Raw genomic sequence first — 56,179 nt, 5'->3', positions numbered from 1 at the left:
GTGGGTGATGAACAGGATGGCGATACCGAGCTTCTTCTGGAGGTCCGCCAGAAGCTCCAGCACCTGCGCCTGAACCGAAACGTCAAGTGCGGAGACGGCCTCGTCAGCCACCAGCACATCCGGTTCCATGGCAATCGCGCGGGCAATCGCCACGCGCTGCCGCTGACCACCTGAGAACTGGTGTGGATAGCGGTTGATGGCGTCTTCAGGCAGTCCCACAAGCGTCAGCAGTTCGCGCGCACGTGCCAGCGCCTTGTGCTTGTCCTGCCCCAGATTAAGCGGACCTTCGATCAGGCTTTGACCGATGGTCCAGCGCGGATTGAGCGAGCGGAACGGGTCCTGAAAGACGATCTGGATATGCTTGCGTAAGGGGCGCAACTGGCTGCGGGAGAGATTGGCGACTTCGTGCCCCGCAACCCGCACTTCACCCGCAGTCGGATCGACAAGCCGCATGATGCAGCGCGCTACGGTGGACTTGCCCGAACCGGATTCGCCAACGATGCCAAGCGTGCGACCACGCGCGATCGAGAACGCGACATCTGACGCAGCCTTTGTCGGCTCGCGGCGCGAGAAGATGGAAAAATTGCCATAGATCTTCTGAAGACCGTTGACCGTGAGCACGGTCTCCTGACCATCCGCTGCGCGGTGGGGACGGGGAACGAGACTTGGCACGGCCTGGAGGAGCTTCTTTGTGTAGTCCTGCCGCGGCTGACGCAGAAGCTGCTCCACGGGTGCCTGCTCCACGATCTTGCCGAGCTTCATCACATGCACGGTGTCAGCGATTTCGGCTACCACGCCCATATCATGGGTGATGAAGAGTACCGCGGTGCCGTGTTTTTCCTGAAGCTCGGAGATGAGGCTCAGGATCTGCTGCTGGGTAGTGACATCAAGCGCGGTTGTCGGCTCATCTGCAATGAGAAGCTTTGGCTCCAGGATCAGCGCCATGGCGATCATGATGCGCTGGCGCTGTCCGCCCGAAAGCTGGTGCGGATAGGAGCGATATATGCGCTCCACATCGGGCAGATGCACCTGGTTCATGATGTCGAGCACGCGGCGTTTCTTCTCCGACGCCGAATAGCGTCCGTGGGTTTCCAGCACTTCCTCGATCTGATCGCCGACGCGCATGACGGGGTTGAGCGCCGTCATCGGCTCCTGGAAGATCATGGAAATGCGGCTTGCGCGCATCTGGCGCATGGCCTGCGGTGAAAGATCGAGCAGGTTCTGACCGTCCATCTCGATGCGCCCGCCGCACACTTCCAGCGCCCCCTTGGGCAGAAGGCCCATGACCGAGAGCGATGTAACGGACTTGCCGGAGCCGGATTCGCCCACGAGACAGGCCGTTTCACCGGCCCGGATGTCGAGCGAGATATGGTCGAGAACCGGCGCAGCTGTCTCGTTTCCTGCAAGACGGACCGAGAGTTCGCGGATGGAGACGACGGTTTCCGCCTGGTCGAAATTGCGGGTCTTGAATTTCATTGTCACCCCTCCCTCTTCTTCAGCCGCGGATCGAGAAGATCGCGGGCGGTGTCGCCGAGCAGGTTGATCGACAGGATGCACAGCGAAAGCATCAGGCCGGGCCAGAAGATCAGCGATGGCTTGATCTGGAAGTAGATGCGTCCCTCGGCCATGATGTTGCCCCAGGTCGGAATTTCGGTCGAAACACCGGCTCCCAGGAAGGACAGGATCGCTTCGGTCAGAATGGCGGAGGCGCAGATATAGGTTGCCTGCACCGTCAGCGGCGCCAGCGTGTTGGGCATGACATGCTGCCACAGGATCTTCGGCATGGAGGAGCCAAGCGCGATGGCGGCTTCCACGTAGGGCTCCTCGCGCACCGACAGCACGACCGAGCGTACAAGCCGCACAACGCGCGGTATTTCGGGGATGGTGATGGCGAATATCACCGACCAGATGCTCGGGCCGTTCAGTGCAACAAGTGCAATTGCGAGCAGTATCGACGGGATCGCCATGAGGCTGTCCATGATGCGCATGATGATGGCGTCAGCCAGCCGGAAGAAGCCGGAGACAAGGCCGATCACCAGGCCGATCATGACGGATACGAGAGCCGCACCCACGCCGATGAAAAGGGAAACACGCGCGCCGGTTATCACGCGGGAATAGAGGTCGCGGCCATAGGCGTCGGTACCAAGCGGATAGGTTTCGCTTGGGCCCTTGAGACGCTGGATGGCGTTCATCTCCATCGGGTCATGGGGCACGAAAAGCGGCGCGAAGATCGCGGCAAGCACGATGATCGTCAGCACGATTGCTGCCAGCATCGGGCCGGTGCCCATGCGCCAGCTTTTGGGCAGGGCAACCGCTCCGAAGAGCCATTGCATACGGGCGGCGGGTTCGGGTGTCGCGGCCATCAGTAGCGGATCCTCGGGTCAAAGAAGGTGTAGGACAGGTCGATCACGAGATTGATGAAGACATAGATCGCGCTTGTGAGCAGGATCATGGCCTGGATGACAGGATAGTCGCGGGCCAGAACCGCATCCACGGTCAGGCGCCCGATGCCTGGAATGTTGAAGACGCTTTCCGTCACCACCACGCCACCGATCAGAAGCGCAAAGCCGGTGCCGATGATCGTCATGATCGGAACGGCGGCATTGGAAAGCGCGTGACGGAAGAGCACGATCTTCTCGCTCACGCCCTTTGCGCGTGCGGTACGGATATAGTCCTCGCCCAGCACCTCCAGCATGGAGGCGCGCGTCATGCGGGCGATCAGCGCGACATAGATGGTGGCAAGCGTCAGGCAGGGCAGAATGGCACGGGACAGGAACGCCCAGAAACCTTCCGAGGGTGCCTTGTAGCCCTGCACGGGCAGCCATTTGAGTTCGATCGAGAAGACCTGGATGAAGATATAGCCGATCACGAAAACCGGTATGGAAAAGCCCAGAACGGAGAAGGCCATGACAGCATAGTCGGCCCAGGTCCGGTGACGCCAGGCGGCGAGAACACCCATCGGGACGGCGATCAGAACGGAAAGAAGAATGGTAAGGACGGCAATGTTGAAGGTCGGCCATATGCGCTGGCCGATCATGCTGGATACGGGCGTGTTCGATATCAGAGACGTGCCGAAATCCCCCTGAAGCAATAGCCCGATCCAGGTGACGAACTGCTCGTGCAGCGGATCATTCAGCCCCAGATTGGTGCGGATGCGCTCAAGTTGTGCGGGCGTGGCCATGTCGCCGGCGATGATGGCCGCCGGATCGCCGGGCGTGAGCCGCAACAGCAGGAAGACGAATATGGCGACGATGGTCATGACGGGGATGACCGCAAGGATGCGCCGGATGATGTAACCAAACATGCTTCAAATGCCCTGACCGTGTCTTGTACTGCGCGCCTTCGGCAACTCCGGTCCGCTGTCGCCTTTCGGAAGACAGCGGACCGGAGTGCGCGGGAGGAAGGTCTCGCGGTGGCAAGGGCGAAGGCTGATGCCTTCGCCGAGAGCTCTCTACTGCTCCTTGTCGACACTCCAGAAAACAGGAACGGGAGACTCGATCAGACCGGTCAGCTTGGTCGAGCGGGCCTGAGGCATGATGTACTGGCCAAGCGGGATATAGAGCACTTCATCCATGTTGTGCGCCTGGATCTTCGCGGCCACTTCCTTCTGCTTCTCAGGCGTGTCGGCAGCGATGAATTCTGCGCGAAGCTCTTCCACCTTCTCGTCTTCCGGCCAGCCGAACCAGGCGTTGTCACCGCGGCCGTTCAGCATGGGGCTGATCAGCGGATTGTTGACTTCCGGAACCATCCAGTTGGTGAAGAAGATGTTCCAGCCGCCATCCTCCGGCTTGGACTGGCTTGCACGGCGGGTGACCAGCGTCTGCCAGTCCATGGCCTGCATGTCGACATTGAAGCCGGCATTGCGCATGGCCTGTGCGGCCACAACCGGCTGCGCGGTAAGGCTAACGACGTCGGTCGGCTGCATCAGCACGATTGGCGTGCCGTCATAGCCGGATTCTTCCAGCAACTTCTTCGCGCCTTCGATGTCGCCACCGGAGGTCAGCGTTTCCGAACCGGCATCGTCTGCCAGCGGCGTGCCGCAGCCGAAGATAGCCCCGCAGACCTTGTAGTAGTCGGGATTGCCGATCAGCGTGGCCAGCACGTCTTCCTGGCTCAGCGCCATCATGGCAGCCTGGCGCACCTTCTTGTTGTCGAATGGCGGATGCTTGAAGTTCATGCGGCCGATGGTCTGGTAGCCAAGCTCGTCGCGGGTCTCGACGACCACGTCCTCGCTCGCCTCCAGAAGCGGCAGAAGGTCGATCTGGACCTGTTCGATATAATCGATCTCACCGGACATCAGCGCGTTGATGGCAGTCTGGGCGTCGGGCATCGTCACCCACTTCACCTCATCGACCTTCACTTCCTTGCCGCCTGCCATCCAGCTCGGCTCGCCTTCGCGCGGGACATAGTCCTCGAACTTGCGATAAGTGACGGAGACGCCGGGCTGATATTCTTCCTCGACGAAGACAAACGGGCCGGAGCCGATATATTCCGTGACGGCCTCGTCAGCCGAACCGGAAGCCACGCGCTCTGGCATGATGAAGGGCGGGATGGCCGACTGCTTGCCGATCGTGTCGAGCAGGGCGGGGAAGGGGTCCGTCAGCTTCCAGACAATTGTCTTGTCGTCACTGGCTTCCAGGCTCTCGGTCACGTCCATGATGAGCTGGCCGCCGGAATCGCGCTTGGCCCAACGGTTAAGCGAGGCAACAACATCCTTCGAGGTCACCGGCGCGCCGTCGTGGAACTTGAGGCCATCGCGCAAGGTGAAGGTGTAGGTCAGCTTGTCGTCCGAAATCGTCCAGTCGGCCATCTGCGGCTGTGGCTGGAAATTCTCATCCACGGCCACCAGCACGTCATAGATCATGTAGCCATGATTGCGTGAGATATGCGCGGTGGTGATAATTGGATCGAGCACGCGAAGACCGGAGTGCATCACTGCCGTGATGGTCTTCTCCTGTGCCAGGGCCTCGGTCGAAAGTCCGGTGCCGGCCAGCAGCATGGCTGCCATTGCACCGGTGATGGCGCCGCGGGCGCGGCTCCTGAATTTCAGCATTCCTTCGTGCAACATCGCTATGTTCCCCTTCAGGTTATCGAGCGTTGTTTGAAAGTCCGCCGGCTTCGGGTTCTCCCGTCCGTTGCAGGCGGATTTGCAGCTTCAAGCCTCCATGGTCTGCGGCTCTCTTCTGCGGTGGAAAACCGGCCCGCCCGGCGAAAGGCGCATGCCATCGGCCAGCCGTTGGAACGGCAGGTCCGCCGGGCTGAGCGGCATCGGGCCGGGCGCCGTGCAGACCAGAATGGTCTCGGCAATCGGCTCGAAATCGGCGCGGAAATGCACCGAACTCTTGTTGACGAGTATCTTCATTTCGGTCGGCTCGATGCCGACAAAGCGATACATGGCCTGATCCGCCATCTGCGCCTTGTGGCTTGAGACCGCAACGCGCACGCCGCCAATCCGCAGGCAGGCGGAGGGGCCAACATTCATGTGCGTGCCGCCATAATAGGGTCCGGTCGCATGAAGATCGCCGTTGCAGAGTCTTTCCACCAGGAAGCGGCCTTCAAACGGCGCATCGCCCTTGATCCCGGAGGTGCCACCCAAGGAAATCTCGATCTCGGCACCTTCGCCCGCTTCATGAGCGGCGCGTGCGGCAACGGCATCCACCATCAGGCCAAGTGCTGCATCCTGCGCGTCGGCCTTCACCAATGCGCGCAACATGCCGGTGGTGTTGGAATCGCCGCCAGCACCGGGATTGTCCTGTGTGTCGGCAATCACCACCGGCTTCGACGCCTTTTCAGCGATACGCATGGCCTCGCGCACGCCCTCGTCAGCCTCATAGGCACGACCTGCAAAGGCGCTTTCGGCGGCAAGCACGAGATCGCGCATCCGGTCGGCAGCGCGGTCCGCCTCCGCTTGCGTCTCGGCATAGGCAAAGACCGTGGGCGCGCATTCGTCGAAATCGGCGGCCGGAAAACCGGTGAAGAAGGAGGTGCTGGAAACGGCGCCGCCTTCAAGAGAGGCAACTTCTTCGTACAATCCCTTGGCCGGCTGCATGGAGGTGCACTGCCAGGCAATCGGGATGAGGTAGGGCAGGCGACGCATCGCCTTTGCAAACGGACGCCCGCGTTCCATCAGGCGGTCCAGCTGGACGGCTGCGCGGTAGCCTGTCTCGGCCATGTCCACATGCGGATAGGTGCGGAAACCAACCAGAAGATCGGCCTGCTGAAACATCTGTTCAGTGATGTTTCCGTGAAGATCCAGGCTGACGGTGATGGGGACGTTTGGACCGACCACCTTGCGGATGCGGGCAATCAGCTCGCCTTCACCGTCATCGAGATACTCCGCAACCATGGCACCATGGAGATCGAGACAGATGCCGTCCAGCGGGCCCGCGCTGGCGATACCGTCAACAATTTCCGCCGCGATAGTCTCATATGCACCACGCTCGACATGAGCCGAGGGGATCGCCCCGCACCAAAGCACCGGTACTGTTTCCCAGCCGGATTCCTCGGCGCGTCTCAGTGCACCCGATATGCCAAGATTGACGCCGGGGCAGCGCTCGAGAATTTCAGGACCGCGGGAAAGCGGAAGATAGCCGCCGCCCTGCTCGAAGTGAGCGAGAGTGGCCTTGCTCGGCGCAAATGTGTTCGTCTCGTGCAGAAAACCTGCAAGCGCAACCCGCTTTACCATGCCCTGCAGCCTCTGCAGGAACGGCGCGGATTTCGGCCACGTGACGACATCCCATTCTGCATCTTCAGACCGTCCCCTTTCCGGAAAAACCGGTTGTAATTATCGGTCTATATCGCTAGGCGATACAGATGTATTGGAATTAGCTTAGGGCGGAAGATCGCGGGGTGTCAATTGTCCTGCGAAGGCTTGGGGAGGCCGGTTTGAGAAGTATTCTGCATGCGCAAGACGGGATCCGCGAGCCTTCGGAGGAAGCGGAGCAGGACCCGCTTTTCGTGCAGGCGGTGGCGCGAACCGTGCAGGTGTTGTCCGCCTTTCACTCGGCGTCGAAGCCCATGTCGCTGAACGAGATTGCGGCTGCAAGCGGGGTGGGAAAATCTGCAACCCAGAGGGTAGTGGCCACCTTGCGTCATCTGGGTTACGTGGAGCGCGACCCGGATGACAACGGATATGTCCCGGGCATCCGTCTTCTGGACCATACACTTGATTATCTCAGGCTCAATCCGCTCGTGGCGCGAGCCTCGCCGGTTCTTCTGGAGCTTAGACGCAATGTCCGGGAGCGTATCGATCTGAGCCTGCTCGACGGATTGCGGCTCGTCTATGCCGCGCGCATGCAAAGCAAGCGCGAAACCTTCTTCGCTACCCTTGTCGGTCACAGCGTGCCGGTTTTCTGTACTTCGGGCGGCCGTGCCATCATGGCGGCCATGAGTGACGATAAGGTGGAGGAGATCATCGAGAAGTCCGACCGCAGGCCTTTCACCGCAAAGACCCTGGTCGAGCCTTCAGCCATTCGCGAGAAGGTTCTGGAAGCGCGCGAAGCCGGCTACGCAGTCGCTGTCGAGGAAGTCCTGCCGGGTGAAGTGGCTCTGGGCGTGGCGATCCGCGGCCCGGATGGCAGCCCACTTGCAGCCATCCACGTCGCCGGCTCACTGGGCGAATGGGAGGCGGAGGAGTTCACCCGTCGCTTTGCCCCGCTCGCCGTGGAAGCCGCCCGTGCCATAAGCCGCTATTGAGATCATTTCGCGGGTCGTTGATTTCGCCCACTTCGCTCGGGGTTGGCCGCTGAACCTGTGAAGGCGCATCCTCCTGCAGTGCATGCTGCTCGGGCGCCAATTCTTCCTGGGTCGGCTCCTGACCAAGGTCGGCATCAAAGGCCAGAAAGCCCACCAGCACCAGCGCCATGACGGCCGCTGTCGTGACCAGGGCGAGTATCTCGTTCTTGCGCATCAGGAAAACTCCGCTTGTTACGGAGCAAACAGGTCAGAGCGAGCTTGGTTCCAAGCCCGGACTCAGATCCGGACCTCTGGCATTCCTGCAAGAGCGGTCACGATGTAGCAGCATCAGCTGGTGCCAATCGGTGAAGCTGCGCAAGGTGCCTTCTACCGGAACGCTGGCCCGCGCGCAGGGAAAGCCTGAATAGCAAGAGCCCCGCCGAAGTCCGGCGGGGCTCTTGTTGTTGCCCGTTGCTCGCAGCTTGAAGAATTCTTCCAACCTACGAGCTTTGCATCAGGGCAAATTCACCTCGACCACATCTTCGCTCCCGGTCGGAGCGCAGTAACCGGAAAGAGCTTGCTCTTTCGCAGGATCGGCCCAGGCCGGATTGTCGATGTCGTACACCATAGGCTTGAGATAGTCGGTGGGATCGACCAGCCAGTGAACCTGGGGGCGATCTTCTTCGGGGATGCCCATCAGATCCATCTGGTTGATGTAACCGGCATAGACCGACAGGGACGAGCCTTCACGTGCACGAGATCCCGTAGTGTGGTGGTTTGGCACGTAGATCTTGGGGTCCAAGGCCTCCTGATACATGATCAGATCGCGCAGGCCATTATTGTCGAAGTTGCCGGACGCTGCCGTACCCAGGTGAAGGTCGGTGGGTGCAAGCGATTCGAGAATGTTGATGATGCGCTGTCCGTCCTCAGGTGTGCCTTCGTAGTTGCGACCGATGCCTTCCTTGAGCGCACCGGCAGTATTGTTCCACACGAAGGTGAAGTGGGTGCCGTTTCGCAACATGAATGTATAGAAGACCGAGTCCGCTCCGCCCGGCGCCCCTGAAGTGGTGCGCGTATCGAACTGGTTGTCGTTTTCCGGCTCGAAATCCGGTCCTGCACGGCTCGGCCAGAGAGGCGTACCTTCGGGGAACAGATATTCGTCGCGTTCATCGACGATGATCTCCACCGGGGTCGGCGGAAAATCCGGGTCGGGATCGACAGCAATCGAATGCAGGTGCCGGAATGCCGTCACACAGGCCTGCGGCTCGAGAAACGGCAGGTTCACGATTTCGGTCCCGGGCACGGAACCTTCGGATGTTACATTGACGCACTCAACATCCGCGCCCTCCGGGAAGGCGCGGTCCGGGTAGTCCTGTATGCGTGGATCAGCGGCCATGCGCTCGAAATCCATCTGCATGACACCGCAGGTTTCTTCCGTGGCATAGATGACCGCGTCCGTCATGGCCGAGATATATGCAGCATGATCGGCGTGGTCGCCGTGGCCGTGGCCGATGAGTATCGCCTTTGGATTGAGATTGACCAGATCGGCAATGACAAGTGGTGTGCGCCCGCGTTCGATCTCCGGACGCGTAATGAAACTGTCGAGCATGAAAACCTGCCCCTGCACCGAAACGGCGAATGCCGAAGCGGAAAGCCAGGATGCAATGACCTTATCTTCCGGTAGGGCGCCGGTTTCGGGGTCGACCAGATGCTCACCGAAAATGTGCTGCCGTGCAGCAATCATGTCGGCTTGTTCGACGGCCATCGCAGGCGAAATCACGCCGACCGCGAGCGCGGTGGCGAGAGCAAATTTGCAAACTCTCATCTATATCCTCCCTAATAATGCGGGCTGAAGCCGCAAGGCGAAGGCCACGGCCTGTCCGCTGGTTGCTGACTTTATGGGAGCCACCGAGGGAGCGCGAAGCGACGGAAATTTATACAAACAGTTGATATAATTGATTATTGAAAATGTTTGTATAATCTGCACACTCTCCACGGTGGCTCCTGCCAGGGCTAGGATTTGCGCTCGAACGCTAGCCTTGGAGGAGGTGCTATGCGTGTTGTTCTTATGATCATCACGGCTATGCTGGCCAGCACAACTCATGCGCAGGAACACCGGGAAGCCGGGGCGCATGAGCACGGTTCAGGTATGCTCGACATTGCTATCCAGGGTCAGCGCCTCACAATCGCCCTATCGGTGCCGGCATTCGATCTCGTCGGTTTTGAACACGCACCAGAGACAAGGGCGCAAAAACTTGCCGTGAAACGCGCGCGAGCGCGTTTGCAGGAACCCGACCGTTTGTGGGGTTTTCCCGCAGCTGCCTCGTGTAGTACCGATGCGATCGAGACATCGCTCCTGGAACCTCACCATGAGCACGACGATCATGCAAGCCACGACGGGCATCATGAGCATAAGCATGACACCCATGGCGAGGATGCCGCTCATTCGAATGTGACGGTCAATCTCGATATGCGATGCGAGGACATGGAAGCGCTGACGGTGCTTGAGCCGGAATATTTTGATATTTTCCCGAATGCACAGGAACTTCAGGTTCGCGTTCTTGGCCCTTCGGGTGCCAGCCTGTTCGAGATCGAACGGGGCAACGCCTTGATCATTCTTCACTAGCATGGCCGAGCCGGCACTTGAACTGAGCGACATTGCATTTCAATGGCCCGGTGAGGGCGGTTTCGCATTACATGTGCGCAAATTGCGTGTGCCTGCGGGCGAGAAAGTCTTGTTGCTGGGAGCGAGTGGCTCCGGAAAATCCACACTCCTGTCGCTGATTGGCGGGATCCTGAATCCCAGGGACGGCAGCGTTCGGGTCGCTGGAACAACATTGTCGGACTTGAGCATCCGGCATCGTGATCGATTTCGGGCCGAGACCATCGGCATCATATTCCAACAATTCAATCTGCTGCCTTATGCAAGCGTTGCAGACAATATCGCGCTGCCTCTCCGCTTTGCTCCGGCAAGGCGCGCGCGAACAGGCAATATTGCAGCCTCCATCGATCGGCTATGCAATGGCCTCTGCCTGCCGAAGGGTATCGAGACACAGACGGCCGGCCTCCTGAGTGTGGGGCAGCAGCAGCGCGTTGCCGTTGCCCGGGCGCTTATCGGCACACCACCTCTCGTGCTGGCAGATGAGCCGACTTCGGCTCTGGATACGCGGTCCCAGGCGCAGTTCCTGGATCTCCTGTTTCAACAGGTCGCCAGCGCCGGGTCGGCACTGTTGATGGTCAGCCACGAGGAAGGTCTGGCGCCCTCTTTCGACAGGGTGGTGCATCTGGACGAAGTCATCGGGAAGCAGGAGGCGCGCTGATGCTTGTGCGATTGGCAATCTTCAGCCTCAAGGCGCGCGCGGTAACGGTCTCCATGGCAGTGCTGACCATTGCACTGTCGGTTGTCCTGCTTCTGGGGGTGGAGAATATCCGCACCAGCACACGAGCGTCCTTTGCCGACACAATTTCGGAGACGGATCTCATAGTCGGCGCGCGTTCGGGTCCGGTGCAACTGTTGCTGTATTCGATCTTCCGTATTGGCAACGCGACCAACAATGTCACATGGCAAAGCTATGAGGAGATCGCTGCACGTCCCGAAGTGGATTGGATCGTACCGATTTCCCTGGGTGACAGTCATCGCCAGTTCCGTGTGATGGGAACCACCCCTGCCTTCTTCGAACACTACAAGTTCCGCGGCGGGCGCTCGCTGAGCGCGCAGGTCGGCACGAATCGGATGACAGACCTCTATGACACCGTGATTGGGGCTGATGTGGCCCGCACCCTTGGATATGAAACCGGCGAGTTGATCCTCGTGGCTCATGGCGTCGCCTCATTTTCCGAGCATGAGGATCAGCCTTTTCGTGTGGCGGGTATCCTGGAAAAGACGGGCACACCGATTGACCGCACCGTGATCGTGAGTCTTGAAGCCATTGAAGCGATCCATGTGAACTGGCAGAGCGGCGCACCGATTCCAGGTCGCTCGACATCACTGGAAGATATTAGCGAGCTCGATCTGACGCCCAAGGCGGTCACTGCAGCCCTGATCGGCACCAAGTCGCGGCTGCAAGTCTTCCATCTGCAACGCTGGATAAATGAATACCGCGCTGAACCCCTGCTGGCCGTCATGCCGGGTCTTGCTCTCCAGGAGCTGTGGCAGATCGTCGGATTGGCTGAGACGGCGCTGCTTGCCGTTTCTGCGATGGTGGCTGCAACCGCACTGGTGGGGCTTGTCGCACTGACTTTTTCGGGCCTGAACGAACGGCGCCGGGAAATGGCGATACTACGGGCGATGGGAGCGCGCCCGGCCACAATTGTTGGGCTATTGGTGTTCGAGGCGACGCTGATCGGCATGGGCGCCGTGTTGCTCGGGCTGCTGGCCACCTATGGGGCATTGTTCGCCATGCGCGGCTGGGTCGACGCCGAGTTTGCCTTGTGGCTCGCAATCAAGCCTCCCGGCGCAAAGGAACTGGGTATCTTGGCGTCCATCGTTCTGGCGGCCGCCATTGCAAGCCTTTTTCCTGCATGGCGGGCCTACAGGATGTCGCTTGCCGACGGCATGATGGTGCGTATTTGAAGAAGGATATGAAGTAGTGGCTGCAAAAATCCCGAACCTGACGCGTCGTCAGATCCTGTTGTCAGCGGGTTGCACGATAGGTTCCATGCTGGTTCCACCGGTTATTGCACATGCGCAGGAAGCCAAGCGTATCCGCTGGCCTGACCTCATCCCGGAGGGGCTCGATTACGGTGAAATCATCGGAGACGGCGTGAAGGACCATGCTGCCGATGTCTGGATTCCTGAGTTCGACGAGAATGGCACGGCGCTGAATCTCAAGTTTGACGGGATGAATATTTCCATCGCCGGCTATGTATTGCCATTGGAGGTGTCCCCCGAAGGCGCAACGAGTTTCGTGCTCGTGCCTTTTGTTGGCGCATGTATCCACGTTCCGCCACCACCTCCGAACCAGCTGGTCTTTGTTGAGCCTCTGGAGCCCTGGGGGGACGGGAATCTATGGGATCCGGTTCTGGTCACAGGGCGCCTGTCGGCAATAAGCCGGAGAACGGAAGTCGCAGAGGTCGGCTATGAGATCGAGAAGGCCGAGGTAGAGCTGTTCAAACGGTATTGAGCGAAGGCGCATGCGCGACCGTCCAGATCGGTTCCGCGACAAATTTGAAAACAAAAATTTACAAATATTGACAAGCTGCGCGCGGACATTCATTATGTGCTTCTATTCGAAGATGAACGCCCGGAGCGCAGACATGACCTCTCTCAACCCCGACACCAAGCGCAAGCTGCAAAAGGTCAGCACAGCCACGCTGACCACTGCGCTGTTCAAGCGGGGTTTCCGCAACCAGTTCATGCAGGGGCCGCAGCGCATCAACCAGGGCGCCAACATGGTCGGCTTTGCCTATACGCTGCGCTATATTCCCGCGCGGGAAGACATCGACGTTCTGGAATCCTTTGCCGACCGCGAGAACGCACAGCGAAAGGGTGTCGAGGAATGCCCGGACGGCGCAGTGTTCGTGATCGATTCGCGCGGGGATGCGACGGCGGCCTCAGCCGGCTGCATCCTGGCCACGCGCCTCATGCGCCTGGGTTGTGCCGGCATCGTGACCGATGGCGGCTTTCGCGACACGCCGGAGATCGCCGGTCTCGACATGCCTGCCTACCACACCCGCCCGAGCGCGCCCACCAATCTGACAAAGCACCATGCTGTCGGGATCAATGAGCCAATCGCCTGCGGCGGCATAAGCGTGTTTCCCGGGGATGTGATTGTCGGTGACAATGAGGGTGTAGTATGCATTCCGCGAGACATTGCGGACGAGGTTGCCGACGAGGCGGTTTCAATGACGGATTTCGAGGATTTCGTCCTCGAAATGGTGCAGGAGGGCGCATCGACCTTCGGCCTCTATCCGCCGACGGATCCGGTGACAAAAGAGAAATATGACGCATGGAGACGAGCAAACGGAAATCGGGCGCTGGCCGGTTAGTGCCCGCTGCCTTGTCCGGAACGCCGGATGGTTCCGGCGACCGCACGCTTGCCGACTCCGTCTATGAACGGGTTCTTGCGAAGATCGTAAATGGCGAAACTCCGGTCGGCGGGAAGCTGCCGACCGAGCATGCCCTTTGCGCGGAATTCGGGGTTTCGCGCCCCGTGTTGCGCCAGGCCCTGCGACAACTGCGCGAAGACCAGGTCATCGTCTCGCGCCAGGGGTCAGGCTCCTATGTCACCCGAAAGCCGGACACGGCGGTGCTGGATTTCGCACCTATCGGCTCCATCGCGGATATCCAGCGCACCTTCGAGTTCCGCGCCGCAATCGAGGGCGAGGCGGCCTATCTGGCGGCGGAACGGCGCACGGACGAACAGCTTTCCCGGCTGCAGGACGCGCTGGACGAGCTGGCGCGCTGCGTTGACGAGGGCGAACTGGGCGTTGACGCAGACGAAGCATTTCATGCACTGATCTGCACCGCTTCGGACAATCACTATTTTGTCGCCGCGCGCTCTTCCATGCAGGCCAATATCCTGATGGGCCTCAATCTCACGCGTAACCTGTCGCTTGCGAAATCCCGGGAGCGGCTGGCGCTGGTGCAGGCCGAGCATGACATGATCTTTTCTGCCATTCGAAAGAAGGACGCGGAAGCCGCCCGCAACGCCATGCGGCGCCATATAGACAATGCCCGCTACAGGGTGTTTCAGGGCGACTGAATTGCATCAGCGGGAATGGGCAAGTATCCGTCGCGCATTCCCGGTTCATAGGATGCGTGGCACTGGCTGCCGGCTCGAAGTGAAGGCATGAAGCAACTCGCCTTCCTCAATGCACTTGCAGGAATGCTCTGTTTCGCCGGGTATATGCAGACTCTCACCAGCGGCGATGATCAGCGTCTCACCATAGAGGTCAAAACCAAAGCGACCGGAAAGGACACAGATTGTCATTGGCCGGTCATGGATCAAGGACTCGCTTTGGCTTCCCGCCGCATGCCGAACCGAAAACAGCGTGAGGTCGATGTTGCAGCAAAGCAGGCGTGGCCCCGCAGCCGGCGCGCCAGCACTGCTCTCATCAGGAAGCTTCAGCCCGTTCTCGACCGCCGTCTGCATTTTATCCTCCTGCCCTGAAAGGGCGATACAAGGTTGTGCAGAGAAGTTCTTTTTTGTCAATATTTGTATTGCCCAGCGGAGTCGGGTGCTTTATCCCTAGCTCGAAACCCAGAGCGGGCAAGCTGCCGGCCGCACGTTTTCAAAGGGAGAAGACCATGAACTTCAAAGGCAAGACTGCCATCGTGACGGGCGGGGGCCGAGACATCGGCCGCGCCTGCGCAATTCGACTGGCGCAAGCCGGTGCCAATGTCGCCATCAACTACTTCAAGAGCGGCGAAGGTGCTGAAAGCGCGGTCAGTGAGATCGAAGCTGCAGGTGGTCGCGCTTTTGCCATGCAGGGCGATATGACCAAGCCTGATGACGTGAAGGCGCTTGTGGAGCGCACGGCCAAGGAGCTAGGCACGATCCACGTGCTGATGCCGGTCACTGGCGGCCTGGTTGCCCGCAAGACGATCCCCGAGATCACGCTGGAGCATTGGCAGACGGTCATGGATCTCAATGTCACCTCCGCCCTGCTTCTCGTCCAGGCGGCGCTGCCGCACATGACCGAGGGCGGTGCAATCGTGAACATGGCATCGCAGGCCGGTCGCGACGGTGGCGGCGGCGGTGCGCTTGCTTATGGCGCGGCCAAGGGTGCGGTTGTCTCCATGACGCGCGGCATGGCCAAGGAGCTTGCCCCGAGGAACATCCGCGTCAACGCGCTTTGCCCGGGTCTCATCGACACGGACTTCCACAACATCTTCACCAAGCCGGAAGTGCGCAAGATGGTGGCAGGCAATACGCCGCTGAAGCGCGAAGGCACTTCGGAAGAAGTGGCGAATCTCGCCGTCTTCCTGGCCAGTGACGAAGCTTCCTTCATCACCGGCGCCAATTACGACATCAATGGCGGGGTTCTTTTCTCCTGAGGGTCCCGCCCGTCGGCCGCGCCAAATCCTTCCTGGCGCGGCCTGAACCTCACGAGATCCGCTTCATGATCTCGCGCAGCGCTGTCTTCAGTCCTGCTGCCAGTGCCTTGCCGATGGCCTCGCCGAGCTTGCGTGCATAAAGCGCGATGGAGCTGTCGCGGGAGACGGGGTCGACCAGCACCCCGCCGCGGTCCAGAAGTGCCTGCACTTCCCCGCGAAGCCGGTCACCGCAAGCCCCCGCACCTTTCACGCTCTTGTCGAAGGGAAGGCGGGAAATGTCCCATTTTGCCTTCTGGGCGATGCCCAGATTGTCCTGCACCTCCGCATGGGTGAGCAACGTCTGTGGCGAAACGGCTATGCGATAGCGCTTCGACAGTTCCGCGCAGACCTGCACCAGCTTGGTCCATTGTGCAGGTTTCAGGGGATAGCGACCGGAACGGAAAGGCTGTTGGCGTGCACCCTTCATGCCGCATAAGGCAACACCGATGGAACCGGAATTGCAGCTTCTTGTATGCGCGGCATATCCCTTTTTCGCCTTGCCGGAATTGCGCTCGATGGGCGCCTTGCCGCGTACCAGCTTGCCATCGCCCTCGATCAGGATGTGGTAGCACCGGCAATCCGCCTCGCAGGCGTGATGCGTGCCGCCGGTCCAGTGGCAGATGATCCGCTCCATGGGAACATCGGGCATCCAGTCGGGCGGTATGGTCATGGGCGCGCATCTCCAGCAAACAGGATCGCTCCCGTGATGCCAGAGATCGCCGGTTAGTGTCTCATAAACAGGCGGTACCGGTCAGCTGGCCAGCCGTTCGTCCCGAGATGAGGCCAGGCCTCCCGCTTTTTCGATGAAGGCGATGATTTCGTCGAGGCCGTTGCGGCGCAACAGATCGCTCATCACGAAGGGGCGTCCTTCGCGAACGCGTTCGGCATCCGATTGCATCACATCAAGATCGGCCCCCACATGGGGTGCGAGATCGGTCTTGTTGATGATGAGGAGATCGGAGCGCGTGATGGCCGGTCCGCCCTTGCGCGGGATCTTCTCGCCTTGCGCGACTGAGATGACATAGAGCGTCAGATCGGCAAGATCGGGCGAAAATGTCGCCGCCAGATTGTCGCCTCCGCTTTCGATCAGCACCACGTCGAGATCGGGAAAGCGCTGGTTGAGATCGGCAATGGCTGCAAGGTTCAGCGAGGCATCCTCGCGAATGGCCGTATGAGGACAACCGCCGGTTTCGACGCCCACGATCCGGTCTTCCGAAATCGCCTGTAGTCGCGCAAGGATGAGCGCATCTTCCTTCGTGTAGATGTCGTTTGTGACAACCGCCATGGAATAGCGCTCGCGCATGGCTTTCAAAAGCATCTCGCATAGCGTGGTCTTGCCGGAGCCGACCGGTCCGCCAATGCCGATGCGCAAGGGTCCGTTGGGAGAACTCATGAGCGGAAGATCCTCGTTTCCAGTGTTTCATGTCGCTGCGCGGCGATATCAGCGGCGATCGAGATTGCGCCGAGATCACCGAGATCGAGCGCTGCATAATCTTCGGCGAGCCGCGAGATTTCCCCTTCCAGTGCGGACTGGATCTCCAGCGCCTGCGTCTGGCCGATGGGCACGAGGCGCACGGCCACGGAGACCTGCGTTTGCACCTGTGCGGTGAGAAAGGCAACGATTGCGTCGCAGGCGCCGATGCCCGACCTGCCACAGACTGCGCCAAAGGCAACCGGATAGGGGCAGGGGGAGGGCAGATCAGCTACCAGTTCCGGCGTCCATGCACGCGCTGCCGCCACGAAGGCATTACCGGTCACGTAAAGCTCTTTCAGGCGTTGAGAGGCGCATTGCAGGGCATCAACGAGATCGGCCAGTTCGACCAATGCTTCGGCCTCTGGGCAAGCATTGGAGGCCGCCGCAACGATCAATGCGTCATTGCGCATCGAACCGGCGAAAAGGCTGCCGCACACCCATTCCTGCACCTTATCCCGGTTGCGGACCCGCCCGTCTGCAATGGCAGTTTCAAGCCCTGCCGAATATCCGAAGGCTCCGGTGGGAAAGGCGGGTGACGCCCACACGATCAGCCGTTGCAGGGCGAGGCGGTCAGTCATGGTGCGCGTGAACGTGATGATGGTGGTGATTATGCGCGTGGCCGCCGGGCATGCCCGAATGATAGGCGCCTTTTTCCGGCGCGAAGGCTCGCTCTACATCAAGGACGGTCGCGCCAAGGCCGATCAGCATGTCGCGGATGACATGGTCGCGGCGGATATAGATGCGGTCCTCATGCACCTCCGCAGGCAGATGGCGGTTGCCGATCTGCCAGGCCAGAACCACCAGATGTTTCGCATCCCGCGCCCGCACCTCATACAGCGCCTCGGCTTTCTCGCGCACGGCAATCACACGCCCGTCCTCCAGTTCCAGCCCATCCCCGTCAGACAGCAATTTCGCTTCGGAAAGGTCGAGCAGGAAGTCGATGCCACCGTCGGACCGCATCGCCATGCGCCGGCGGTGCCGCTCGGTCTCGTCGAGCGTGATCGTGTCTATCGCCTGTTCGAAGACGCGGGTGACGGATGCGGCGCGGATCATGGTGATGCCTCTCAAAACAGGAAATAGCGCTGCGCCATCGGCAGGCTTTCCGCCGGCTCGCAGGTCAGAAGCTCGCCATTGGCGCGCACTTCATAGGTCTCCGGATCGACCTCGATTTCAGGGGTGGCGCTGTTGTGGATCATGGAATGTTTGCCGATGCCGCCGCGTGTGTTCTCCACCGCCAGCAACTGCTTCTCCACGCCCAGCCTGCCGCGCACATCGTCCGTGATCGCAGCTGCGGAAGTGAAGGTGACACTCGATGCGGTCACGGACTTGCCGAAGGCTCCGAACATCGGGCGGTAATGCATGGGCTGCGGTGTCGGAATGGATGCATTCGGGTCGCCCATTGGCGCGGCAACAATCGTGCCGCCCATCAGCACCATATCTGGCTTCACGCCAAAAAAGGCGGGGCTCCACATCACGAGATCAGCCCGCTTGCCCACTTCGACCGAGCCGATATGGCGCGAAATGCCGTGGGCGATGGCCGGGTTGATCGTGTATTTGGCGATATAGCGCTTCACGCGGAAATTGTCGTTGTCGCCCGTCTCCTCAGGCAATGCGCCGCGCTGCACCTTCATCTTGTGCGCTGTCTGCCAGGTGCGGATGATCACCTCACCGACACGGCCCATGGCCTGGCTATCCGACGAGATGACGGAGAAGGCGCCCATGTCGTGAAGAATGTCTTCAGCCGCAATCGTCTCCTTGCGGATACGGCTCTCCGCAAAGGCCACATCTTCGGGAATGGCGGTGTCGAGATGGTGGCAGACCATCAGCATGTCGAGATGCTCGGCAATCGTGTTGCCGGTATAGGGCCGCGTCGGGTTGGTGGAGGAGGGCAGGACATTGGGCAGCCCCGCCACCTTGATGATGTCGGGCGCGTGTCCGCCGCCTGCACCTTCCGTGTGATAGGCGTGGATCGTACGGCCCTTGATGGCAGCGACCGTGTCTTCCACAAAGCCGCTTTCGTTGAGCGTGTCGGTGTGGATCATCACCTGCACGTCATGCTCGTCGGCAACCGACAGACAATTGTCGATGGCCGCCGGTGTCGTGCCCCAGTCCTCATGCAGTTTCAGCGCGCAGGCACCCGCACGCACCATCTCTTCCAGCGGCGCTGGAACCGATGCATTGCCCTTGCCGGCCAGGCCGATATTCATCGGGAAGGCATCGAAGCTCTGGATCATCCGCCCGATATGCCACGCGCCGGTACAGGTGGTGGCAAGCGTGCCGTGGGCAGGCCCGGAGCCGCCGCCAAGCATGGTCGTCACACCCGAAGACAGCGCCTCGTCGATCTGCTGCGGGCAGATGAAATGGATATGAGCATCAAAACCGCCGGCGGTGATGATCTTGCCTTCCGCGGCAATGGCTTCGGTCGATGGGCCGATGATGATGTCGACGCCGTTCTGCGTGTCGGGATTGCCCGCCTTGCCGATCGCCGAGATGACGCCGTTCTTCAAGCCGATATCGGCCTTGTAGATGCCGGTATGGTCGACGATCAGCGCATTGGTGATGACGGTATCGACCGCGCCTTCCGCGCGCGTCGCCTGCGACTGGCCCATGCCGTCACGGATGACCTTGCCGCCGCCGAATTTCACCTCCTCGCCGTAAGATGTGAGATCCTTCTCCACCTCGATGAAGAGTTCCGTATCGGCGAGCCGCACACGGTCGCCCGTGGTTGGCCCATACATATCCGCATATGCGGCGCGGCTGATCCGTGTCGGCATCTAGAGCGCCCCCATGATCTTCTGCTGAAATCCGAACACCTTGCGCGCCCCGCCAAGGGGCACGAGCCGCACTTCGCGTGACTGCCCCGGCTCGAAACGGATGGCGGTTCCCGCTGCAATGTCGAGCCGCATGCCGCGCGCCTTGTCCCGGTCAAAGTTCAGCGCATTGTTGGTCTCGAAGAAGTGGTAGTGCGAGCCGACCTGAATGGGCCGGTCGCCGGTATTGGCGACTTCAAGCACCAAACTTTCAAGCCCGGCATTTAGCTCGATCTCGCCACCCGACGTCAGCACTTCACCGGGGATCATGGTTTGCGCTTTCCGGCGAGATAGCGGCCTAGAAACGCGCCCGCGCCCACCAGTGCAAGTGCCGCGATGATGGTGACGGCCGGTGACAGGTCGAACAGCACCAGAGCGCCGTGGTGGTGATGGCTTGCAGGAAGGTCATGAGCAAAGGCAGGGGATGCGAAAAGTGCGAAGGCGCAAAGGCTCAGATATTTCATCGAGATTTCCTCCTAGCGGATCGGTTCGTGGACGGTCACAAGCTTGGTGCCGTCGGGAAAGGTCGCCTCGACCTGTATGTCGTGGATCATCTCTGCCACGCCTTCCATCACCTGATCGCGAGTGATGACATGGGCGCCTTCCTCCATGAGATCGGCCACCGAACGCCCATCGCGCGCACCTTCCATCACATGGTCGGTAATCAGCGCAATTGCTTCCGGGTGGTTCAGCTTGACACCGCGTTCCAGCCTGCGGCGGGCCACCATCGCGGCCATGGCGACAAGCAGCTTGTCCTTTTCGCGCGGGGTCAGGTTCATGTCTTGAAGAACTCCATCAGATAGTCCAGAGGCGCGGCACGGAGCCTGCACCGGAAAGGGCGGCAATGGCCGGTTGAAGCGAGCGCCGCAGCGCAATACCGGTCGGGGCGAGGAAGCGCAGCACAAGGCGCTCGCCCATCGCGCTTGCACCCGCGTGGGGCAGGGTGGCAAGAAACGGACGTAGCTTTTCAAGCCGTGCCTCGGCATCCGGTGCGATAGAAACAAGCGTCGCAAACGCGTTGCAGCCGGCAAGCAGCGATGAGGCATCGCGCTCGATATCCGCGCCTGTCAGCCGTGTTGCCTCGGCGTGGATCAACCTGCCGTCGCGGCGGATGCGCCAGTTGTCGGAAAGGCATGCATCACGCGCGGCCTCGCCCATGGCTTCACGCCCGATCAAAACGGCTTCGAGGGCTGTCAACGTTGCGTCGCCCTCAAGCTCGATGTCGAGCGATCTTTCCAGGCGGCTTTGGCCAAAGAGAATGGTTTCCTGCGGCAGCCAGTCGATATGCGCACTTGCAGCAACCCGCAGCCTTGTCGTTAGCTCGGCCGCACCGCCGGAAGACCTGTAGATGCGTTCGCAGGCCTGCGTCGTGATCGAGAGCCGGCTTCCCGCTTGTGCCTCGGCCTGCCATTCCACCACATCGCCGCCGGTCAGTCCGCCGGAAGTGTTGATGAGAACCGCCTCTACCGCGGGTCCTGTCGGGCGCGGCAGGCGGATCTTCGCGCAGCCCTCCTGAAAGAGCGTCCGCAGTCTCGTGCGGCCTGCAATCTGGCCCACCGCAATCCGCCCCGCACCCCGCGCGCGCTGCAGACGCGGCAGGGTTTCAAAATCGGCTATGGAGGCGGCAACATTCATTCGGATCAGACCATCAGGTGCCGCTTGACCTCGGGAAGGTCGAGATCACTTGCCGGCCCCTCATGCATGATCTCCCCGCGATCCATGATGTAGATGTGATCGGCAATCTCGCGGCAGAAATCGAGATATTGCTCAACGATCAGGATCGTCATTCCAAGCTCGTCGCGCAGGAACTGAAGCGCGCGGCCGATATCCTTGATGATGGACGGCTGGATGCCTTCGGTCGGCTCATCCAGAATGAGCACCTTGGGGCGCGTGACCAGGGCGCGGCCAATGGCAAGTTGCTGCTGTTGCCCGCCGGAAAGATCGCCGCCGCGGCGCATCAACATGTCTTTCAGCACCGGGAAAAGCTCGAACACCGTGTCCGGAATGGTGCGTTCGGAGGCCTTCAGCGGCGCAAAACCCGTCTGGAGATTTTCCTTCACGCTCAGAAGCGGAAAGATGTCGCGCCCTTGCGGCACATAGCCAAGCCCGTGGCGCGCACGGGCATAGGGCGGCGTCTTGCCGAATGGTGTCTCACCGACGCGGATTTCTCCGCGGGACACAGGATGCACACCGGCGATCGCGCGAAGAAGGGAGGATTTGCCGACACCGTTGCGGCCGAGAACCGCAGTGATCTTAGCCGGATGGGCGCAAACACTGACACCGCGCAGCGCCTGCGCGGCACCATAATGCAGGTCGATTGCCTCTATATTGAGCGAAGTGCCCATAATTTCACCTCCCCAGATAGCTCTCGATGACCCGCGGATCGGCGCTGACATGGTCGAGGCTGCCTTGTGCGAGGACCGAACCTTCCGCCAGAACCGTCACCCGCGCGGCAAGATCGCGGATGAAGCTCATGTCGTGCTCCACCACCACCACCGACCGCGTCTGAGCAATTTTCTTCAGCAAGATCGCCGTTTCCACCGTTTCAGCATCCGTCATGCCCGCCACCGGCTCATCGACCAGGAGCAGCTTTGGATCCTGTGCAAGGAGCATGCCAATCTCCAGCCATTGCTTCTGACCATGACTCAGATTGGCGGCCAGCTCGTCGGCACGCTCCGTGAGGCGGACCGTTTCGAGAATCTCTGCAATGCGCGCCTCGTCGTCAGCGTCGGCATGGTAGAACCAGGCGGAAAAGACCCCGCGCGGCTTTTTCAGCGCAAGTTCGAGATTGTCGCGCACCGTGTGGCTTTCGAAGACAGTCGGCTTCTGGAATTTCCGGCCTATCCCAAGCTCAGCGATTTCCGCCTCGTCCATGGTGGTCAGGTCGGCGTCGCCACCGAAATAGACATCGCCTTCATCCGGCCGCGTCTTGCCGGTGATGATGTCCATCATCGTCGTCTTGCCCGCACCATTCGGCCCGATTATCGCCTGCAGCTCGTTATGGCCGACGATCAGCGAGAGATTATTGATGGCCTTGAAGCCATCGAAAGAGACGGAAACGCCGTCGAGATAAAGAAGCGCCTTGTTTTTCGTCATGCTCTCACTCCGCCGGAGCAGTTTCGAGATTGGCCGGAGCGGCCGCTGATTGGGGTTTGCCCGGCTGCGGACCTGCGCCTTCTTCGGCGCGGGCGGATATGCGACGCGCTTTCAAGGCGCTCCAGCCGCTGGTGAAGGCGCCGACTATGCCCTTGGGCAGGAAGATGGTGACGGCGACGAACAGCCCTCCCAGCGCGAACAGCCAGAATTCGGGGAAAACGCCGGTGAACCAAGACTTGCCTGCATTGACGAGCACCGCGCCGATGATCGGGCCGATCAGCGTTCCGCGCCCGCCGACAGCCGTCCAGATGACAACCTCGATGGAATTGGCGGGAGCGAATTCGCCCGGATTGATGATGCCCACCTGCGGCACGTAAAGCGCGCCCGCAATACCTGCGATGATGGCCGAGGCGGTGAAGGCGAAGAGCTTGTAGCGGTCCACCCGGTAGCCCAGAAAGCGCGTGCGGCTTTCTGCGTCACGCACCGCTATCAGCACCTTGCCAAGCTTGGAGCGCACTATGGCCGAGCAGATGAGGAAGGAAAGCGCGAGCGCCAGCGCAGACGCGGCAAACAGGCTCGCACGTGTTCCCGGTGCCTGAAGCGAGAAGCCGAGAATATCCTTGAAATCTGTCAGGCCGTTATTGCCGCCAAAACCCATATCATTGCGGAAGAAGGCGAGAAGCAGCGCATAGGTCATGGCCTGCGTGATGATGGAGAGATAGACGCCCGTTACCCGGCTTCTGAAGGCGAACCAGCCGAAGACGAAGGCAAGCACGGCCGGCACCACCACCACCATGAGGGTGGCGAACCAGAACATGTCGAAGCCGTACCAGAACCAGGGCAATTCCTTGTAGTTCAGGAAGACCATGAAATCGGGCAGTATCGGATTGGCATAGACGCCCCGGTCGCCGATCTGGCGCATCAGATACATGCCCATCGCGTAGCCGCCAAGCGCGAAGAATGCGCCATGGCCAAGCGAAAGAATGCCGCAATAGCCCCAGACCAGATCGAGCGCGAGCGCGAGCATCGCATAGGTCAGATATTTGCCGAAGAGCGGCACGAAATGGCCCGGCACGTGAAGCGGGTGATCGGGAGGCAGGAGCAGGGTGGAGGCAGGCACTGCAATTGCAAGCAGTACCAGTGCCATCACCACGAAGATAGCCTTTTTGTCCAGTGCGCGGATGAGAGTTGCCGTGATCATGCGTCCACCGCCCGGCCCTTGAGCGCGAAGAGCCCGCGCGGCCGCCTTTGAATGAAGAGAATGATGAAGACGAGGATGAGGATCTTGCCCAGTACCGCGCCCGCATAGGGTTCGAGAAACTTGTTCGCGACACCAAGCGTGAGTGCGCCGACAAGCGTGCCCCAAAGATTGCCCACACCGCCAAAGACCACGACCATGAAGCTGTCGATGATGTAGCCTTGGCCGAGATTGGGTGAGACATTGTCGATCTGGCTCAGCGCCACGCCGGCAATGCCCGCAATGCCCGAACCAAGGCCGAAGGTCAGCGCGTCCACCCATGGCGTGCGAATGCCCATGGAAGAGGCCATGCGCCGGTTTTGGGTGACCGCGCGCATCTGAAGGCCGAGCGGCGTGCGGTTGAGTACGAGTAGCAGGATCGCGAAGACGGCCATTGCAAAGAAGACGATCCAGAGCCTGTTCCAGGTGATCGCCAGACCGCCAAGCTCGAACGCGCCGGACATCCAGGACGGATTGCCGACCTCGCGGTTGTTGGGCCCGAAGATCGTGCGGACAAGCTGTTGCAGGATGAGGCTCACACCCCATGTGGCAAGCAGCGTTTCCAGCGGCCTTCCGTAAAGCCAGCGAATGATGCCGCGCTCCATGGCCACACCCACGCCACCGGCGACGAGGAAGGCAAGCGGCAAGGCGATGGCGAGTGAATAGTCGAAGAGGCCGGGAAAGCTGTTACGGATGACTTCCTGCACCACGAATGTGGTGTAGGCGCCCAGCATCACGATCTCGCCATGCGCCATGTTGATGACGCCCATGACGCCGAAGGTGATGGCAAGGCCGATTGCCGCGAGCAGCAGGACGGAACCGAGCGAGAGCCCATACCAGACATTCTGCCCAGCACTCCACATTGCAAGGCTGCGTTCGATCTTGCGGATACCTGTTTCAATGGCCGGAAGAAGCTCGTTCGAGGCACTTGCACGCGCGCTGGTGAGCATGGTCAGGGCCTCGCGGTCCCCCTTGGCGGCAATGGTCGCGACAGCCGCTTCCTTTTCTTCCGCCGAAGCTTCCGTTTTCAGAATGATTGCAGCGCGTGCAATTTCCAGCGTCTGACGAATGGATGCGACATCTTCCTGCGCCAGCGCCTCGTCGATCAGGGGCAGGGCATCGGGATCTGCAGTGGCAAGCACATTGCTTGCCGCCGACTGCCGCACCGCCAGGTCGTCGCTCATCAGCGTCAACTGGCCCATCGCCCCATCAATGGCGCGGCGCAGGCGATTGTTGACGCGGATCTTGTCGAGAACGCCTTTTTCCGCCGTGCCAAGATCATCACCCGACAGCGGGTCGCTCAACCGGTAGATCTTGCCTTCGCGGGTTGCGGCGACAACCGCACCGGTATCCTCGTGAAGATAAAGATCGCCGTCGCTGAGCGTCTCCAGAAGACCCGGCACGCGTGGATCACCCGTGGCGGCAAGATCGAAGATCACCTGTTCGCGTTCGGAATAACCGCCATCGGGCAGGGCCTTCACAAGCGCTTCGACACTTTGGGCGTAGCCGTGAGTGGCGAAGGGCAGGAGGAGCGCCAGGAGGATGATGCGCAGAGTGCGAGTGGAAAACATGGGCCTTGAGCGATCTGGTTGGAGGTTGAGGCCAGGATCACCCCCCTCTGTCCTGCCGGACATCTCCGCCACAGGTGGGGAGAATTGCTGATGTCCGTGTCGCGCATCTCAAATCGGAAGAGGTGCCGTCACATCAGCGATTGATCTGCCCCCTTGTGGGGGAGATGCCCGGCAGGGCAGAGGGGGTGACAGGGGCGCAGACATCAAAGCCCACGCCCCGAGGGATCAGCTTGCGCCGCCGCAGCTCTCGGTTTCGGTGTTGTAGTTCCCGCAATTGATCGGTGCGGTCCAATCTGCCTTGATCGCCTTGGATTCGGGCAGGAAGTCGGACCAGGCGTCACCGGGCACCGTGCCGTCGGTCTCGTAAACCACCTCGAACTGGCCATCGTCCTGGATCTCGCCAATCAGAACCGGCTTGGTGATGTGATGGTTGGGAAGCATCTTGGCGATGCCGCCGGTCAGGTTCGGCGTCTCAAGACCGATGATGGCGTCGAGAACCGCATCCGTCTCCGTGGTGCCGGCCTTTTCGACCGCCTGGACCCAGAGATTGAAGCCGATCACATGGGCTTCCATCGGGTCGTTGGTGACGCGCTCTTCATCACCGATGAATTCGCGCCAGTTGGCGATGAATTCCGCGTTCTCTTTCGTGTCGACGGACTGGAAGTAGTTCCAGGCAGCAAGGTGACCGACAAGCGGTCCGGTGTCGATGCCGGCCAGTTCCTCTTCGCCCACGGAGAAGGCGACGACCGGAATGTCGGTGGCCGAAAGGCCCTGATTGCCAAGCTCCTTGTAAAAGGGAACATTGGCGTCACCATTGATAGTGGAAACCACGGCAGTCTTCTTGCCGGCGGAGCCGAAGCTCTTGATGTCGGAGACGATCGTCTGCCAGTCGGAATGGCCGAATGGCGTGTAGTTGATCATGATGTCTTCTGCGGCAACGCCCTTGTCCTTAAGATACTGCTCGAGGATCTTGTTGGTCGTGCGCGGATAGACATAGTCGGTGCCGGCCAGAACCCAACGCTCAACGCCTTCCTCGTTCATCAGGTAGTCGACGGCGGGAATGGCCTGCTGGTTGGGTGCCGCACCGGTGTAGAAGACGTTGCGCTGGCTTTCCTCGCCCTCATACTGGACGGGATAGAACAGGATCGAGTTGAGTTCCTCGAAGACCGGCAGCACGGATTTGCGGCTGACCGAGGTCCAGCAGCCAAATACGGCAGCAACCTCGTTGACCGAGATCAGCTCGCGTGCCTTCTCCGCGAAAAGCGGCCAGTCGGATGCCGGGTCGACAACGACGGCTTCGAGCTTCTTGCCGAGAAGTCCGCCTTTCTTGTTCTGCTCATCGATCAGGAAGAGCATCGTGTCTTTGAGCGTGGTTTCCGAAATCGCCATGGTTCCGGAAAGCGAGTGCAGAACGCCGACCTTAATCGTCTCTTCCTGCGCGTATGAGATATTGGCCGACAGGCTTATCGCGCCGGCAAGAGCCGTTGCAAGCACGCCGCGGCGGGTGAAAGTGCTGGTCATCTGAGTGTTCCCCTCTGTTAGGTTGGGCCTTGGCAAGTCCGGGAGGAGCAGGGCCGGGGAGAACTGTGCAGCCTGAGGGGTGCGAGGGCCTATACGTCAAATTGCGTAGGTTCAGCCTGCCGCAATTGCAGGCATCGTGCACAATTATTAGTCAATTTGATTTTCTGTTCAAAAAGTAGTCAATTAACGGCTGGTACCAGGGAAGAAGGCGGCACGCAGAGCCGATGGCGCGACAGCGAATCCTGCCGATCCGGCGGGAATACAACCGGTGGGTCGCCAACGAGACCCTTGAGGATTACGCACTGCGCTTCACCGCGAAGAGCGCACGACGTTATTCAAGCCAACGCATCTCACAGACAGCCATCGGTGCGATCTCCTTTCTCGCTCTGGAAGCGATCGGTGGCGCGATCACGCTCTCTCATGGAACGAAGAACGCGCTTGTCGCCATCGTGGCCGCGAGCATCGTCATTCTGGCCGTTGGCATACCCATCGCGCGTTATGCGGCGCGCCACGGACTTGATATCGATCTGCTGACGCGCGGGGCAGGGTTCGGCTATATCGGCTCGACGGTGACCTCGCTGATCTATGCAGCCTTCACTTTCATCCTCTTCGCCATCGAAGCCTCGATCATGTCGAGCGCGCTGAAGCTCGCCTTCGGCTTGCCGCTGTGGATCGGCTATATCGTGAGCGCGGTGGCTGTCATTCCGCTTGTGACCCATGGTGTCAGGCTCATTTCCCGCTTCCAGATCCTCACCCAGCCGGTATGGATCGTGCTCAACATCCTGCCCTTCTTCTTCATCGCATGGCTCGATTGGGAGAAGATCGATATGTGGCTATCCTTCCCCGGCATCAATGCCGATGCCGGCGGGCTGCAGCTTGTGCAGATCGGCGCCGCCAGTGCGGTCATCCTTGCTCTGATGACGCAGATCGGCGAGCAGGTGGATTTCCTGCGCTTTCTCCCGCCTGAAAAGAAAGGCGGACGGCGCCATCGCCTTGGCGTCTTTCTGGCAGGTCCCGGCTGGGTGCTGCTCGGCGCGCCGAAGCTTGCGGCGGGCTCGTTTCTGGCCGTGCTCGTATTGTCGCTTGGCGTGGCACCGGAACATGCCTCGGAGCCGGCGGAGATGTATGCAGCGGCCTTCGGCTACATGATCCCCAATGAGCAGCTTGCACTGCTTCTCATGGCGGTCTTCGTCGTGGTGAGCCAGCTCAAGATCAATGTGATGAACGCCTATGCGGGTTCGCTCGCCTGGTCGAATTTCTTTTCGCGCCTGACGCACAGCCATCCCGGCCGGGTGGTGTGGCTCGTCTTCAATGTCGCCATCGCGCTGCTCCTCATGGAGCTTGGCATCTATCAGCTGCTGGAACAGACGCTGGCGATCTTCTCCATCATCGCCATGGCCTGGCTGTGCACCATCTCGGCGGATCTCTTCATCAACAAGCCGCTGGGGCTTGCTCCGCCCGGTATCGAGTTCAAGCGCGCGCATCTGTTCGACGTGAACCCGGTCGGCACGGGGTCGATGGTGCTCTCCACCGTGATCGCGCTTGCTGCGCATTTCGGCGCCTTTGGCGAGCAGGCGGCCGCACTCGCCCCCTTCGTGGCCCTCATATGCGCCTTCGTCTTCGCGCCGCTCATCGCGTGGAAGACGGGCGGCCGCTACTATATCGCGCGTCGGCAGCGCGCCGACTGGGCGCATCAGCATTCCATCACCTGCTCGGTTTGCGAAAACCCCTTCGAGCCGGAGGACATGGCATGGTGCCCGGCCTATGCCGCACCCATCTGTTCGCTTTGTTGTTCGCTTGATGCGCGCTGCCACGATCTGTGCAAGCCAAAGGCGAGCGCACGCGCGCAGGTCTTCGCGCTCGCAACGCGGCTCTTGCCCGACCGATTGGTCACGCAGCTTCAAAGCAGGCTCGGGCGCTTTGGCCTGACCATGGGCTTCGCGGTTCTGCTGCTCGCTGCAATCCTGTCACTGGTGCATGTCTTTGCCATTGCCGCCGCGCCGCAGACGGCGGATGTTGTTGGCGGTACCATTCTCGTCGTCTTCTTCGTTCTTTGCGTCGTGGCCGGGGTGGTCTGCTGGTTCCTGGTTCTGGCCAATGACAGCCGTCACATGGCGGAAGAGGAAAGCGCGCGCCAGAACCGGGCCCTTATGCGCGAGATCGCGGCCCACCGGAAAACCGACGCCGCGCTGCAGGAAGCCAAGGAAAAGGCCGAGGCGGCGAACCAGGCGAAAAGCCGCTATGTGGTCGGCCTCAGCCACGAGCTTCGCACCCCGCTCAATGCCGTGCTGGGCTACGCACAGATACTGGAACGCGACCGCGAATTGCCGAAGGACCAGAAGAGTGCGGTCAGTGTCATCCGCCGCAGCGCCGATCATCTTTCCGGCCTCATCGACGGTCTGCTGGACATCTCCAAGATCGAGGCCGGGCGCCTGCAGGTCTATTCCAACGAGATCAGCTTGCCGGATTTCCTCGACCAGCTTGTCGACATGTTCCGCCTGCAGGCAGAGGCGAAGGGGCTTGCCTTCCACCATGAGCGGGCGCAATCCCTGCCGCATTATGTGCGGACCGATGAAAAGCGCCTGCGCCAGATCCTCGTCAATCTGCTTTCCAATGCCATCAAATATACGGGCGAGGGCGGCATAAGCTTCACCGTCAGCTACCGTTCCGAAGTTGCGACCTTCAGCGTGCGTGACACGGGACCGGGCATCGCCTCCGACGATCTTGAGCGCATATTCGAGCCCTTCGCACGCGGACGCGCCGAGCGCGAGCGACTGACCCCGGGTCTTGGCCTTGGTCTCACCATCACACGACTTCTCACCGAATCACTGGGCGGGGAAATCCGTGTCGATTCCGTACCTGGCGAGGGCGCAGCCTTTACCGTCCGGCTGATGCTGGCGAAGATCGATCGTCCCGCAACGCTTGGCACGGCCAACAGGCATCTCACCGGCTATCACGGAGAGCGGCGCGTGATCATGGTGGTGGACGACAATGCCGATCATCGAGAGATGATGCGCCAAATGCTCCAGCCGCTGGGCTTTACCATTCTGACCGCTGCGGACGGTGCGGAATGTCTCGCGCTCACCACCACTGCCAAGCCCGACCTGTTTTTCGTCGACATCCAGATGCCCGGCATGAGCGGATGGACGCTTGTGGAGCGGCTGCGCGATCGTGGATTTGCTACACCCATCGTGATGCTTTCGGCAAATATCGGCGACGGTGTGGGCAAGCCCGCGCGTGACGCGGGTCACAATGCGCTGATGGCAAAGCCCTTCGACCTGCGACAGCTTCTGCAGGTCATCGGTACACAGCTCGAACTGGAATGGAGTGACGAAGGGGAAGGGGAGGCGCAGCCTGTCGCTGGCGATACCGGTGATGGGGCCAATATCACTTCACCCGGCGGGCATCATGTGGCCGAATTAAAGCGTCTTGGACGCATCGGTCATGTGCGCGGCATCGACCGAAAGCTCGCAGCGCTTTCTCAAGACCCCGCCAATGCGGTTCTGGTCGAGCGGCTGCGCGCGCATATGGATGTCTACGACTTCGAGGGCTATGCGAAACTTCTGGAGAGTTTGAGTGGTGATGAGTGAAGCCGCCCCCACCGGCGATATTGTTCTGGTTGTCGATGACTCGCCCGAAGCGCTCGGTTTCCTGACCCGCGCGCTGGAAGAGGCGGGTGTGACCGTGCTTGTTGCCACAAGCGGCGAGGCGGCACTCACGGTCGTGCAGGAAGTGACGCCGGATGTCATCCTGATGGACGGGATGATGCCCGGGCTTGACGGTTTCGAAACCTGCCGGCGGCTGAAGGAAATGGCGCATCTGGCCCATGTGCCGGTCATCTTCATGACCGCGCTGACACAGACGGAGCATGTGGTCCATGCGCTTGAGTGCGGGGGAGTGGACTTTCTCACAAAGCCCATCGATCTCGACGAACTGCGCGCGCGGATGCGCGTTCATCTTGCCAATGCAAGGCGCGCGCAAAGCGCTCAGGTCGCGCTTGATGCAGCCGGACGTCATCTAATTGCGCTCGGCCGGGACGGCCGCAGGCGTTGGATGACACCGCAGGCCGATAGACTGATCGACGCGGTGCCTGATCGCTTGGGCCTCGAAGTCGCGGTGACCGAGGCCATTCGGGAGCGCCTTGTCCGCGACACGCTTTCGACCGGCGCGACGATCCTGCCGCTGCCCGATCACCTGCCGGAATTCCAGCTCATCTATCTGGGCCATGTCGCCGAGGGTGAATATCTCTTCCGCCTGATCTTCGAGACCAGCAGCGGCCAGCAGGAGACATTGCGCCAGCATTTCGACCTGACACCGCGCGAGGCGGAAGTCCTGTTCTGGATCGCACGCGGCAAGGCCAATCGTGACATCGCCGAACTGCTGGAACTGAGCCCGCGTACGGTGAACAAGCATCTGGAGCAGATCTACATCAAGCTCGGTGTCGAAAACCGCGCTTCTGCCGCGGTGAAGGCGATGCATGTGCTGGGGTGAAATTTTCTTGGCGGCCATGCGAAAAAATGCTGGCCGCAGACGTCATGCAAGTGTCAACTCTCACTTGTAGGGCATGCAACCATGGTTTTTACAGTCACACCCATTTATGCGCTGTGCGTCAGCGTGATCTATCTCATCCTCTGGTTTCGCGTCACCGCCATGCGGGGCGGGGCGGGTATCTCCATCGGTGACGGGGAGAACCGGGACCTGCTTCTGCGTGTCCGTCAGCACGGAAACTGCGCGGAGTGGTCGACCTTCATCCTCATCCTGATGCTGCTTGCCGAAGGCATGGAGACCCCTGATCTCTACCTGCACCTGACGGGCGCGCTGCAGGAGTTGCATTCGGCTGATGCGGAGATCGAAGGCGCACTTGCACTGATGCTCTTCACCCACGCGCGCAGAAAAGCCCGCATCAACAAGGCAGGCGCTTCGGTTCCGATTGGTGAACAGGACAGGAAGCTGTGGCAGATCGCCGAGATCGAGGAGGGGGAGCGTCTGCTCACCCGTGCCCTGCAGGCCAACGCAATCGGACCTTTCCAGCTCAAGGCTGCAATTGCAGGGGCCCAGATGCAGGAAAGTGGTGCGGATTGGAAGCAGATCGCGCTGCTCTATCGCCAGCTCTGGCAGCACGAGCCAACACCGGTCATCATGCTCAACTGGTGCGTCGCGGTGGCCGAGTGCGGACAGGTTGAAGAAGCGCTGCAACGGCTGGAAATGTTGCACCAACCGCTTGCCGCGTTCCAACCCTTTCATGCAGCCCGCGCCGAATTTCTGGCGCGGCTCAACCGGAAGCAGGAGGCGCGCCGCGCCTATGAGGCTGCGATGAAAAGCGCACCACACGAGGCGAGCCGACGATTTCTGAAGAAGAGAATGGCGCAACTCGAGCCGCTGTGAAGTTCAGCGGCGGACGGGGCGCCCAGTGTAGGAGTACATCCAGTCAGATAATCTGCATTATGGAACTGTCTGATCTGGTATCGAGAGCGCGTGAGAGAAGTGAGCTCAAAAGCCCGCACTCGAACCGATCACTCTTCCCCGAGCCCGCGACCGAAGAACAGCCAACGCGGGACATCTCGGGCATAGTCCCGATAGGCGCTCCCGAAGGTCTCCAGAAGTTGCTTTTCCTCGAACCTGATCTGAAATCGATCGATGAGGACGACGAACAGCACGAGCGCGGCGAAGCCACTGAGTGCGCCCAGATACAGAACCACCGCCAGCAACACAATCAGCATCCCCACATACATCGGATTGCGCGTTACGGCGAAAACTCCGGATCGAACCAGGGTCGTGGCAGCACTCGGCGTCAGCGGAGAGACCGTTGTCTTGTGCCTTGCAAAGCTGGTCACGGCAGGCAGAAGGAAAAGCGCTCCCGCCCCCGCCACCAGGAGCACCACCCAGCCCGGCACACCAAGATGCATGAGGGGAAGAAAGCTGGCAAGAGCCGCCGCCAGGGCTGCGCAAAGCGCCAGCAAGGCAAGTGGAGGAATCCTCACTTCATGTCCTTTCGCGAGAAATCAGGAAGGATTAGGTCCCATGGACGCTACAGGAGCAAGGAGTATTTTTACCATCGCCCTGCCATTTCGCGCAGGGAGGTTTCACGCCATCAGGGCTTTTGCATGCCAGGCGACATGCTCACCGATGAAACTCGCGATGAAGTAGTAGCTGTGGTCGTAGCCTTGATGTCGGCGCAGGGTGAGCGGGTGGCCGAGGCGGTCTGCTTCTTCCGCGAAGACCCAAGGTTTCAGTTGCGGCTCCAGAAAGTCGTCCGCTTCGCCTTGGTCAATCAGGATAGGCAGACGCTCCTGCGCCTTTGACAGGAGAGCGGTTGCATCCCAGTCGCGCCATTCCGCCTCGTCTTCTCCCAGATAGGTGGAGAATGCCTTCCGGCCCCAGGGCACCTGCGAAGGTGCAACGATTGGCGAGAAAGCCGATACGGCTGCAAAGCGGCCTGGATTTTTCAGTGCCATGATCAATGCACCGTGTCCGCCCATGGAATGGCCCATGATCGAACGCCTGTAACTTGCAGGAAAATGCGCCTCGATAAGTGCGGGCAGTTCCTCGAGCACATAGTCATACATGCGAAAATGTTTCGCCCATGGCGCCTGGGTGGCGTTGAGGTAGAAGCCTGCGCCCAGCCCCAGATCATAGGCTGGATCATCGGCAACATCCTCGCCACGCGGGCTCGTGTCGGGCGCAACTAGGATGACGCCATGTTCAGCCGCATAGCGCTGCGCGCCGGCTTTGGTGATGAAGTTCTGCTCGCTGCAGGTCAGACCGGAAAGCCAGTAGATGACCGGCAGCCTGGCCCCTTCCTCATGCTCCGGCACGAAAACGGCGACATTCATTTCGCAGCCAAGAAGGTTCGACTGATGGCGCCAGACGCCCTGATTGCCGCCTGAAATCCTGTGGCTCTCAATCTGTTTCATGAGCGGGTCTCCCTCAGGCACAATCAGTATTTGATGACCGAACGGATCGACTTGCCTTCATGCATGAGATCGAAGGCGCTGTTGATCTCCTCCAGTGGCATGGTGTGGGTGACGAAAGGTGCCAGATCGATGTCGCCGCGCATTGCGTCTTCCACCATTCCGGGCAACTGCGTACGCCCCTTCACGCCGCCAAAGGCAGTGCCCATCCATTTGCGTCCGGTCACAAGCTGGAACGGACGCGTGGAGATCTCCTGCCCCGCACCGGCAACGCCGATCACGACCGACTGACCCCATCCGCGATGGGCGCATTCGAGCGCGGCCCGCATTACATTGACATTGCCGATGCATTCGAAGGAATGATCGACGCCCCAACCCGTCATCTCGATGATAACCTGCTGGATCGGGTTGTCGTGATCCTTCGGATTGACGAAATCGGTCGCGCCGAATTCCCGCGCCAGTTCGAATTTGGCGGGATTGGTGTCGACAGCGATGATGCGCCCGGCCTTGGCCTGACGTGCGCCCTGGATAACGGCAAGACCGATACCGCCCAGACCGAACACGGCCACGGAATCGCCTTCCTGCACCTTCGCGGTATTGTGAACCGCACCGATGCCGGTCGTCACGCCGCAGCCAAGCAGGCAGACATGCTCGTGATTGGCTTCCGGATTGATCTTGGCGAGCGAGACTTCTGCGACCACCGTATATTCGGAGAAGGTAGAGCAGCCCATATAGTGATAGAGCGGCTGGCCCTGATAGGAGAAGCGAGAGGTGCCGTCGGGCATCACGCCCTTGCCCTGCGTAGCGCGCACCGAGATGCACAAATTGGTCTTGCCTGAGGTGCAGAATTCGCATTCGCCGCATTCGGCGGTGTAGAGCGGAATGACATGGTCGCCGGGCTTCACCGAGGTCACACCCTCGCCCACCTCGACCACGACACCGGCTCCCTCATGGCCCAGAACCACCGGGAAAAGCCCCTCGGGATCTTCCCCTGAGAGCGTGAAGGCATCCGTGTGACAGACTCCGGTATCGGTGATCTTGACGAGGACCTCGCCCTTCTTCGGAGGCGCGACGTCGATTTCGACAATTTCGAGTGGCTTTCCCGGAGCGAATGCGACTGCGGCGCGTGACTTCATCTTCTAACTTCCTTGCTGTTCCATAGGCGTGACCACTCCCATCGGAGTGTGCGCCTTCATTTCAGATAGCTGCGAACCAGCGCCATCAGGTCCTGGATCTTTTCGTGAGCATCAGCGCGCTCGCCACCGAACTCGTCACGGATATGTGCTTCGAGCACTTCCGCCATCAGTCCGTTCATGCCGCCCCGCACCGCCGCAATCTGCTGTAGGATACCGCCGCATGGGGCGCCCTCTTCCAATGCTCGCTCCAGCGCCTCGCACTGACCCTTGATGCGGCGAACACGCGTCAGGATGCGCTTCTTGTCTTCGGGGCGATTGGGCATTGCTGGACGTCCTACTATACTCCCCTATGGTATATTTGGAGAGAATGGCTTTGACAAGTGCCAAAGCTACAGGAGCAGACACGTTGGTACTTTCGTGTTTTCAGTGCATGGCGGGCCTTGGGCTCGGCTATGCGGCCTCTTCGACCCAGCCCCCTGTCCCGTTGGGGCGCAGCAGCGGCGTCTTGAACACGCCGACAACCTTGTCCGTCGCGCCCGTCTCTTCTTTCTCAAGCATCGGCTTCCAGCGTTCCGTCTGCAGCATGGCGGCAGCGATGGCGACGGGTTTGATGCCGCAGAGTTTCATCAGGCGCAGACCGGCGACGATAGATGTGCCGGAGCTGATGACGTCATCGACGAGCAGCACGCGGCGGCCTTCGATCAGCGGCATCATGCGCGGATCGACATAAAGGCGCTTCTGCTGGTCGGGGCTCGTGACCGAGCGCATGGGCACCGAACGGCTCTCGTCATACCAGAACTTGCGCGAAGTCCCGAGGGGGACGTAACGGCTGTGACCGAGCGCACGCGCGAGGCTTGCAGCAAGTGTCAGGCCGAGGGTTGGCAGACCCACCACCACATCCGGCTCATATGTCTTGACCTTTTCGGCAAGCGCTTCGGCAAGGGCATCCACCACTTCGAAGCTCGCCTGGTTAAGGATGAGCGAGGCGAGCGCATTGCGGCCTTCATCGCGCACGCGGATGGGCAGAAGGAGTTGTCGGCCATCCGGCAGAACGGCCGGATATGCCACGCGGTGCCCCTCTTCGGGTGCTGTCCTGAACCGGCCCGGCGCGTGTAGTTCCTGCCAAAAGTCCTGTGGACGGGCCTCAAGATCACTCTGCATCATTGTGAGAAGTCCCGCCCCGCGTTAAAAGCAGCTGTTTCCAATGGATTTCTTGGTTCGAAAAGAACGGATGGCGCAGCCATTGTGACCGTGCAGGCTGTTCTTTTACCCAGAGGCAAGCGGCAATGAAAAGGGCGCGGGATGAATAAGTCTGATCTTGAACAGGATCTGGAATTTCTGGTTGCGCTTCGCCGTGATCTTCACGCTCATCCCGAACTCGGATTCGAGGAAGAGCGCACAAGCGCCATTGTCGCACAGCATCTGGAAGAGGCCGGCCTGAACGTACATCGCGGGCTGGGCGGCACGGGCGTCGTCGGCACGCTGACAGTTGGCAATGGCCCGCGCTCAATCGGCCTGCGCGCCGACATGGATGCGCTCGCCATGCCCGAGACCGCCGACCGTCCCTACAAGTCCACCGTACCCGGCAAGATGCATGCCTGCGGACATGACGGGCACACGACCTTGCTGCTCGGTGCAGCACGCCTGCTTGCCAAACGCCGCAGCTTCAACGGCACGGTGCATTTCATCTTCCAGCCCGCGGAAGAGGGCCGGGGCGGCGCGAAGCGCATGGTCGAAGACGGTCTGTTTGAGCTTTTTCCCTGCGATGCGGTCTATGGACTGCACAACATGCCGGGGCTTGCGATCGACGAGATGGCGGTGGTCGAAGGCCCGCAGCTTGCCTCCTCCGACAGCTGGAAAGTGCGGCTGACGGGTGTCGGCACCCATGGTGCAAAGCCGCATCTGGGCCGCGATCCCATCACGGCGGCCGGCCAGTTCATCTCCAGCCTTCAGTCGATCGTCGGACGCGTGGTCGACCCGCTGCAGCCCGCCGTCGTCAGCGCCTGTTCGGTGCAGGCAGGCGACCCGAAGGCGCTGAACGTCATTCCCGATTTCATCGACATTGCAGGCACGGCGCGCGCCTATACGCCCGAAGTGCGCGACCAGCTTGAAGAAGAGATCGGCCGCCTGGCCCACGGCGTGGCGGACATGTTCGGCATCAGGGCGGATTACGAATTCATTCGCCGCATCCCGCCGGTGGTCAATGAGGCCGACACGACCAGGCGCGCCCTTTGCGCGGCTCAGACGGTCTGCGGTGACAAGGTGCGCACCAGCTTCCCGCCTTCAACGGCGGGTGACGATTTCGCCTATTTCGCAGGCGAGGTACCGGGCTGTTATGTCTGGCTCGGCAACGGTCCTGCCATTGACGGCGCATTGCACCACAATACTGGCTACGACTTCAACGACAACGCCATCCCCACCGGCGTGAATTTCTGGACCACGCTGGTGGAGCAGGAACTGGCCGCCTGAAAGCGGTCTCTTCACCCTGCCCTTCTGGCGACCGTCCACCGCTGGACGCAGGTGATCGGTCACAACGTGAATGCATCCACGAATGCATCCACGGCAGCATCGCTGTCATCTGCGGCGAACGCCTCCATCGCCACCGGGCCCGCATAGCCCATATCGTGCAGGGCACGGGCTATGCCCGCATAGTTTATCTCGCCGGTTCCCGGTTCACATCGGCCGGGATTGTCGGCCACCTGCACTTCACCGATCCAGGGAAGACAGGCTTCACACCAGCGGATGAGATCACCTTCGCCGATCTGCGTGTGATAGAGATCGAGATTGATGCGCAGCTGTGGCCGGTTGACCGCTGAAACCAGAGACAGAACTGCCGCAGTCGACCCGAACGGACATCCGGGATGGTCCAGCGGATTGAGGTTTTCAAGGGTGAATACGAGGCCCATCTCCTCGCCGATGTCGCAGATCCGGTTGAGCGTGTCGCGGGCCCGCAACTCCATACCCGGTGAGAAGGCACCGTGGTTCGGGACGGGAATGCCCCCGTCTCCCAAACCCGTTCCGTGCAGATTGAGTCGTTCGACGCCGAGCCGTTTGCCTATCCCGGCGGTCTCGCGCACCGAGGCCAGCAGCATGTCCGCACCTTCGGCGTCTGCAAGACGCCCCACCAGATAGCCATTCATGATCGTGTAGTTCGCGCCCGCCTTCTCCAGACGGGCGAGGTCGTGGTCGGGCCAGTTCCACAAACCCACGCCCAGTCCCCGCTCCGCAAGCCGTGCCGCACGCCATTCGATTGGCTTGTCGGGCCAGAGCATTTCCGCGCATGCGGACAGCTGAAATGAATTCATTGAAAATTCCTCGGCGAGAAAGCGGCTGGTCACATGAGATGTTCAACCGGCGGCGCGGCCACGAAACGCCATTTGCGCAGGGGGCCGGCCATGACGTTCAGGTAGTACATCTCGAAACCGTGAGGTGCGCCACAGGGATGATGTCCCCGCGGAACGCAAACAACGTCGCCATCGTGTACGGCCATGGTTTCGTTCAATTGCAGGTCATCGGTGTAGACACGCTGGATGCCGAAACCGTCCGCGGGATTGAGGCGGTGGTAGTAGGTCTCTTCAAGATAGGTGATACGCGGGTAGTCATCCTCGTCATGGCGATGGGAAGGATAGGAGGACCAGTTGCCTGCCGGAGTGAAGACCTCGGTCACAAGCAGGCTGTCGCAATAGTCTTCGTTCTCCATGGCGATATTGTTGATGTAGCGCGCATTGCTGCCCTCGCCCCGCTTGGTCAGGGTGATGCCGTCGGGTCCGATCCTGCGCGCCCCGTGCCCGCCACTGCCGGGCGCCTTGCAGACCGCAATGGTACAGTCCGTCGTGGCGATTGCAGACCAGTCGGAGCCGTTTGGCAGATAGAGGCAGTGTGGCGGCGTCTTCTCGAACACGTTCATCCGCTCGCCCAACTCACCCCAATCGCGTCCGGCTCCCGCGATTTCGGCTTTGCCTTCAACCATAACGAGGATGACTTCGTCGCTTCCCGTCCGGTCGGAGATTTTTTCGCCCTCGCGGATGCGCCACAGGTCGAAGCCGACATAGCGCCATCCCGCGCTTTCCGGCGTAATCTGATGTACTTTTCCGTGGGCGCCGAAGGGACGCTTGAGAAGGTCGGACATGGCATTTCTCCTTCAGATCAAACCGGCTTCTGCAGCCTGCCGCTTCAAGGTGGCAAGGCCAAGCGTCTGGTAGAGCAGCGGATTGTAGATATCGGGATCCTGCTCGGCCTCGATGACGATCCAGCCGTCATAATCATGCTCGGCCAGGAGCTTCAGAAGGGGCGCAAAGTCCACCTCGCCTTCCTGATCACCAGGGACCGTGAACACGCCCGCACGCACGCCATCCATGAATGACAAGCCTTCACGCTCGACGCGCTCCCGGATTGCAGGGCGCACGTTCTTGGCGTGGAAGTGTCCCACGCGATCAACATGCCGACTGAGCACCTCAACCGGGTCGCCACCGCCGAACGAACAATGGCCGGCATCGAAGAGCAGCTTGGTAGCCGGGCCGGTGGCCGCCATGAAAGCATCGATCTCGTCGGGGGTCTGCACCACCGTCCCCATGTGGTGATGGTAGACAAGATCAATGCCCTGCGCGTTGCAGAAACGGGCGATCTCCTCGACCTTGGCGGCGAATTCCTTCATCTCATCCTCAGAAAGCACAACGCGCTCCGTCAGCGCCTTTGGCTGTCCCTGGACCGAATTCGAGGTCTCGCAGACGATGCAAACCTTGCACCCATTGTGCTTCAGCCGGTCGAGATGTGGTTGGATTGCACGCTTTTCCTCTTCCACGGAGTGCGAAAGCAGATTGAGGGAGTGCCATCCGGAGATGAAGGCGAGACCGGCCTTCTCCATCAGTACCCTCAGCTCTTCGGGATCGGCGGGCCAGCGATGCCCGTTCTCGATGCCATCGAAACCGATCTGGCGACCAGCCTCATCAAGTATGCGTTCAGTCGGTATATGCGCGCCCAGCATGGGATCGTCATCATTTGCCCAGGCAATCGGGTTCGTGCCGAAACGGACCATTTCTTCTCCTGTCTCGCTCAGTTGACGAGGCGCTGGCGTTGCTGGTTTTCGAGGTAGCTTGCATAGGCACGTGCAAGCTTGTCGGTTTGCCCGGTTTCCGGCACGGCGACGTCCCACCAGTGACCCGCCTCGCCGAAGCCCGGACCTTCGCGAGGATCGGTTTCGATCACGATGACCGTCGGAATGTCGCGGCTGCGCGCCTCTGCAATTCTTGCCTCTAGGTCGGCGATATTTTCCGCCTTCACGGCATGGGCGCCCATGGATGCCGCATGGGCCACATAGTCGATCTGCGGCTGTTGCTCGACATTGCAGTCCTTGTAGAGATTGTTGAATTCCTCACCGCCGCAGGCCTGCTGCAAGCGGTTGATACAGCCATATCCGCGGTTGTCGGTAAGGACGACCGTGAAGGGAATTCGCCGCATGACAGCGGTCGCCAGTTCCGAATTGGCCATCATGTAGGAGCCGTCACCGACGAAGCAGATCACTTCGCGCTCGGGCGCTGCCAGCTTGACGCCCATGGCCCCGGCAATCTCGTAGCCCATGCAGGAAAAGCCGTATTCCATGTGATAGCCACCCTGGCTTGGCTGCCACAAAAGCTTCAAGGCTCCGGGCATTGTGCCTGCCGCGCACATGGCTATCGCGTTTTCGTTCGCCGCGCGTTGCACGGCGCCGATGACTTCCGCGTCGCTTGGCAACTCTCCCGCCGGACGCTGGCGGTCGCGGCAATGTTCGTCAACTGCCTTGAGCCATGTCTCGCGCAACTCAAGCTTCGGTGGAGCAGCGCGGTGGGAACCCAGAGCGGCGGAAATGGCTTCCAGCGCCACCCTGGCGTCACCCATGACGGGGAGGGCGCCATGTTTGACTGCGTCATAGGCGGCGACATTGATGGAAACCAATCGCCGCTCCGGGTTCCCGAAAAGTGCCCAGGATCCCGTGGTAAAATCCTGGAAACGCGTGCCCACCCCGATCACGAGATCAGCCTTTGAAGAAAGGGCGTTGGCAGCAGCGGAACCATCCACGCCGCTTGCTCCGAAATTGAGGGGATGGCTTTGAGGCAGCGCCGATTTGCCGGCCTGCGTCTCAACCACGGGAATGTTGTGGGTCTCCGCAAAACGCGCCAGGGCAGCCTCCGCCTGCGAGTAGATCACCCCTCCCCCGGCAACGATCAAAGGCGACGTGGCAGATCTGAGCAGTGCGGCGACATCTTCGACTTCCTGCAGGTCCGGCTGCGGACGGCGGATGCGCCATATGCGCGGTTCGAAGAACTCAGCGGGATAGTCATAGGCTTCAGCCTGGGTGTCCTGGCAGAATGCGAGTGTGACCGGACCGCAGCTGGCGGGGTCGGTCATCGTCGCCAGCGCCCGCGGCAGGGCGGTAAGCAACTGCTCTGGTCGTGCAATCCGGTCGAAATAGCGGGAGACCGGACGAAGGCAATCATTGGCCGAAACCGTTCCGTCCTCGAAGGACTCAACCTGCTGCAGTACCGGATCGGGCCGGCGGTTGGCGAACACGTCACCGGGGATCAACAGGATCGGGAGGCGGTTGACATGGGCGAGCGCCGCCGCCGTCACGAGGTTCGTCGCACCCGGTCCGATCGAGGTGGTCACGGCCATTGCGCGCCTGCGTTTCATCGCCTTGGCATAGGCAATGGCAGTGTGCGCCATTGTCTGTTCGTTCTGTCCGCGCCAGGTGGGAAAATCCTGCTTCGACTTTTCCAGAGCCTCGCCCAATCCGGCAACATTGCCGTGGCCGAAAATGCCCCAGATGCCTTCAACGAAACGCTCGCCGTCCCCGGTCATCTGTGCAGCCAGCCATCGAACCATGGCCTGTGCAGCCGTCAATCTGATAGTCTTTGCCATCACGCTTCTCCTCAGGCCGCGTTCAAACGGGCATTCGTGCGAGCTTCGTCCCAGATATTGCAAAGCCGTGAATACCGTTGTGCCATCTGCTCCACCGCCTCGGCACTGCTGATCTGGCCCTTGAACCATGCACGTGCAACGTCGGCGAAGATGGTCCTGCCCACCGCAAAGCCCTTGACGAGCGGGCGTTGGGCCGCAAGCGCGAAGCTTTCGGCCAGGTCGGCTTCCGGTGCATCCAGTCCCAGGACCACGATCCCGCGCGTGCGCGGATCATTGCGCTCGATCGCCCGTACGGCATTGTTCCAGGCCGCCTGCGTCTTGAAAGGCTCCAGTTTCCACCAGTCCGGGTAGATGCCTGCATCATAGAACTGCTGGATCAGCGTGGCCGTGGTCTCATCATCGACGGGTGCGACCTTCGAGGGAATGACCTCAAGCAGGAATTCGAGATTGTTTCGCCGCGCAGCGGTAAACAGGCGCAGCACGCGCTCTTCCTGCAGCTTGCGCATTTCGGCGTCATCTCGCGGATGACAGAAGACCAGGAGCTTGACGACATTCTCCCTTGGCCATTCCCTCAGGCGGCCAAGGTCGGGACCCAGCTCCTGCTCGAATTCGATGGGACGCGAGCCGGGGAGTTCTGCCGGACGCCCGATCCACAGACCCGAGCCGGAGGCAGCGTGCAGGGCCGAGCGGCCTATGCGTCCATCGCACAGAATGCCGAAGCCCGGCTTGCCGTCCTGCACCCTCAGAGCGGCTTCAAGACACAGCTCCTTGAACGCGCTCGCCTTGGGAAGGCTGTAGCCCTCCATTTCCTCAAGCTGCAGGCGATGGTCGAAGGCGAAGGTTTTCACCGCGCTCCAGTCGCCATGGCGGTTGGTCGCCCAATGCACCTGTTCCAGTTCGAAATCGTTGCGCAGATCCGGTCGTTTCACTCCGCGCTTTAGAAAGAACTCCAGCTCTTCAAGGCTGGGATAGGCTGGTGTGCAGCCATGTCGCGACACGGCAAAGGCACCGCACGCATTGGCGTATTTGAGCGCGGTCGGCCAATCCGCGTCTTCCATCCAGCCCTTCAGGAGACCGGAGAAAAACCCGTCTCCCGCACCAAGAACGTTGAAGACCTCGATCGGGAAACCTTCGCCGGACTGTGCGTCGTCCAGATTTGCGGGAACATCACCAACAACGGCAACAGCGCCGAGGGCGCCGCGCTTGCACACCAATGTCGCTGCAGAATTTTCACGGACACGCCGAAGTGCTTTCACCGTGTCTGTCGAGCCGCCGGCAATGTGAAATTCCTCTTCCGTGCCCACGACGAGGTCGAAGTGGTGCAGCGTTGAGAGCAGCTTGCGCGTGACCTCCTCGCTTTCCACGAAGCGGCTTTCACCATCTCCGTGGCCCGCCAGACCCCAGAGGTTCGGCCGGTAGTCGATGTCCAGCGCGGTACGCAGACCGTGCTTCCTTGCAAGTCTCAGCGCCTTGAGAACTGCCGCTTCGGTGCGCGGATGGGATAGATGCGTCCCGGTCACCACCACAGCGCGGGCACGCGCGATGAAAGCCTCGTCGATATCATCCTCGCAAAGAGCCATGTCCGCGCAGTTCTCGCGATAGAAAATCAGCGGAAACTGCTCCTGATCGCGGATGCCGAGAATGACCAGGGCCGTGAGCCTCTCCGGGTCTGTCTTCACACCGTCGGTGCAGACGCCTTCCCGCGCAAGCTGTTCGAGTATGAAGCGCCCCATATGCTCGTCGCCCACCCGGCTGATCAATGCCGATCTGAGACCGAGTCTTGCCGTGCCGCAGGCGATGTTGGTGGGAGATCCGCCGATATATTTGTCGAAGCTGCCCATGTCTTCCAGCCGACCGCCGATCTGCGCTCCATAGAGGTCCACTCCGGCGCGGCCGATGGTGATGACGTCAAGATCCTTCATGCTTCCCCTCCCAATGCAACGGGGCTACCGTTTGAAGTCGCCATTGCGTGGATGATGCGTTCGATGGCCAATCCCTCGATGAAATCCGGCCCGGCATTCGCTCCACCTTCTATGGCGACAAGAAGATCGTGCGCCTCGACCACCTTCATCTCGTTGAAGCCGAAATTATGCCCGGCAGCCGGACAGAACGCCGCGAATTCAGGCTGCTCCGGCCCGGAGAGATGCCGCGTGAAGCCCGCTTCCCCAGCCCGATGCACCCACAGCTCGTTCATGTTTTCCTGGTCGAACAGGATCGTTCCGTCCGTGCCGTGGATTTCCCATTGCAGTCGGCATTTACGGCCCCGGGCTACACGTGATGTTGCGAAGCTGCCTTGGGCCCCTGATGCAAAGCGGATGAGCGCCATGGCGCTGTCTTCGTTCTCGACATTTCTGGGGCCATCGGGAGATGGTCGCTCGGGAACCGAAATCCGGGTCATGGCGGTCAGTTCGCTGACCGGACCCATGAGCGCGAGCATCTGGCTGACGAGGTGGCAGCCCAGATCGCCGAGAGCACCCAGGCCACCGGCAGCTCGGGTCATGCGCCACGACCAGGGCAGAGCGGGATCCGCGCTGTAATCTTCGTCATAAACACCGCGAAAGGCGTGAGGCTCACCTATGTCTCCACGTGAGATCATTGCCTGTGCTGCCCTGAATGCCGGGCTGCGCAGGTAGTTGTACCCCAAAAGGGTCACCTGCTGCGGGAGCGATCGGGCAAGTCGTGCCATGGCATCCGCATCCTCAAGTGTAAGCGCCATGGGCTTTTCCAGCCACACATGCTTGCCCGCCCTGAGCGCGGCTTCTGCCATGGGCCTGTGCAGCCCGTTTGGCGTGGTGATGGAGACGATATCGACTTCCGGGTCAGCGACGACAGCTTCCCAGTCGGTTGCGGCGCGTTCGAAGCCGAATGAGGCAGCATGCGCCAAAGCCGCATAGTGGTCGATGTCGCACAACACCTTCAACCTGGGTCGCCGCAGCCCATAGACGGTGGCGACATTGTTCCATGCCATCGCATGGCACTTGCCCATGAAGCCGGTGCCAATCAGCGCGACACACAGCGCCCGCTTTGAAGGGTCAGTCATGGCGAAATCCGCTCTTCTGCGTGAACATCGACATGCGGCAGAACCAATCTGCCGCCTGCCTACAAATGCGGTTCAGATCGTGCCGCCGAGGGAACCCTCGAGCTGCGCAAGCTCCTGTCCGCCGGCCATGAGGTCCTGCAATTCGGAGGCATTGATCTCACCTCGAACGGCCGTGCCTAGCGTCTGGCCGCGGTTGAGAACCGTGAACCGGTCGCCAACGGCAAGAGCATGGCGGACATTGTGACTGATGAAGACGACGCCGACGCCCTGCTTGCGCACCCGGTCTATGGTGGAAAGCACGTTCGAGGTCTGCCGAACGCCAAGCGCGGAAGTCGGCTCATCCAGGATCAGCACCTTCGCACCGAAATAGACCGCCCGGGCAATCGCCACCGTCTGACGTTCGCCACCCGACAGCGTCCCCACCGCCTGATCCGGCGCGCGCAGATTGATACCCATTCTGCGCATTTCCTGCATCGTGATCTCGTTGGCGCGGTCAAGGTCGAAGCGCTTGAACAGCCCCCGGCCCTTGGTCGGCTCGCGTCCCATGAAGAAATTGCGGGTCACCGACATCAGCGGGATCATTGCCAGATCCTGGAAGACGGTCGCGATACCCGCTTCCATCGCTTCGCGGGGACTGGCGAAGGAAAGTGGTTTGCCCTCGAAGAAGATCTGGCCGCCTGTCGGCTTGTGAACGCCTGACATCGTCTTGATGAAGGTCGACTTGCCTGCGCCGTTGTCGCCCAGAAGACAGTGGCACTCGCCCGGCATCACGTCGAACGTCACTCCGTTGAGGGCGATGACATTGCCAAAGTGCTTCTTGATGTCTTCCATGTGGATGATGGGTCGGGCGGCCGCCTCCACACCATCGCGAACCGGTTTTGCATCGGATGTCATATCAGCGCTCCCCTGTTACGCGTTTGCGGATCGCGTTGTTGAAGACCACCGCCAGAAGAAGCATTCCGCCAAGGAAGATCTGGAACCAGTCCTGGTCGAAATCCGTGTAGGTCAATCCAATGGTGACCATCCCGAAAATGATGGCACCGAAGAAAGCGCCAATCGCCGAGCCGTAGCCGCCGGTCAGAAGACAACCGCCGATCACTGCCGTGATGATGGCCTCGAATTCCTTCATGAAGCCGCGCCGTGCGTCGGTGGAGCCTGCATCCATGACCGTGATGATCGCGACGAGTGCGGCTGCACAGGCTGTCAGCATGAAGAGAGAGATCTTCACCCGTCGAACCGGCACGCCGGAATTGGTTGCAGCATCAGTGTCCCCGCCCGTGGCGAAGATCCAGTTGCCGACCGGCGTGCGCAGAAGGATATAGGTCGCCACAAGCGCGAAGGCGATGAACCAGAGGATCTCGACCGGGATGCCCGGAATCTTCGGGGCGCCGTTCTTGAAGGTTTCGATGATGCCCAGAGAGGCCAGCCAGCCGAATAAGCCTGCGAAGGCGTCGCCCGAAAAGATCGGTGCCAGCCAGTCTCCTTCAACCGCGTCCCGCACGCCGCGAAGCTGCGTCGAGCCGCCGGTGAAGATTTTCAGACCGACCAGTGAAGCACCGCGCAGGATGAACAGACCAGCCAATGTTACAATGAAGGAAGGCAGCCCGGTTTTCAGCACAATCGAGCCGTTGACGGCGCCGATGGATGCGGCGAAGGCCATCGTCATCGGAATGGCCAGGATAAGTGGCAATCCCAGATTGACGGTGAAAACCCCGAAGACCATGCCTGCGAAGGCCACCATGGAACCGATCGACAGGTCGAACTCTCCACCGATCATCAGCATGGCCGCGGCGATGCCGAGAATGCCAAGCTGCGCGGCCGGTGTCATGAAGTTCATGATACCCGAGAGGGTAAACATTGTGCTGTCGGCTGTTGCCAGGAAGAACAGCGTCACCAGAATGACACCGCCTATCGCTCCCAGCTCCGGCTTCTTCATGAGTTTTGTGACAAAAGACTCTGCGCGCAGGCGCTCGTCCTCATGTGCCTGTGTATCGGCCACCATGGTCTCCTCCATTGCGGATGATGAGGCCGCACGCACTGGACGCGCGGCCCGATGACGTCAGATCAGCGAATGCCCTGCGCAGACAGCTCGATAACCTGGCCCGCTGCTTCTTGCGTGACGAGGTTCGGACCCGATGGAACATCACCACCCGGCATCAGACCGTATTCGGCATGAAGAGCGAGGAAAGCCACTGGAAGGTAGCCCTGCAGGAACTGCTGCTGATCAATGGCGAAGGCAGCCTTGCCGTCAGCTACGGCCTGAAGGAAGCCTGCCGAAAGATCGAAGGAGGCAACCAGAACATCATCACGGCCGAGAGCCTCGACGGCTGCCACGGCAGGCTCGCCTACCAGCGAGGCGCCCAGGCCAAGTACGGTGTCGACATCGGGATCGGATTCCAGTGCAGCACGCACCTTCGACTGAACCTCAGCCGGATCGTTTACGGTCGGGATAACGGTGACTTCCTGGCCAAAGCCTTCAGCAAAGCCCTCGCAGCGCAAGTCGAGAGCGACATTGCCCACTTCCTGATTGACGCAGATACCCTTGGTGCCGCCCATTTCCGCAAGCTTCTCACCTGCAGCCTTGCCGGCGTCGAACTCCGACTGCCCGACATGCAGCAGCACGCCAAGCTCGGCAGCGACATCCGAACCGGAATTCATCGAGATGACCGGAATGCCTGCCGCCACGGCGCGTTCGATGGACGGTCCAAGCGCATCGCCATCAGGAATGGATACAACCAGCCCGTCCGGCTCCTGATTGACTGCGGCGTCGATCAGCTGGCCCATCTGCACCATGTCGAAGGTTTCCGGCGAACGGAACTCGACATTCGCACCGGTGTCCTCACCGGCTTTCTGCACACCGTTCTTGACCACCGACCAGAAAGGGTCGTTCGCCTGTCCGTGAGCAACGACGATGATATCGGCAGCCACGGCCGGAACCGCCGCTGCAATCGTCGCCGCCATGGCGACCGAAGCAAGAAGTTTGTTCATGGATTTTCCTCCCTAAGGGTTTTGCGGCACAAGTGTGAACCGCGGTTACGTCCGTCGCATGTTGCTGCGGACATTGCAGTTTCGCGCCCGTCCCCCTCCCCGGGGAGTAGCGCGATCCCGACCATCAGCTCGCCAGATCCACCGCCTTTCCGGTACGAGCAGATTCCGTTGCCGCCTCGGCCATCGCCAGTGCGGCCACACCGTCATCGAGCGTGACGGGCAGGTCATTGCCGTCGAGAAGCGCGGAAACGAAGGCTTCCCACTCCGCGGCATAGGCCGGCATGTAACGCTCCAGGAAAAAGTAGGTGGGCTTTGCCGAACTCACGCCGGCAGCGGTCGACTTGACGACCGTGTCTTCCAGCATGTTGTTGGCCTGCAGCAGACCTTTGGAACCGAGAAGCTCCACGCGCTGGTCATAGCCGTAGACCGCGCGGCGGCTGTTCTTGATGACTGCGATGCGTCCGTCCGCATAGGTCAGAGTGACCACGGCGGTGTCGACATCTCCCGCTTCCCCGATTTCAGGATCGACGAGTGAACTTCCAACAGCACGCAACTGCACTGGCTGCTCGCCCATGATGAAGTTCGCCATGTCGAAATCATGGATCATCATGTCGCGGAAAAGCCCGCCGGAAACCTTGATGTAGCTGACAGGCGGCGGAGCCGGATCGAAGGAGGTGATTGCCAGCAGTTCCGCCTTGCCGATGTCACCGCGCTGGCTCGCCTGTTTCAGTGCCGAGAAATTCCGGTCGAAACGGCGGTTGAATCCGATCATGACGGGCTGCCCCGTGGCAGCGACATTTCGAAGGCACGTCTTCGCGCGTTCGAGCGACAGGTCGACCGGCTTCTCGCACAGCACCGCTTTGCCAGCCGCAGATGCAGCTTCTATCAGGTCCGAATGGGTATCGGTCGAGGTCGCTATCAATACCGCATCAATTTCGGGATCGTTGAGCACGGCTTCCGTCCTGCGCGCCTGCGAACCCGATTCCGCGGCAAGTTTCTCCGCAGCCTGCTCGTGCACATCCGACACCGCAACCAGGGTCGAACGTGGATTGTTCCTGATGCTTGCCGCGTGCACCTGGCCAATGCGGCCCGCGCCGAGCAACCCGACTTTCAGCATGAAGTCCTCCCAGACCTGCGACGCCTCCCCTGCGCCGCTCGGATGTAGGATTAGCAAATTTGCACGCGTGTGCAAGACTTTTTTGCACGCGCGTGCAACTCGCGTGCATTTGATGCCTTTTAAAGCTAAGGATAACGCGACGGCTCGAACGGGTCTTCGCGGCGCAACCGGTCAGGGAAATGAATATTGAGCGAGAGTGAAGTGCAGGGAAACGTCACTGCTGACGATGTGGCAGAAGCTGCGGGGGTATCCCGCTGGACGGTCAATCGGGCCTTCAAGAAGGATGCTTCGATTTCGCCCAAGACGCGCTCTCGCGTGATGGCCGCTGCGCAATCGCTTGGCTATGTGCCGGATCTCCATGCGGCCGCGCTGGCATCCACCCGGTCAAACCTCGTTGCGCTGTTGATCGACGACTTTGCCAATCCTCACAAGCTGGTGATGCTCGAACGCCTGACACGCGCGCTGCGCAGCCGTGGTTGGGACACCCTCCTCGTGAACACGCTCGACCCTGACGATGCCGCACCCGCTTTGCTCAACGCGAGCCAGAGGCGCGTCGACGCCACCATCCTGATCGGCCTGCAGTTCGACGATGAGGTTCTGCGCACCGCACATCTGGCGAGGCGCTTCAAGAAGCTGATCATCTTTGCCCGCGGATCGGAGGATCCCAACACCATATCCATATGCGTGGATGATGAGGCAGCAACGCGTGAGATCGCCCGATATGTGCTGGCTCGCGGCTATCAGCGCCCGTTCTATCTGGCGGGACCGCGCACGACATCTGCCCATCTGATGCGCAAGGAAACCTTCATGCGCGCGTGGAACGAAAATCGCGGCTCGACTCCCGGCTCCGCGGCGGTTGCTGCCTATGATCCGCTGTTGAGCGCGCAGATCGTGTACGAGACCTTCCACGATACCCGACGGGAAGACATTCCCGACATCATCGTCTGCGAGAATGACGCGCTGGCACTCGGCGCAATAGACACGATCCGGCATCGCCTCGGCCTTGAAGTGCCTGGCGATGTTGCCGTCATCGGATTCGACGATGTGCCGCAAGCCGCGAGCCCGAACTACCAGCTCACTACCTATCGCCAGCCGATAACCGACATGGCGAACTATCTCGTTGATGTTCTGGAAAGCCGCGAGGCGAAGAACCTCGACAGGATGTTCCTGGGGCGGCTGGTGGTCCGAGAGAGCGCGTAGCACCAACGCGCTTCACAGCCCGACGGATAAACTGAACTTCGATCGCAGACAGACCGCAGCGCGTGCGGTCGGGCTGCCTCTTCTCCTTTGCCGGGCCTTCCCGATTTCAAGGAACAAAAGCCCTTTCCACAGATTGTGAGAACGACAACAGGAGAGAGTCATGCACAGTATTTTCTACACGATCGGGCTCGTGGTTGTGGTGCTCTTCGTCCTCAGCCTCATCGCCTAAAGGAGGTTCCCGATGGTCGATTCAACCAGAACTACAGAAGAACTTAAGACGAAAGCGTCGCAGACGGTCGGCGCTGCTCAAGCCGAAGTCGAGAAGCGCGCGGAAGGTGCGAAATCTTCGCTAGCCGACGAGATCGCGGGCATCGCTTCCGCACTCAAGAACGCTTCCAACGAGTTTGGCTCGGATTCCATGCAGGCCAAGACCTTTCAGCAGATTGCGGACGGTCTTTCAGGCACATCGGATTCGCTGCGCGGCAAAAGTTTTGGCGAGATGCTGAACAATCTGAACAGCTTTGCGCGAAACAATCCGGCCGCCTTCCTTGGTGGTGCCGCCGCCCTCGGCTTTGTTGCAAGCCGCTTTGCAGTCGCCTCGCAGAAGAATGACGCTCAGAGCACAACTCCAACGCAGGCATCAACACCTGCACCGGCATCGACGGTGAGCCCTGCAGCACCTGCAAGTCCAGCCGTGTCCAGCACAACCGGAACAACAGTGTCGGGGAGCAAGCCATGAGCGAACATACCCAAAAGACAAGCGCACGCAGCGTTTTCGGTGACGTGCTGAGCCATGCGACAAATCTGGTCCGTGGCGAGTTCGACCTCGCGCGCACCGAGATCAACGACAATCTGAAACATGCAGGCGCAGCCGTCGGCATGATCGTTGGCGGCGTCGTGATTGCTCTCACCGCCCTCAACATCCTTGCCGCCGCCCTCGTGACGGCCTTGACCGAGGCGGGCATTCCCGCCGGATGGTCCGCGCTCATCGTGGGCGTCGTGCTGGCGCTGATTGCCTACATCCTGGCGCGCAAGGGCATGGGCGATCTGAAGCTGTCGAGCCTCGCCCCAACCCGCACCAGCCGCAATGTCCGCCGCGATGCCGCTGCAGTCAAGGAGAGCTACAATGAGTCATGATACCCGCAGCGCTGCAGAAATCGAACGCGACATCGAGCAGGAACGCGCTGCCCTGAGCCAGTCGCTCAACGCCTTGCAGGAGAAGTTTTCTGTCGAAGGCATCGCACGTCAGCTCGTCGATCAGGTCAGCCGCCATGGCGGCGACGTGGCGCAGTCGGTCGGCCGTTCGGCGAAGGAAAATCCCATCGCTCTAGCGCTGACCGGCATCGGACTGGCATGGATGATGTACGGGGATTCCCGTCGCAACGCAGGTGACAGCGCAGTCTCCCATACCGGTTCCTCCGGTTCTGCGGGTGACAGTCTCCGGAATGCCGCCGGCACGATCAAGGGCGGTGCGAGCAGCGCTGCCGGTTCCGCCTCGAATACGATGAGCGATATGGGTTCTGCCGTCTCCAGTCGCTGGGATCGCATGAGCGAACAGGCCGATCATCTGGGCCGCCGCACAAGGGCCTCGGCCGAGGACATGCGTCGTCGCCTGCACGAAGGCACCGAGACGATGAGTGCCGCAGCCAGGGATCGCGTCGTCAAGGCGCGTGAAGCCGCCTATCAGGCTCAGCTACGCGCCGAGCAGGCCGCATCGCTGGGCAAGAAGGAGATTGTTGATTTCTTCAATGATCAGCCTCTCGTGGCCGGCGCGCTGGCGGTTGCCGTAGGCGCTGCAGTCGGTGCCGCCCTACCGCGGACCCGTGCGGAAGACGACGCCATGGGCAGCTATAGCGACCAGGTCTTCGAGGACGCCGAACGCATCTTCCGCGAAGAGGCGGAAAAGGCCAGGAAGGTCGCCGGTGCCGCAGCCTCCGAGGCGCGAGACATCGCCAGGGAAGAAAAGGCCAAGGCCGACAGCGCCGCACCCGGCGACAAGTCTGCTGCAAGTGCGGCAAAGGACAATCTGGAAGATGCTGCAAAGCGCATCTCCGACACAGCCAAGTCGGAAGCCAGTCGGCAGGATCTGGGCAAGCCCAAGATCTGATCAACGCGGAACCGGCGGCTACGAGCCGCCGGTTTTTTCTACTCCAGCACTTCCAGTACCGGAGTGCCGAGAACACTTGCTCTCGTAGTGTCTGCGATCCCCAGATCCGTTTGATGCGGTCCTGCATTGCAGGCAAGCGTCGCGCCGAAGCAGGCCTTGAAGACAAGATAGGGCGGCTGCCAGTCGACCACCTTTTCCATTGCGTCGCGTATGGCTTCAAACCGCTCAGCGATCTCGGCAAGCGGAGCATCCGAGACAAGTCCCGATAGAGGAAGAGCGAGCGAGGCAAGAAGCTTGCCCTCACTTGCGACGGCCATCCCGCCGCCAGCTTCGATGACGAAGTTCGCCGCCAGTGCCATGTCTTCCTCGTTGCCACCGAAGACCGTGACATTGTGGCTGTCATGGGAAACGGTGGTGCAAAATGCACCGCGCCATTTCCCCCACTCGCGCAGATAGCCCGTCCGCGGCGTGGCGGGCGCCTTGCCGTGGCGGTGGATGACACTGATCAATGTCGATCCCTCCGGCGGCACGACAAAGCCGTTGATGACGGAAGTCACCGCTTCGCCCCAGCTTGTGAAGCGCGGACGGTCTATGGTCGCAACCCGGACTTTTCTGCCCTGGCCTGAAACCCTGAAATCATCAGCGGCGACCCGGTCAGCCTTCACCGACCTTTCAAGAGGAGCAACATCCAGCCGTGGTGCGGCAGCCAGCAATCTTCCCTCACGCGCCACAATCGCTCCGTCGGTGACCACGGCTTCTGCTTTGAGATCCCGCAGGTCCGCGAAAAGCGCGATATCGGCCCGCCTCCCCGGTGCGATCAAGCCGAGATCATGGCGTTTGAGGCGATGGCTGGCGTGCAGCGTTGCCGCACGCACCGCCCATTCGACCGGCATTCCATAACGCACCAGTCTGCGCACGACATCGTCTAGCCCTCCGCGACGGTGAAGATCGTCAGGGAAGACGTCGTCCGTGCAAAGCGTGAGGGTCGACGGCAGATGACCGAGCGCATTCAGTCGCTCCACCATCTCGGGCAGAAGGTGATCGTGGGAGCCGCGAAGCTCGATCGTGAACCCGGCCCGCAGCTTTTCCATAAGGTCGTCCGCGCAGGTCAGTTCATGGTCGGAGCCGATACCCGCGGCTGCGAAGGCATTGAGTGCCTCACCGGACAAGCCACGCGCATGGCCACAGATCAGTTTACCGCTTTCCAGTCCCGCCTGCATGATGCCGGTCATGCGGTTATCCCGGTCGATAACCCCTTGCATGTTCATGACTTCGGCAATGCCGGAAATTTCGGGCATGGCCAGCATCTGTGCCAGCTCGGCTTCACCGAAATCCGCACCCGACAGCTCAAGGCCTGGTGCTGCGGGCACGCAGGATGGTGCAAGCACAAGCACGCGCAGCGGCAGTTCGCGCACAGCCTCGATGGCCCACCGCACGCCTTCCAGTCCGTGCACATTGGCAAATTCGTGCGGGTCCCAGACCACGGTGGTCACCCCGCGTGGCACGACTGCCTGCGCATATTCGGCCGGTGTCACCATCGAGCTTTCCACATGCATATGCATGTCGATAAGGCCCGGTGTGGCGAAAAGCCCGTCGGCCTTGAACACCTCAGCCGCGTCATGGCGGGCATCAGGCGCGTGGACGCTCGCAATGAGTGCGCCGGTCACGCCGATATCGGCAGGACGCAACTCCCCCGTCACCGCGTCCAGAAGCGTCGCGCCCTTGATGAGAAGGTCGAAGGCTCCTTCCCCGCGCGCGGCAGCAACCGCCCGGTCACGCAGGCGGCGATCGCCAAAGTTCCCGCGAGAGATCATTCGAAGCAGGCCTCTGCAATGGCCTCAAGCGCCAGGGCACGCACCCGCTCGGCATCCGCGCGCATGCCCCAGGAAACGTTTGCCTCGACACCCTCGCGCTGGTCCACGATCGTACGCCCCCGGCTCTTTTCGCTTGCAAGTTCGACCGACACGAAGGCGGGTTTGAACTGGAAGGCATTGGGCGCAATGAAGGCTGCCGCAGCGGTCGGATCATAAAGCGACATGGAAGGCCGCCCGCGGGAGATCGCGATGTCGAGAAAGCCGCCGAGAAGATCAGCAAGCAGTTTGGAACGCTCGGTATTGGCTGCAGCGAGGTCCTCGACATCCTGCGGCGTGATCTGAACCTGTCGGCAAAGATCGAGATCGGCCACACGCAGAGGCAGATCATTCGCAAGAACGATGGCCAGTGCCTCCGGGTCTGCGAAGGCGTTGAATTCTGCTGAGGGTGTGTGGTTGCCGCGGGTGGCACCACCACCCATCCAGGTGATCGCGCCGATCTTGTATCTCAGATCCGGGCGCGCAAGTGCTAGGATCGCAATATTGGTCAGCGGCCCCAGAGCCAGGATACGTCCGGGTTCCTCGAGCCCCTCAAGCCATTCGGCCAGGGCGGCAAGAGCAGGCGTCATCTCCAGTTCCGGTGCCTCAGGCAGAATACGTCCGCGCGTGGGCATCCCTTGCGGTCCCAGAACATGGATCGGGGTTTCCACCTTCCCGAGAACCGATTGGTGAGCACCCGCGAATATGGGAAAATTCCAACCGAAAAAGGCTTTCGCCCGCGAAGCGTTGCGGCGGACCTGCGCCATGGGCGCATTGCCGAACACAAGTGAAACACCGGCTATGTCGAAACGGGAGTGATCGACCATCAGGATTGCCTGAATGTCGTCAAATCCCATATCCGTATCGATCCACACCATGCTTGCACTCACATACGCTGGAGGATGGCCGCGCGCTCGGGCGGCAGGTCAAAAGCGATCTCGCTGCCCGGCTCGAATATGGGTGCAGCTGCATCCATCTCCGCCTTGATCGCGCCAATCGGGGACTGGATGAGATATTCACGCGTCCCGCCTGCGAAAGCGACACCGCGGACCTCGCCCTTGAATTGCCCTTCCCCGAGCGCGACCGCATTCGGTCGCCAGGCAAGGCCGGCAGCTTCAACAGATGCAGTGCCGGAAAGTGGCTTCAATCCCGCGTCCGTCTTGAGCTTTCCCTGCTCGAGCGCGAAAATGTTCTCGAAGCCCACGAAGTCTGCCACGAAACGCGAGGACGGGGTGTTGTAGACTTCTTCGGGTGTGCCAAGCTGCTCGATAACGCCATCCTTCATGACAACGATGCGGTCGGCAAGCGCCAGCGCTTCGTCCTGGTCGTGAGTTACGAACACCATGGTCACACCGCTCTCGCGCTGCACGCGCTGCAATTCGGTGCGCATCTCCAGACGCAATCTTGCGTCGAGATTGGAAAGCGGCTCGTCGAGCAGCAGCACCTTCGGTTCCATGACAAGCGAGCGGGCAAGCGCCACGCGTTGCTGCTGGCCGCCCGAAAGTTCGGCCGGTT

56 protein-coding genes (1 of these 56 cut by a window edge) are annotated in these 56,179 nt (G+C 60.8%); 16 read left to right on the top strand and 40 right to left on the bottom strand.

All coding sequences use genetic code 11. The features are described from left to right. From EL18_RS16140 to EL18_RS16120, 5 genes are all read right to left on the bottom strand, one after another. On the bottom strand, positions 1–1,476 hold the 5' portion of the coding sequence (locus EL18_RS16140) for an ABC transporter ATP-binding protein (RefSeq protein WP_036486695.1). Its footprint begins 186 nt before the window's first position; 1,476 of the gene's 1,662 nt are visible here — the first part of the coding sequence; the start codon lies at positions 1,474–1,476; its stop codon lies beyond the left edge, outside the window. Positions 1,477–1,478: 2 nt separating this feature from the next. After that, on the bottom strand, positions 1,479–2,288 hold the full coding sequence (locus EL18_RS16135) for an ABC transporter permease (protein WP_244444639.1): 810 nt from the start codon (positions 2,286–2,288) through the stop codon (positions 1,479–1,481). A gap of 74 nt (positions 2,289–2,362) precedes the next feature. Continuing rightward, positions 2,363–3,304 carry an ABC transporter permease gene (locus EL18_RS16130; RefSeq protein ID WP_036486691.1) on the bottom strand — a complete coding sequence of 314 codons (942 nt, stop codon included), beginning with the start codon at positions 3,302–3,304 and terminating at the stop codon, positions 2,363–2,365. A 147-nt stretch (positions 3,305–3,451) separates the two neighbouring features. After that, on the bottom strand, positions 3,452–5,068 hold the full coding sequence (locus EL18_RS16125; protein WP_425277160.1) for an ABC transporter substrate-binding protein: 1,617 nt from the start codon (positions 5,066–5,068) through the stop codon (positions 3,452–3,454). Between the two features lie 87 nt (positions 5,069–5,155). After that, positions 5,156–6,685: a M81 family metallopeptidase gene (locus tag EL18_RS16120; RefSeq protein WP_036486689.1), complete on the bottom strand. Its 1,530-nt coding sequence runs from the start codon at positions 6,683–6,685 to the stop codon at positions 5,156–5,158. Between the two features lie 200 nt (positions 6,686–6,885). Between EL18_RS16120 and EL18_RS16115 the strand changes: the two genes are divergently transcribed. Then, on the top strand, positions 6,886–7,695 hold the full coding sequence (locus EL18_RS16115) for an IclR family transcriptional regulator (protein WP_036486688.1): 810 nt from the start codon (positions 6,886–6,888) through the stop codon (positions 7,693–7,695). On the opposite strand, the gene EL18_RS17880 is transcribed toward EL18_RS16115, so the two are convergent. Both EL18_RS17880 and EL18_RS16105 read right to left on the bottom strand, forming a co-directional pair. Then, a complete protein-coding gene (locus tag EL18_RS17880; protein WP_152553078.1) occupies positions 7,637–7,909 on the bottom strand; it encodes a hypothetical protein in 273 nt (90 codons plus the stop codon). The genes EL18_RS16115 and EL18_RS17880 overlap by 59 nt on opposite strands. 279 nt (positions 7,910–8,188) lie before the next feature. Then, positions 8,189–9,499: an MBL fold metallo-hydrolase gene (locus tag EL18_RS16105; protein WP_036486683.1), complete on the bottom strand. Its 1,311-nt coding sequence runs from the start codon at positions 9,497–9,499 to the stop codon at positions 8,189–8,191. 228 nt (positions 9,500–9,727) lie between these two features. Here EL18_RS16105 and EL18_RS16100 point away from each other — a divergent pair, with 228 nt between their 5' ends. From EL18_RS16100 to EL18_RS16075, 6 genes are all read left to right on the top strand, one after another. Next, positions 9,728–10,300 (top strand): DUF2796 domain-containing protein, encoded by a 573-nt coding sequence (locus EL18_RS16100; protein ID WP_036486681.1) that lies wholly within the window; start codon positions 9,728–9,730, stop codon positions 10,298–10,300. 1 nt (position 10,301) lies between these two features. Beyond that, positions 10,302–10,994 carry an ABC transporter ATP-binding protein gene (locus EL18_RS16095; RefSeq protein WP_036486671.1) on the top strand — a complete coding sequence of 231 codons (693 nt, stop codon included), beginning with the start codon at positions 10,302–10,304 and terminating at the stop codon, positions 10,992–10,994. Then, positions 10,994–12,247 carry an ABC transporter permease gene (locus tag EL18_RS16090; protein WP_036486661.1) on the top strand — a complete coding sequence of 418 codons (1,254 nt, stop codon included), beginning with the start codon at positions 10,994–10,996 and terminating at the stop codon, positions 12,245–12,247. Before EL18_RS16095 ends, EL18_RS16090 begins: the two co-directional genes overlap by 1 nt. A gap of 16 nt (positions 12,248–12,263) precedes the next feature. Further along, entirely contained in the window at positions 12,264–12,797 is a 534-nt protein-coding gene (locus EL18_RS16085) for a DUF3299 domain-containing protein (protein ID WP_036486659.1), read from the top strand. Between the two features lie 133 nt (positions 12,798–12,930). After that, on the top strand, positions 12,931–13,662 hold the full coding sequence (locus tag EL18_RS16080; protein ID WP_036487071.1) for a ribonuclease activity regulator RraA: 732 nt from the start codon (positions 12,931–12,933) through the stop codon (positions 13,660–13,662). After that, positions 13,623–14,378: a FadR/GntR family transcriptional regulator gene (locus EL18_RS16075; protein ID WP_051914411.1), complete on the top strand. Its 756-nt coding sequence runs from the start codon at positions 13,623–13,625 to the stop codon at positions 14,376–14,378. Before EL18_RS16080 ends, EL18_RS16075 begins: the two co-directional genes overlap by 40 nt. A gap of 45 nt (positions 14,379–14,423) precedes the next feature. Here the strand turns inward: EL18_RS16075 and EL18_RS18000 are convergent, their stop codons facing one another. Beyond that, positions 14,424–14,768 carry a cupin domain-containing protein gene (locus EL18_RS18000; protein ID WP_036486657.1) on the bottom strand — a complete coding sequence of 115 codons (345 nt, stop codon included), beginning with the start codon at positions 14,766–14,768 and terminating at the stop codon, positions 14,424–14,426. 155 nt (positions 14,769–14,923) lie between these two features. Here EL18_RS18000 and EL18_RS16065 point away from each other — a divergent pair, with 155 nt between their 5' ends. Continuing rightward, positions 14,924–15,673 (top strand): SDR family NAD(P)-dependent oxidoreductase, encoded by a 750-nt coding sequence (locus EL18_RS16065; protein ID WP_036486655.1) that lies wholly within the window; start codon positions 14,924–14,926, stop codon positions 15,671–15,673. A gap of 49 nt (positions 15,674–15,722) precedes the next feature. Here EL18_RS16065 and EL18_RS16060 read toward each other — a convergent pair whose 3' ends face one another. The 14 genes from EL18_RS16060 to urtA all read right to left on the bottom strand — a co-directional run bounded on the left by EL18_RS16060 (position 15,723) and on the right by urtA (position 27,421). Continuing rightward, positions 15,723–16,382 carry a peptidoglycan recognition protein family protein gene (locus tag EL18_RS16060; RefSeq protein ID WP_036486653.1) on the bottom strand — a complete coding sequence of 220 codons (660 nt, stop codon included), beginning with the start codon at positions 16,380–16,382 and terminating at the stop codon, positions 15,723–15,725. 81 nt (positions 16,383–16,463) lie between these two features. Further along, entirely contained in the window at positions 16,464–17,105 is a 642-nt protein-coding gene (ureG, locus tag EL18_RS16055; protein WP_036486651.1) for an urease accessory protein UreG, read from the bottom strand. Then, positions 17,102–17,764: an urease accessory protein UreF gene (locus EL18_RS16050; RefSeq protein ID WP_036486648.1), complete on the bottom strand. Its 663-nt coding sequence runs from the start codon at positions 17,762–17,764 to the stop codon at positions 17,102–17,104. Before EL18_RS16050 ends, ureG begins: the two co-directional genes overlap by 4 nt. Then, positions 17,757–18,239, bottom strand: coding sequence for an urease accessory protein UreE (locus EL18_RS16045; protein ID WP_036486646.1), 483 nt, complete (start codon positions 18,237–18,239; stop codon positions 17,757–17,759). The genes EL18_RS16050 and EL18_RS16045 overlap by 8 nt, the downstream gene beginning before the upstream one ends. An 11-nt stretch (positions 18,240–18,250) precedes the next feature. Beyond that, the gene (ureC, locus tag EL18_RS16040; protein WP_036486644.1) at positions 18,251–19,960 is read right to left on the bottom strand and encodes an urease subunit alpha; all 1,710 of its coding nucleotides are present in this window, start codon (positions 19,958–19,960) and stop codon (positions 18,251–18,253) included. After that, on the bottom strand, positions 19,961–20,266 hold the full coding sequence (locus tag EL18_RS16035; protein ID WP_036486642.1) for an urease subunit beta: 306 nt from the start codon (positions 20,264–20,266) through the stop codon (positions 19,961–19,963). Beyond that, positions 20,263–20,460: a hypothetical protein gene (locus tag EL18_RS16030; protein ID WP_036486640.1), complete on the bottom strand. Its 198-nt coding sequence runs from the start codon at positions 20,458–20,460 to the stop codon at positions 20,263–20,265. Before EL18_RS16030 ends, EL18_RS16035 begins: the two co-directional genes overlap by 4 nt. A 12-nt stretch (positions 20,461–20,472) precedes the next feature. Then, positions 20,473–20,775: an urease subunit gamma gene (locus EL18_RS16025; protein WP_036486639.1), complete on the bottom strand. Its 303-nt coding sequence runs from the start codon at positions 20,773–20,775 to the stop codon at positions 20,473–20,475. A 16-nt stretch (positions 20,776–20,791) separates the two neighbouring features. Beyond that, positions 20,792–21,631, bottom strand: coding sequence for an urease accessory protein UreD (locus EL18_RS16020; RefSeq protein ID WP_036486637.1), 840 nt, complete (start codon positions 21,629–21,631; stop codon positions 20,792–20,794). 5 nt (positions 21,632–21,636) lie between these two features. Beyond that, positions 21,637–22,341 carry an urea ABC transporter ATP-binding subunit UrtE gene (gene urtE, locus EL18_RS16015; RefSeq protein ID WP_036486635.1) on the bottom strand — a complete coding sequence of 235 codons (705 nt, stop codon included), beginning with the start codon at positions 22,339–22,341 and terminating at the stop codon, positions 21,637–21,639. Between the two features lie 4 nt (positions 22,342–22,345). Then, positions 22,346–23,092 carry an urea ABC transporter ATP-binding protein UrtD gene (urtD, locus tag EL18_RS16010; RefSeq protein ID WP_036486633.1) on the bottom strand — a complete coding sequence of 249 codons (747 nt, stop codon included), beginning with the start codon at positions 23,090–23,092 and terminating at the stop codon, positions 22,346–22,348. Between the two features lie 4 nt (positions 23,093–23,096). After that, entirely contained in the window at positions 23,097–24,293 is a 1,197-nt protein-coding gene (urtC, locus tag EL18_RS16005; RefSeq protein WP_036486630.1) for an urea ABC transporter permease subunit UrtC, read from the bottom strand. Beyond that, a complete protein-coding gene (gene urtB, locus EL18_RS16000; RefSeq protein ID WP_036486628.1) occupies positions 24,290–25,900 on the bottom strand; it encodes an urea ABC transporter permease subunit UrtB in 1,611 nt (536 codons plus the stop codon). Before urtB ends, urtC begins: the two co-directional genes overlap by 4 nt. A gap of 225 nt (positions 25,901–26,125) precedes the next feature. Continuing rightward, positions 26,126–27,421 carry an urea ABC transporter substrate-binding protein gene (urtA, locus tag EL18_RS15995; protein ID WP_036486626.1) on the bottom strand — a complete coding sequence of 432 codons (1,296 nt, stop codon included), beginning with the start codon at positions 27,419–27,421 and terminating at the stop codon, positions 26,126–26,128. A 224-nt stretch (positions 27,422–27,645) separates the two neighbouring features. Between urtA and EL18_RS15990 the strand changes: the two genes are divergently transcribed. The 3 genes from EL18_RS15990 (at position 27,646) to EL18_RS15980 (ending at position 32,806) form a co-directional block, all read left to right on the top strand. Next, positions 27,646–31,011 (top strand): hybrid sensor histidine kinase/response regulator, encoded by a 3,366-nt coding sequence (locus tag EL18_RS15990; protein ID WP_036486624.1) that lies wholly within the window; start codon positions 27,646–27,648, stop codon positions 31,009–31,011. Beyond that, on the top strand, positions 31,004–31,912 hold the full coding sequence (locus EL18_RS15985; RefSeq protein WP_036486623.1) for a response regulator transcription factor: 909 nt from the start codon (positions 31,004–31,006) through the stop codon (positions 31,910–31,912). The genes EL18_RS15990 and EL18_RS15985 overlap by 8 nt, the downstream gene beginning before the upstream one ends. A gap of 81 nt (positions 31,913–31,993) precedes the next feature. Beyond that, positions 31,994–32,806: a DUF6596 domain-containing protein gene (locus tag EL18_RS15980; RefSeq protein ID WP_051914409.1), complete on the top strand. Its 813-nt coding sequence runs from the start codon at positions 31,994–31,996 to the stop codon at positions 32,804–32,806. A 128-nt stretch (positions 32,807–32,934) separates the two neighbouring features. Here the strand turns inward: EL18_RS15980 and EL18_RS15975 are convergent, their stop codons facing one another. The 5 genes from EL18_RS15975 to EL18_RS15955 all read right to left on the bottom strand — a co-directional run bounded on the left by EL18_RS15975 (position 32,935) and on the right by EL18_RS15955 (position 36,632). Beyond that, positions 32,935–33,402 carry a methyltransferase family protein gene (locus tag EL18_RS15975; protein ID WP_036486621.1) on the bottom strand — a complete coding sequence of 156 codons (468 nt, stop codon included), beginning with the start codon at positions 33,400–33,402 and terminating at the stop codon, positions 32,935–32,937. A gap of 102 nt (positions 33,403–33,504) precedes the next feature. Next, a complete protein-coding gene (gene fghA, locus EL18_RS15970) occupies positions 33,505–34,335 on the bottom strand; it encodes an S-formylglutathione hydrolase (protein WP_036486619.1) in 831 nt (276 codons plus the stop codon). Between the two features lie 23 nt (positions 34,336–34,358). Further along, positions 34,359–35,468 (bottom strand): S-(hydroxymethyl)glutathione dehydrogenase/class III alcohol dehydrogenase, encoded by a 1,110-nt coding sequence (locus tag EL18_RS15965; RefSeq protein WP_036486617.1) that lies wholly within the window; start codon positions 35,466–35,468, stop codon positions 34,359–34,361. A 56-nt stretch (positions 35,469–35,524) separates the two neighbouring features. Then, a complete protein-coding gene (locus tag EL18_RS15960; RefSeq protein ID WP_036486615.1) occupies positions 35,525–35,791 on the bottom strand; it encodes a metal/formaldehyde-sensitive transcriptional repressor in 267 nt (88 codons plus the stop codon). 127 nt (positions 35,792–35,918) lie between these two features. Next, positions 35,919–36,632, bottom strand: a complete 714-nt coding sequence (locus EL18_RS15955) for a phosphoribosyltransferase (protein WP_051914405.1) — start codon at positions 36,630–36,632, stop codon at positions 35,919–35,921. A 138-nt stretch (positions 36,633–36,770) separates the two neighbouring features. Between EL18_RS15955 and EL18_RS15950 the strand changes: the two genes are divergently transcribed. Continuing rightward, the gene (locus EL18_RS15950) at positions 36,771–37,937 is read left to right on the top strand and encodes a M20 aminoacylase family protein (RefSeq protein WP_036486613.1); all 1,167 of its coding nucleotides are present in this window, start codon (positions 36,771–36,773) and stop codon (positions 37,935–37,937) included. 59 nt (positions 37,938–37,996) lie between these two features. Here the strand turns inward: EL18_RS15950 and EL18_RS15945 are convergent, their stop codons facing one another. The 10 genes from EL18_RS15945 to iolG all read right to left on the bottom strand — a co-directional run bounded on the left by EL18_RS15945 (position 37,997) and on the right by iolG (position 49,507). Next, positions 37,997–38,773, bottom strand: coding sequence for a TIM barrel protein (locus EL18_RS15945; protein ID WP_036487062.1), 777 nt, complete (start codon positions 38,771–38,773; stop codon positions 37,997–37,999). Positions 38,774–38,802: 29 nt separating this feature from the next. Next, a complete protein-coding gene (gene iolB, locus EL18_RS15940) occupies positions 38,803–39,597 on the bottom strand; it encodes a 5-deoxy-glucuronate isomerase (protein WP_036486611.1) in 795 nt (264 codons plus the stop codon). Positions 39,598–39,609: 12 nt separating this feature from the next. Beyond that, positions 39,610–40,503, bottom strand: a complete 894-nt coding sequence (gene iolE, locus EL18_RS15935; protein ID WP_036486609.1) for a myo-inosose-2 dehydratase — start codon at positions 40,501–40,503, stop codon at positions 39,610–39,612. Between the two features lie 17 nt (positions 40,504–40,520). Further along, on the bottom strand, positions 40,521–42,362 hold the full coding sequence (gene iolD, locus EL18_RS15930; protein WP_036486607.1) for a 3D-(3,5/4)-trihydroxycyclohexane-1,2-dione acylhydrolase (decyclizing): 1,842 nt from the start codon (positions 42,360–42,362) through the stop codon (positions 40,521–40,523). An 11-nt stretch (positions 42,363–42,373) separates the two neighbouring features. After that, the gene (locus EL18_RS15925; RefSeq protein WP_036486605.1) at positions 42,374–44,284 is read right to left on the bottom strand and encodes a bifunctional 5-dehydro-2-deoxygluconokinase/5-dehydro-2-deoxyphosphogluconate aldolase; all 1,911 of its coding nucleotides are present in this window, start codon (positions 44,282–44,284) and stop codon (positions 42,374–42,376) included. After that, positions 44,281–45,402, bottom strand: a complete 1,122-nt coding sequence (locus tag EL18_RS15920; protein ID WP_036486603.1) for a Gfo/Idh/MocA family protein — start codon at positions 45,400–45,402, stop codon at positions 44,281–44,283. Before EL18_RS15920 ends, EL18_RS15925 begins: the two co-directional genes overlap by 4 nt. Before the next feature lie 72 nt (positions 45,403–45,474). Further along, the gene (locus EL18_RS15915) at positions 45,475–46,233 is read right to left on the bottom strand and encodes an ATP-binding cassette domain-containing protein (protein ID WP_036487060.1); all 759 of its coding nucleotides are present in this window, start codon (positions 46,231–46,233) and stop codon (positions 45,475–45,477) included. Positions 46,234–46,297: 64 nt separating this feature from the next. Beyond that, positions 46,298–47,404, bottom strand: a complete 1,107-nt coding sequence (locus EL18_RS15910) for an ABC transporter permease (protein ID WP_036486601.1) — start codon at positions 47,402–47,404, stop codon at positions 46,298–46,300. 62 nt (positions 47,405–47,466) lie between these two features. Further along, positions 47,467–48,390, bottom strand: coding sequence for a sugar ABC transporter substrate-binding protein (locus EL18_RS15905; RefSeq protein WP_036486600.1), 924 nt, complete (start codon positions 48,388–48,390; stop codon positions 47,467–47,469). 124 nt (positions 48,391–48,514) lie between these two features. Further along, a complete protein-coding gene (gene iolG, locus EL18_RS15900; protein WP_036486597.1) occupies positions 48,515–49,507 on the bottom strand; it encodes an inositol 2-dehydrogenase in 993 nt (330 codons plus the stop codon). A 186-nt stretch (positions 49,508–49,693) separates the two neighbouring features. On the opposite strand from iolG, the gene EL18_RS15895 reads away from it, so the two are divergent. The 4 genes from EL18_RS15895 (at position 49,694) to EL18_RS15880 (ending at position 52,814) form a co-directional block, all read left to right on the top strand. Beyond that, positions 49,694–50,707 (top strand): LacI family DNA-binding transcriptional regulator, encoded by a 1,014-nt coding sequence (locus tag EL18_RS15895; RefSeq protein ID WP_051914402.1) that lies wholly within the window; start codon positions 49,694–49,696, stop codon positions 50,705–50,707. Positions 50,708–50,948: 241 nt separating this feature from the next. Continuing rightward, a complete protein-coding gene (locus EL18_RS15890; RefSeq protein ID WP_051914400.1) occupies positions 50,949–51,446 on the top strand; it encodes a hypothetical protein in 498 nt (165 codons plus the stop codon). Beyond that, positions 51,443–51,844, top strand: a complete 402-nt coding sequence (locus EL18_RS15885) for a phage holin family protein (protein WP_036486595.1) — start codon at positions 51,443–51,445, stop codon at positions 51,842–51,844. Before EL18_RS15890 ends, EL18_RS15885 begins: the two co-directional genes overlap by 4 nt. Continuing rightward, entirely contained in the window at positions 51,834–52,814 is a 981-nt protein-coding gene (locus EL18_RS15880) for a DUF3618 domain-containing protein (protein WP_036486593.1), read from the top strand. Before EL18_RS15885 ends, EL18_RS15880 begins: the two co-directional genes overlap by 11 nt. A gap of 38 nt (positions 52,815–52,852) precedes the next feature. Here the strand turns inward: EL18_RS15880 and EL18_RS15875 are convergent, their stop codons facing one another. From EL18_RS15875 to EL18_RS15865, 3 genes are all read right to left on the bottom strand, one after another. Next, positions 52,853–54,628: an adenine deaminase gene (locus EL18_RS15875; RefSeq protein ID WP_036486591.1), complete on the bottom strand. Its 1,776-nt coding sequence runs from the start codon at positions 54,626–54,628 to the stop codon at positions 52,853–52,855. Beyond that, the gene (locus EL18_RS15870; protein WP_036486589.1) at positions 54,625–55,542 is read right to left on the bottom strand and encodes a nucleoside hydrolase; all 918 of its coding nucleotides are present in this window, start codon (positions 55,540–55,542) and stop codon (positions 54,625–54,627) included. Before EL18_RS15870 ends, EL18_RS15875 begins: the two co-directional genes overlap by 4 nt. Positions 55,543–55,550: 8 nt before the next feature. After that, on the bottom strand, positions 55,551–56,179 hold a 629-nt coding region (locus tag EL18_RS15865), incomplete at its 5' end, for an ABC transporter ATP-binding protein (protein WP_036486587.1).

Origin of the sequence: Nitratireductor basaltis (assembly GCF_000733725.1) — a bacterium.
GTDB classification, from domain to species: domain Bacteria; phylum Pseudomonadota; class Alphaproteobacteria; order Rhizobiales; family Rhizobiaceae; genus Chelativorans; species Chelativorans basaltis.
This window is presented reverse-complemented; position numbering and strand designations above follow the sequence as displayed.

What these genes read in the sequence shown, in the direction of transcription:
- EL18_RS16135 (WP_244444639.1), bottom strand. Translation starts at nt 2,288, where the DNA reads ATGGGCACCGGCCCGATGCTGGCAGCAATCGTGCTGACGATCATCGTG.
- EL18_RS16130 (WP_036486691.1), bottom strand. Translation starts at nt 3,304, where the DNA reads ATGTTTGGTTACATCATCCGGCGCATCCTTGCGGTCATCCCCGTCATG.
- EL18_RS16125 (WP_425277160.1), bottom strand. Translation starts at nt 5,068, where the DNA reads ATGTTGCACGAAGGAATGCTGAAATTCAGGAGCCGCGCCCGCGGCGCC.
- EL18_RS16120 (WP_036486689.1), bottom strand. Translation starts at nt 6,685, where the DNA reads ATGGTAAAGCGGGTTGCGCTTGCAGGTTTTCTGCACGAGACGAACACA.
- EL18_RS17880 (WP_152553078.1), bottom strand. Translation starts at nt 7,909, where the DNA reads ATGCGCAAGAACGAGATACTCGCCCTGGTCACGACAGCGGCCGTCATG.
- EL18_RS16105 (WP_036486683.1), bottom strand. Translation starts at nt 9,499, where the DNA reads ATGAGAGTTTGCAAATTTGCTCTCGCCACCGCGCTCGCGGTCGGCGTG.
- EL18_RS16100 (WP_036486681.1), top strand. Translation starts at nt 9,728, where the DNA reads ATGCGTGTTGTTCTTATGATCATCACGGCTATGCTGGCCAGCACAACT.
- EL18_RS16095 (WP_036486671.1), top strand. Translation starts at nt 10,302, where the DNA reads ATGGCCGAGCCGGCACTTGAACTGAGCGACATTGCATTTCAATGGCCC.
- EL18_RS16090 (WP_036486661.1), top strand. Translation starts at nt 10,994, where the DNA reads ATGCTTGTGCGATTGGCAATCTTCAGCCTCAAGGCGCGCGCGGTAACG.
- EL18_RS16080 (WP_036487071.1), top strand. Translation starts at nt 12,931, where the DNA reads ATGACCTCTCTCAACCCCGACACCAAGCGCAAGCTGCAAAAGGTCAGC.
- EL18_RS16075 (WP_051914411.1), top strand. Translation starts at nt 13,623, where the DNA reads ATGGAGACGAGCAAACGGAAATCGGGCGCTGGCCGGTTAGTGCCCGCT.
- EL18_RS18000 (WP_036486657.1), bottom strand. Translation starts at nt 14,768, where the DNA reads ATGCAGACGGCGGTCGAGAACGGGCTGAAGCTTCCTGATGAGAGCAGT.
- EL18_RS16065 (WP_036486655.1), top strand. Translation starts at nt 14,924, where the DNA reads ATGAACTTCAAAGGCAAGACTGCCATCGTGACGGGCGGGGGCCGAGAC.
- EL18_RS16060 (WP_036486653.1), bottom strand. Translation starts at nt 16,382, where the DNA reads ATGACCATACCGCCCGACTGGATGCCCGATGTTCCCATGGAGCGGATC.
- ureG (WP_036486651.1), bottom strand. Translation starts at nt 17,105, where the DNA reads ATGAGTTCTCCCAACGGACCCTTGCGCATCGGCATTGGCGGACCGGTC.
- EL18_RS16050 (WP_036486648.1), bottom strand. Translation starts at nt 17,764, where the DNA reads ATGACTGACCGCCTCGCCCTGCAACGGCTGATCGTGTGGGCGTCACCC.
- EL18_RS16045 (WP_036486646.1), bottom strand. Translation starts at nt 18,239, where the DNA reads ATGATCCGCGCCGCATCCGTCACCCGCGTCTTCGAACAGGCGATAGAC.
- ureC (WP_036486644.1), bottom strand. Translation starts at nt 19,960, where the DNA reads ATGCCGACACGGATCAGCCGCGCCGCATATGCGGATATGTATGGGCCA.
- EL18_RS16035 (WP_036486642.1), bottom strand. Translation starts at nt 20,266, where the DNA reads ATGATCCCCGGTGAAGTGCTGACGTCGGGTGGCGAGATCGAGCTAAAT.
- EL18_RS16030 (WP_036486640.1), bottom strand. Translation starts at nt 20,460, where the DNA reads ATGAAATATCTGAGCCTTTGCGCCTTCGCACTTTTCGCATCCCCTGCC.
- EL18_RS16025 (WP_036486639.1), bottom strand. Translation starts at nt 20,775, where the DNA reads ATGAACCTGACCCCGCGCGAAAAGGACAAGCTGCTTGTCGCCATGGCC.
- EL18_RS16020 (WP_036486637.1), bottom strand. Translation starts at nt 21,631, where the DNA reads ATGAATGTTGCCGCCTCCATAGCCGATTTTGAAACCCTGCCGCGTCTG.
- urtE (WP_036486635.1), bottom strand. Translation starts at nt 22,341, where the DNA reads ATGGGCACTTCGCTCAATATAGAGGCAATCGACCTGCATTATGGTGCC.
- urtD (WP_036486633.1), bottom strand. Translation starts at nt 23,092, where the DNA reads ATGACGAAAAACAAGGCGCTTCTTTATCTCGACGGCGTTTCCGTCTCT.
- urtC (WP_036486630.1), bottom strand. Translation starts at nt 24,293, where the DNA reads ATGATCACGGCAACTCTCATCCGCGCACTGGACAAAAAGGCTATCTTC.
- urtB (WP_036486628.1), bottom strand. Translation starts at nt 25,900, where the DNA reads ATGTTTTCCACTCGCACTCTGCGCATCATCCTCCTGGCGCTCCTCCTG.
- urtA (WP_036486626.1), bottom strand. Translation starts at nt 27,421, where the DNA reads ATGACCAGCACTTTCACCCGCCGCGGCGTGCTTGCAACGGCTCTTGCC.
- EL18_RS15990 (WP_036486624.1), top strand. Translation starts at nt 27,646, where the DNA reads ATGGCGCGACAGCGAATCCTGCCGATCCGGCGGGAATACAACCGGTGG.
- EL18_RS15985 (WP_036486623.1), top strand. Translation starts at nt 31,004, where the DNA reads ATGAGTGAAGCCGCCCCCACCGGCGATATTGTTCTGGTTGTCGATGAC.
- EL18_RS15980 (WP_051914409.1), top strand. Translation starts at nt 31,994, where the DNA reads ATGGTTTTTACAGTCACACCCATTTATGCGCTGTGCGTCAGCGTGATC.
- fghA (WP_036486619.1), bottom strand. Translation starts at nt 34,335, where the DNA reads ATGAAACAGATTGAGAGCCACAGGATTTCAGGCGGCAATCAGGGCGTC.
- EL18_RS15965 (WP_036486617.1), bottom strand. Translation starts at nt 35,468, where the DNA reads ATGAAGTCACGCGCCGCAGTCGCATTCGCTCCGGGAAAGCCACTCGAA.
- EL18_RS15960 (WP_036486615.1), bottom strand. Translation starts at nt 35,791, where the DNA reads ATGCCCAATCGCCCCGAAGACAAGAAGCGCATCCTGACGCGTGTTCGC.
- EL18_RS15955 (WP_051914405.1), bottom strand. Translation starts at nt 36,632, where the DNA reads ATGATGCAGAGTGATCTTGAGGCCCGTCCACAGGACTTTTGGCAGGAA.
- EL18_RS15950 (WP_036486613.1), top strand. Translation starts at nt 36,771, where the DNA reads ATGAATAAGTCTGATCTTGAACAGGATCTGGAATTTCTGGTTGCGCTT.
- EL18_RS15945 (WP_036487062.1), bottom strand. Translation starts at nt 38,773, where the DNA reads ATGAATTCATTTCAGCTGTCCGCATGCGCGGAAATGCTCTGGCCCGAC.
- iolB (WP_036486611.1), bottom strand. Translation starts at nt 39,597, where the DNA reads ATGTCCGACCTTCTCAAGCGTCCCTTCGGCGCCCACGGAAAAGTACAT.
- iolE (WP_036486609.1), bottom strand. Translation starts at nt 40,503, where the DNA reads ATGGTCCGTTTCGGCACGAACCCGATTGCCTGGGCAAATGATGACGAT.
- iolD (WP_036486607.1), bottom strand. Translation starts at nt 42,362, where the DNA reads ATGGCAAAGACTATCAGATTGACGGCTGCACAGGCCATGGTTCGATGG.
- EL18_RS15925 (WP_036486605.1), bottom strand. Translation starts at nt 44,284, where the DNA reads ATGAAGGATCTTGACGTCATCACCATCGGCCGCGCCGGAGTGGACCTC.
- EL18_RS15920 (WP_036486603.1), bottom strand. Translation starts at nt 45,402, where the DNA reads ATGACTGACCCTTCAAAGCGGGCGCTGTGTGTCGCGCTGATTGGCACC.
- EL18_RS15915 (WP_036487060.1), bottom strand. Translation starts at nt 46,233, where the DNA reads ATGGAAGACATCAAGAAGCACTTTGGCAATGTCATCGCCCTCAACGGA.
- EL18_RS15910 (WP_036486601.1), bottom strand. Translation starts at nt 47,404, where the DNA reads ATGGTGGCCGATACACAGGCACATGAGGACGAGCGCCTGCGCGCAGAG.
- EL18_RS15905 (WP_036486600.1), bottom strand. Translation starts at nt 48,390, where the DNA reads ATGAACAAACTTCTTGCTTCGGTCGCCATGGCGGCGACGATTGCAGCG.
- iolG (WP_036486597.1), bottom strand. Translation starts at nt 49,507, where the DNA reads ATGCTGAAAGTCGGGTTGCTCGGCGCGGGCCGCATTGGCCAGGTGCAC.
- EL18_RS15890 (WP_051914400.1), top strand. Translation starts at nt 50,949, where the DNA reads ATGGTCGATTCAACCAGAACTACAGAAGAACTTAAGACGAAAGCGTCG.
- EL18_RS15885 (WP_036486595.1), top strand. Translation starts at nt 51,443, where the DNA reads ATGAGCGAACATACCCAAAAGACAAGCGCACGCAGCGTTTTCGGTGAC.
- EL18_RS15880 (WP_036486593.1), top strand. Translation starts at nt 51,834, where the DNA reads ATGAGTCATGATACCCGCAGCGCTGCAGAAATCGAACGCGACATCGAG.
- EL18_RS15875 (WP_036486591.1), bottom strand. Translation starts at nt 54,628, where the DNA reads ATGATCTCTCGCGGGAACTTTGGCGATCGCCGCCTGCGTGACCGGGCG.
- EL18_RS15870 (WP_036486589.1), bottom strand. Translation starts at nt 55,542, where the DNA reads ATGGTGTGGATCGATACGGATATGGGATTTGACGACATTCAGGCAATC.